Source organism: Variovorax sp. S12S4 (genome assembly GCF_023195515.1).
Lineage (GTDB): Bacteria > Pseudomonadota > Gammaproteobacteria > Burkholderiales > Burkholderiaceae_C > Variovorax.
Map to the genome: position 1 here is coordinate 3,182,035 of NZ_JALPKR020000002.1, position 56,075 is coordinate 3,238,109.

General features: G+C 65.1%; 53 protein-coding genes, 1 tRNA gene and 1 pseudogene (2 of these 55 only partly in view). 30 read left to right on the top strand and 25 right to left on the bottom strand.

Annotated elements, in window-relative coordinates; all coding sequences use genetic code 11:
• Positions 1-254: the 3' portion of a tripartite tricarboxylate transporter permease gene (locus M0765_RS15690; protein WP_258504514.1), read on the top strand. It extends 1,258 nt beyond the left edge of the window; only the last 254 of its 1,512 coding nucleotides appear in the window; the start codon falls outside the window, past its left edge; the stop codon is at positions 252-254.
• 379 nt (positions 255-633) lie between these two features.
• Here M0765_RS15690 and M0765_RS15695 read toward each other — a convergent pair whose 3' ends face one another.
• Entirely contained in the window at positions 634-1,560 is a 927-nt protein-coding gene (locus M0765_RS15695) for a LysR family transcriptional regulator (RefSeq protein ID WP_258504516.1), read from the bottom strand.
• Between the two features lie 97 nt (positions 1,561-1,657).
• Here M0765_RS15695 and M0765_RS15700 point away from each other — a divergent pair, with 97 nt between their 5' ends.
• From M0765_RS15700 to M0765_RS15715, 4 genes are read left to right on the top strand one after another with little or no spacing between them, the layout of a single operon-like run.
• A complete protein-coding gene (locus M0765_RS15700) occupies positions 1,658-2,635 on the top strand; it encodes a Bug family tripartite tricarboxylate transporter substrate binding protein (RefSeq protein WP_258504518.1) in 978 nt (325 codons plus the stop codon).
• A 14-nt stretch (positions 2,636-2,649) separates the two neighbouring features.
• On the top strand, positions 2,650-4,263 hold the full coding sequence (locus tag M0765_RS15705) for a gamma-glutamyltransferase family protein (RefSeq protein ID WP_258504520.1): 1,614 nt from the start codon (positions 2,650-2,652) through the stop codon (positions 4,261-4,263).
• 21 nt (positions 4,264-4,284) lie between these two features.
• Positions 4,285-5,232: a DMT family transporter gene (locus M0765_RS15710; protein ID WP_258504522.1), complete on the top strand. Its 948-nt coding sequence runs from the start codon at positions 4,285-4,287 to the stop codon at positions 5,230-5,232.
• A 26-nt stretch (positions 5,233-5,258) separates the two neighbouring features.
• On the top strand, positions 5,259-6,053 hold the full coding sequence (locus tag M0765_RS15715; protein ID WP_258504524.1) for an SDR family oxidoreductase: 795 nt from the start codon (positions 5,259-5,261) through the stop codon (positions 6,051-6,053).
• A gap of 15 nt (positions 6,054-6,068) precedes the next feature.
• On the opposite strand, the gene M0765_RS15720 is transcribed toward M0765_RS15715, so the two are convergent.
• Positions 6,069-6,980: a DMT family transporter gene (locus M0765_RS15720; RefSeq protein ID WP_258504526.1), complete on the bottom strand. Its 912-nt coding sequence runs from the start codon at positions 6,978-6,980 to the stop codon at positions 6,069-6,071.
• 102 nt (positions 6,981-7,082) lie between these two features.
• Here M0765_RS15720 and M0765_RS15725 point away from each other — a divergent pair, with 102 nt between their 5' ends.
• Together M0765_RS15725 and M0765_RS15730 are read left to right on the top strand one after the other, a co-directional pair.
• A complete protein-coding gene (locus tag M0765_RS15725; RefSeq protein ID WP_258508283.1) occupies positions 7,083-8,066 on the top strand; it encodes a quinone oxidoreductase family protein in 984 nt (327 codons plus the stop codon).
• A gap of 131 nt (positions 8,067-8,197) precedes the next feature.
• The gene (locus M0765_RS15730) at positions 8,198-8,608 is read left to right on the top strand and encodes a response regulator (protein WP_258504528.1); all 411 of its coding nucleotides are present in this window, start codon (positions 8,198-8,200) and stop codon (positions 8,606-8,608) included.
• Positions 8,609-8,652: 44 nt separating this feature from the next.
• Here the strand turns inward: M0765_RS15730 and M0765_RS15735 are convergent, their stop codons facing one another.
• From M0765_RS15735 to M0765_RS15780, 10 genes and pseudogenes are all read right to left on the bottom strand, one after another.
• Entirely contained in the window at positions 8,653-10,314 is a 1,662-nt protein-coding gene (locus tag M0765_RS15735) for a Na/Pi cotransporter family protein (RefSeq protein WP_258504529.1), read from the bottom strand.
• A 66-nt stretch (positions 10,315-10,380) separates the two neighbouring features.
• Positions 10,381-11,240, bottom strand: a pseudogene (locus M0765_RS15740) (phosphodiesterase).
• Positions 11,237-12,298, bottom strand: a complete 1,062-nt coding sequence (locus M0765_RS15745; RefSeq protein WP_258504531.1) for an ABC transporter ATP-binding protein — start codon at positions 12,296-12,298, stop codon at positions 11,237-11,239. Before M0765_RS15745 ends, M0765_RS15740 begins: the two are co-directional and overlap by 4 nt.
• On the bottom strand, positions 12,288-13,091 hold the full coding sequence (locus M0765_RS15750; RefSeq protein ID WP_258504533.1) for an ABC transporter permease: 804 nt from the start codon (positions 13,089-13,091) through the stop codon (positions 12,288-12,290). Before M0765_RS15750 ends, M0765_RS15745 begins: the two co-directional genes overlap by 11 nt.
• 15 nt (positions 13,092-13,106) lie before the next feature.
• Entirely contained in the window at positions 13,107-13,928 is an 822-nt protein-coding gene (locus M0765_RS15755) for an ABC transporter permease (protein ID WP_258504535.1), read from the bottom strand.
• 301 nt (positions 13,929-14,229) lie between these two features.
• Positions 14,230-15,243: an ABC transporter substrate-binding protein gene (locus M0765_RS15760; RefSeq protein WP_258504536.1), complete on the bottom strand. Its 1,014-nt coding sequence runs from the start codon at positions 15,241-15,243 to the stop codon at positions 14,230-14,232.
• Positions 15,244-15,294: 51 nt separating this feature from the next.
• Entirely contained in the window at positions 15,295-16,305 is a 1,011-nt protein-coding gene (locus tag M0765_RS15765) for a LacI family DNA-binding transcriptional regulator (protein WP_258504537.1), read from the bottom strand.
• A gap of 134 nt (positions 16,306-16,439) precedes the next feature.
• Entirely contained in the window at positions 16,440-16,952 is a 513-nt protein-coding gene (lspA, locus tag M0765_RS15770) for a signal peptidase II (RefSeq protein ID WP_157612688.1), read from the bottom strand.
• Positions 16,952-19,801, bottom strand: a complete 2,850-nt coding sequence (gene ileS, locus M0765_RS15775; protein WP_258504539.1) for an isoleucine--tRNA ligase — start codon at positions 19,799-19,801, stop codon at positions 16,952-16,954. The genes lspA and ileS overlap by 1 nt, the downstream gene beginning before the upstream one ends.
• Positions 19,802-19,922: 121 nt before the next feature.
• Positions 19,923-20,960 carry a bifunctional riboflavin kinase/FAD synthetase gene (locus tag M0765_RS15780; protein WP_258504540.1) on the bottom strand — a complete coding sequence of 346 codons (1,038 nt, stop codon included), beginning with the start codon at positions 20,958-20,960 and terminating at the stop codon, positions 19,923-19,925.
• Positions 20,961-21,126: 166 nt separating this feature from the next.
• Here M0765_RS15780 and M0765_RS15785 point away from each other — a divergent pair, with 166 nt between their 5' ends.
• A complete protein-coding gene (locus M0765_RS15785) occupies positions 21,127-21,687 on the top strand; it encodes an HNH endonuclease (RefSeq protein ID WP_258504542.1) in 561 nt (186 codons plus the stop codon).
• Positions 21,688-21,694: 7 nt separating this feature from the next.
• Here the strand turns inward: M0765_RS15785 and M0765_RS15790 are convergent, their stop codons facing one another.
• From M0765_RS15790 to M0765_RS15805, 4 genes are all read right to left on the bottom strand, one after another.
• Complete coding sequence (locus M0765_RS15790) at positions 21,695-22,486, bottom strand: enoyl-CoA hydratase (RefSeq protein WP_258504544.1); 792 nt, start codon at positions 22,484-22,486, stop codon at positions 21,695-21,697.
• An 11-nt stretch (positions 22,487-22,497) separates the two neighbouring features.
• The gene (locus tag M0765_RS15795; RefSeq protein ID WP_258504545.1) at positions 22,498-23,850 is read right to left on the bottom strand and encodes an alpha/beta fold hydrolase; all 1,353 of its coding nucleotides are present in this window, start codon (positions 23,848-23,850) and stop codon (positions 22,498-22,500) included.
• A gap of 81 nt (positions 23,851-23,931) precedes the next feature.
• On the bottom strand, positions 23,932-25,047 hold the full coding sequence (locus tag M0765_RS15800) for an acyl-CoA dehydrogenase family protein (RefSeq protein ID WP_258504547.1): 1,116 nt from the start codon (positions 25,045-25,047) through the stop codon (positions 23,932-23,934).
• Positions 25,048-25,060: 13 nt separating this feature from the next.
• The gene (locus M0765_RS15805) at positions 25,061-26,242 is read right to left on the bottom strand and encodes an acyl-CoA dehydrogenase family protein (protein WP_258504549.1); all 1,182 of its coding nucleotides are present in this window, start codon (positions 26,240-26,242) and stop codon (positions 25,061-25,063) included.
• A 154-nt stretch (positions 26,243-26,396) separates the two neighbouring features.
• On the opposite strand from M0765_RS15805, the gene purN reads away from it, so the two are divergent.
• Positions 26,397-26,993, top strand: a complete 597-nt coding sequence (purN, locus tag M0765_RS15810; protein ID WP_258504550.1) for a phosphoribosylglycinamide formyltransferase — start codon at positions 26,397-26,399, stop codon at positions 26,991-26,993.
• A gap of 37 nt (positions 26,994-27,030) precedes the next feature.
• Positions 27,031-27,354, top strand: a complete 324-nt coding sequence (locus M0765_RS15815) for an I78 family peptidase inhibitor (protein WP_258504552.1) — start codon at positions 27,031-27,033, stop codon at positions 27,352-27,354.
• A gap of 40 nt (positions 27,355-27,394) precedes the next feature.
• Here the strand turns inward: M0765_RS15815 and M0765_RS15820 are convergent, their stop codons facing one another.
• Positions 27,395-27,628, bottom strand: coding sequence for a DUF1653 domain-containing protein (locus tag M0765_RS15820; protein ID WP_258504554.1), 234 nt, complete (start codon positions 27,626-27,628; stop codon positions 27,395-27,397).
• 45 nt (positions 27,629-27,673) lie between these two features.
• On the opposite strand from M0765_RS15820, the gene M0765_RS15825 reads away from it, so the two are divergent.
• The 3 genes from M0765_RS15825 (at position 27,674) to M0765_RS15835 (ending at position 32,174) form a co-directional block, all read left to right on the top strand.
• Positions 27,674-29,527 carry a M48 family metalloprotease gene (locus tag M0765_RS15825; protein WP_258504556.1) on the top strand — a complete coding sequence of 618 codons (1,854 nt, stop codon included), beginning with the start codon at positions 27,674-27,676 and terminating at the stop codon, positions 29,525-29,527.
• A 28-nt stretch (positions 29,528-29,555) separates the two neighbouring features.
• On the top strand, positions 29,556-30,827 hold the full coding sequence (locus M0765_RS15830; RefSeq protein ID WP_258504558.1) for an RsmB/NOP family class I SAM-dependent RNA methyltransferase: 1,272 nt from the start codon (positions 29,556-29,558) through the stop codon (positions 30,825-30,827).
• Between the two features lie 132 nt (positions 30,828-30,959).
• Positions 30,960-32,174: a DesA family fatty acid desaturase gene (locus M0765_RS15835; RefSeq protein WP_157612700.1), complete on the top strand. Its 1,215-nt coding sequence runs from the start codon at positions 30,960-30,962 to the stop codon at positions 32,172-32,174.
• Positions 32,175-32,343: 169 nt separating this feature from the next.
• Here the strand turns inward: M0765_RS15835 and rpmG are convergent, their stop codons facing one another.
• The 3 genes from rpmG to trxB all read right to left on the bottom strand — a co-directional run bounded on the left by rpmG (position 32,344) and on the right by trxB (position 33,904).
• Positions 32,344-32,517 carry a 50S ribosomal protein L33 gene (gene rpmG, locus M0765_RS15840; RefSeq protein WP_007830291.1) on the bottom strand — a complete coding sequence of 58 codons (174 nt, stop codon included), beginning with the start codon at positions 32,515-32,517 and terminating at the stop codon, positions 32,344-32,346.
• Positions 32,518-32,528: 11 nt separating this feature from the next.
• Entirely contained in the window at positions 32,529-32,762 is a 234-nt protein-coding gene (rpmB, locus tag M0765_RS15845; protein WP_007830293.1) for a 50S ribosomal protein L28, read from the bottom strand.
• Between the two features lie 182 nt (positions 32,763-32,944).
• Positions 32,945-33,904 (bottom strand): thioredoxin-disulfide reductase, encoded by a 960-nt coding sequence (gene trxB / locus M0765_RS15850; protein ID WP_258504570.1) that lies wholly within the window; start codon positions 33,902-33,904, stop codon positions 32,945-32,947.
• Between the two features lie 182 nt (positions 33,905-34,086).
• On the opposite strand from trxB, the gene M0765_RS15855 reads away from it, so the two are divergent.
• The 8 genes from M0765_RS15855 to M0765_RS15890 all read left to right on the top strand — a co-directional run bounded on the left by M0765_RS15855 (position 34,087) and on the right by M0765_RS15890 (position 43,315).
• The gene (locus tag M0765_RS15855) at positions 34,087-34,761 is read left to right on the top strand and encodes a Crp/Fnr family transcriptional regulator (RefSeq protein WP_126745648.1); all 675 of its coding nucleotides are present in this window, start codon (positions 34,087-34,089) and stop codon (positions 34,759-34,761) included.
• 91 nt (positions 34,762-34,852) lie between these two features.
• The gene (locus M0765_RS15860) at positions 34,853-37,255 is read left to right on the top strand and encodes a DNA translocase FtsK (RefSeq protein ID WP_258504572.1); all 2,403 of its coding nucleotides are present in this window, start codon (positions 34,853-34,855) and stop codon (positions 37,253-37,255) included.
• A 154-nt stretch (positions 37,256-37,409) separates the two neighbouring features.
• Complete coding sequence (gene lolA, locus M0765_RS15865) at positions 37,410-38,042, top strand: outer membrane lipoprotein chaperone LolA (RefSeq protein WP_258504574.1); 633 nt, start codon at positions 37,410-37,412, stop codon at positions 38,040-38,042.
• Between the two features lie 22 nt (positions 38,043-38,064).
• On the top strand, positions 38,065-39,357 hold the full coding sequence (locus tag M0765_RS15870; RefSeq protein ID WP_258504576.1) for a replication-associated recombination protein A: 1,293 nt from the start codon (positions 38,065-38,067) through the stop codon (positions 39,355-39,357).
• A 241-nt stretch (positions 39,358-39,598) separates the two neighbouring features.
• Complete coding sequence (locus tag M0765_RS15875; protein ID WP_126745652.1) at positions 39,599-40,528, top strand: branched-chain amino acid ABC transporter permease; 930 nt, start codon at positions 39,599-39,601, stop codon at positions 40,526-40,528.
• Positions 40,529-40,541: 13 nt separating this feature from the next.
• Complete coding sequence (locus M0765_RS15880) at positions 40,542-41,738, top strand: ABC transporter permease subunit (protein WP_157612705.1); 1,197 nt, start codon at positions 40,542-40,544, stop codon at positions 41,736-41,738.
• A gap of 19 nt (positions 41,739-41,757) precedes the next feature.
• Positions 41,758-42,531 (top strand): ABC transporter ATP-binding protein, encoded by a 774-nt coding sequence (locus M0765_RS15885; protein WP_258504579.1) that lies wholly within the window; start codon positions 41,758-41,760, stop codon positions 42,529-42,531.
• Positions 42,532-42,541: 10 nt separating this feature from the next.
• On the top strand, positions 42,542-43,315 hold the full coding sequence (locus M0765_RS15890) for an ABC transporter ATP-binding protein (protein WP_258508284.1): 774 nt from the start codon (positions 42,542-42,544) through the stop codon (positions 43,313-43,315).
• A gap of 10 nt (positions 43,316-43,325) precedes the next feature.
• Here M0765_RS15890 and M0765_RS15895 read toward each other — a convergent pair whose 3' ends face one another.
• Both M0765_RS15895 and M0765_RS15900 read right to left on the bottom strand, forming a co-directional pair.
• A complete protein-coding gene (locus tag M0765_RS15895; RefSeq protein ID WP_258504580.1) occupies positions 43,326-44,303 on the bottom strand; it encodes a Bug family tripartite tricarboxylate transporter substrate binding protein in 978 nt (325 codons plus the stop codon).
• 29 nt (positions 44,304-44,332) lie between these two features.
• Positions 44,333-45,397, bottom strand: coding sequence for a CDP-6-deoxy-delta-3,4-glucoseen reductase (locus M0765_RS15900; RefSeq protein WP_258504582.1), 1,065 nt, complete (start codon positions 45,395-45,397; stop codon positions 44,333-44,335).
• Between the two features lie 63 nt (positions 45,398-45,460).
• Here M0765_RS15900 and M0765_RS15905 point away from each other — a divergent pair, with 63 nt between their 5' ends.
• Positions 45,461-46,393 (top strand): SDR family oxidoreductase, encoded by a 933-nt coding sequence (locus M0765_RS15905; protein ID WP_258504583.1) that lies wholly within the window; start codon positions 45,461-45,463, stop codon positions 46,391-46,393.
• Positions 46,394-46,409: 16 nt separating this feature from the next.
• Here the strand turns inward: M0765_RS15905 and M0765_RS15910 are convergent.
• Positions 46,410-46,494, bottom strand: a tRNA-Leu gene (locus tag M0765_RS15910).
• A gap of 127 nt (positions 46,495-46,621) precedes the next feature.
• Here M0765_RS15910 and cysM point away from each other — a divergent pair.
• The 3 genes from cysM to M0765_RS15925 are packed head-to-tail and all read left to right on the top strand — an operon-like array spanning position 46,622 to position 48,329.
• A complete protein-coding gene (cysM, locus tag M0765_RS15915; RefSeq protein WP_258504585.1) occupies positions 46,622-47,524 on the top strand; it encodes a cysteine synthase CysM in 903 nt (300 codons plus the stop codon).
• 9 nt (positions 47,525-47,533) lie between these two features.
• On the top strand, positions 47,534-48,112 hold the full coding sequence (locus tag M0765_RS15920) for an NUDIX domain-containing protein (RefSeq protein ID WP_258504586.1): 579 nt from the start codon (positions 47,534-47,536) through the stop codon (positions 48,110-48,112).
• A complete protein-coding gene (locus M0765_RS15925; RefSeq protein ID WP_126745659.1) occupies positions 48,102-48,329 on the top strand; it encodes a sulfurtransferase TusA family protein in 228 nt (75 codons plus the stop codon). The genes M0765_RS15920 and M0765_RS15925 overlap by 11 nt, the downstream gene beginning before the upstream one ends.
• Before the next feature lie 59 nt (positions 48,330-48,388).
• Here M0765_RS15925 and galU read toward each other — a convergent pair whose 3' ends face one another.
• Together galU and M0765_RS15935 are read right to left on the bottom strand one after the other, a co-directional pair.
• Positions 48,389-49,279 (bottom strand): UTP--glucose-1-phosphate uridylyltransferase GalU, encoded by an 891-nt coding sequence (galU, locus tag M0765_RS15930; protein WP_258504589.1) that lies wholly within the window; start codon positions 49,277-49,279, stop codon positions 48,389-48,391.
• A 107-nt stretch (positions 49,280-49,386) separates the two neighbouring features.
• Complete coding sequence (locus M0765_RS15935) at positions 49,387-52,284, bottom strand: valine--tRNA ligase (protein WP_258504591.1); 2,898 nt, start codon at positions 52,282-52,284, stop codon at positions 49,387-49,389.
• Positions 52,285-52,392: 108 nt separating this feature from the next.
• On the opposite strand from M0765_RS15935, the gene yaaA reads away from it, so the two are divergent.
• The 5 genes from yaaA to M0765_RS15960 all read left to right on the top strand — a co-directional run.
• Positions 52,393-53,175, top strand: coding sequence for a peroxide stress protein YaaA (gene yaaA, locus M0765_RS15940; RefSeq protein WP_258504593.1), 783 nt, complete (start codon positions 52,393-52,395; stop codon positions 53,173-53,175).
• Between the two features lies 1 nt (position 53,176).
• Positions 53,177-54,016, top strand: coding sequence for a 2OG-Fe(II) oxygenase (locus M0765_RS15945; protein ID WP_258504594.1), 840 nt, complete (start codon positions 53,177-53,179; stop codon positions 54,014-54,016).
• A gap of 9 nt (positions 54,017-54,025) precedes the next feature.
• Entirely contained in the window at positions 54,026-54,925 is a 900-nt protein-coding gene (locus M0765_RS15950; protein WP_258504596.1) for an alpha/beta fold hydrolase, read from the top strand.
• Positions 54,926-54,982: 57 nt separating this feature from the next.
• The gene (queF, locus tag M0765_RS15955) at positions 54,983-55,807 is read left to right on the top strand and encodes an NADPH-dependent 7-cyano-7-deazaguanine reductase QueF (RefSeq protein ID WP_258508297.1); all 825 of its coding nucleotides are present in this window, start codon (positions 54,983-54,985) and stop codon (positions 55,805-55,807) included.
• Positions 55,808-55,919: 112 nt separating this feature from the next.
• A protein-coding gene (locus tag M0765_RS15960; RefSeq protein ID WP_258504597.1) for an SDR family NAD(P)-dependent oxidoreductase crosses the window boundary here: on the top strand, positions 55,920-56,075 show its 5' portion. Its footprint extends 750 nt past the window's final position; the window shows 156 of its 906 coding nt (coding positions 1-156); the start codon lies at positions 55,920-55,922; its stop codon lies beyond the right edge, outside the window.

The window sequence follows — 56,075 nt, forward strand, 5'->3', positions numbered from 1 at the left end:
GTATCTTCGGCTTCGTGGGCTACACCTTCTTCAAGCTGGGATGCGAGCCTGCGCCGTTGCTGCTGGGCTTCATCCTGGGGCCGATGATGGAAGAAAACCTGCGCCGTTCGCTGCTGCTCTCGCGCGGTGACTGGAGCGTTTTCGTCACCCGTCCGATCTCGCTTGGACTGCTGCTTGCCGCTGCACTGCTGCTGGTGATCGTGCTGTTGCCGGCGGTGAAGGCGAAGCGCGAAGAGGCTTTCGTCGAAGACTGATTTTCGTCTTCCGGCTTTATTCGAACGGCGCCTTTTGGGCGCCGTTTTTCATTTCGGCGGCTTGGGTGGGTTGGAGGCTGTTGTTCAGGGCAGGTGCAAAGGCCACCGGGTACTCCCCTCCGCGAATGTCCCCGGGGCTGCGCCCCTCCTCCTTTATTTCGCTGCGCGGAGCACCCGATGCCCTGTGCACTTGGGCACGCCGCTGGTGTACGGCTGATCAACCAGTGCTCTGAACTCGCACCCGCTGGCGGGGTGCCTTGCGCAGCGAAATAAAGGAGGAGCCGAAGGCGGGGGACATTCGCGGAGAAAGGTACCCCGTCGGCGGGTGCGCCGCCCTGAACATCGACGCCAATTGCACAGCGACGCGAACCAAGAAACCCTACGGCTTGCCAGCTCTCGGTGGTTTCATATGCTGCCGAGCCATGGCCAGGAAAGCTAGCGCGGCAGGGCTGAGCGGGTGCTTGGCCAGCCGAACGGCTACTACCGGGTACTCCAGAGTCGGGCGCGTGACCGCCACCGCACGCAGGTTGCCCGGCATCAACACTTCGACATAGCGCGGCAGCAGCGCCACTCCGGCACCTGCCTGGATCAGGCCGAATGCCGTCGACAGCATCGACACGTGATGAACCACATGCGGGTACACATTCGCCATGCTGGATAGTTGACGGCTGACTGACCGCCACACATTGGCGTCTGGGTTGACGTGGATGAAAGGCAGAGCTTCCAGGTGCCTGGCGTCAACCACCACGCGCTGCGCCAGCGGATGATCTTCGCGCACGAAAAGCGCCATGCGCTCCGTAAACAGCGGCTCGGTGGCCAGCTCCGAGTGCTTCTGTCCGATGTCCGATCCAAAGCCCAGGTCGGCCTCCTGCGAAAGCAGGCGGGAAATCATCTGCTCGGCGGTGCTGTCGAGCAGCGTGGTGGCCAGCGTGGGGTGTTTCTGCGAAAAGCGGCCGAGCATCGGCGGCAGCAGGGCGCCGGCCGTCAGGTGGCCCACCGCCAGCACCACGCGGCCTTCGCGCAACTGCGACTGCGAACGGCAGGCGTCTACCGACTCATCAATGAGGCGCAGCGCGCGCACGGCGGTTTCGACCATCACCTGGCCCGCGCTCGTCAGCTGGATGCGGCGGCCACGTACCACCAGCGGCTGCCCGATCTCTTCTTCCATGCGCTTGATCAGGTGGCTGATCGCGGGCTGGGTCAGTTGCAGGGTTTCCGCGGCCAGCGTGAAGCTGCCGGTTTCAGCGACGGCTGCCAGTGCCCGCAACTGCTGCAGCGAGACCTCTTCGGCGGCGTTCTTTGCCATAAACCAGGTTCATAGTTGAATAAGGTGGATTATCTGGCTTGATGACCGGCGGCTGCATAGCATGCAAGGTTTCTCTACCGGGCCAGAATCCAGCACCATGAAACGAATCCAGTTCCTTCAAGGGGTTGCCGCAGCGCTCTGCCTGGCTGCATCGAGCACAGCCAGCTTCGCCCAGGGCTATCCCAACAAGCCGGTGCGGCTCGTCGTGCCGTTCCCCGCGGGCGGCGCCACCGATCTCTTTGCCCGCACGCTCGGGCAGAAGATGGGCGACAAGCTCGGCACCACGCTGATCATCGACAACAAGCCGGGGGCCGGCGGTGCCATCGGTTCCGACCTGGTGGCCAAGGCGCCGGCCGACGGCTACACGCTGCTGCTGGCCACCACCAGCACGCACTCGATCGGCCCGGCCATCACCAGCAAGCTGCCTTACGACACGGTGCGCGATTTCTCGCCCATCGCGCATGTGGGCGATGCGCCCAGCATCATGCTGGTGCCGGTCAATTCGCCCGCGAAAACGGTGCGCGAATGGATCGACCATGCAAAGAAGAACCCCGGCAAGCTCAACTACGCCTCCAGCGGCAACGGCACCATCGTGCAGCTCACGGCGGAGCTCTTCAAGGCGCAGGCCGGCGTGTTCGTCACGCACATTCCCTACAAGGGCACGGCGCTTGCCATTCCCGACCTGATCAGCGGCAAGATCGACGTACTGTTCGACTCGCTGCCTACGGGCATGCCGCACGTGCGCGACGGACGCCTGCGTGCGCTCGGCGTTACCACGCTCAAGCGCAGCCCGCTCGCGCCGGAGCTGCCGCCCATTGCCGACACGCTGCCGGGCTATGAATCGAATACCTGGTTCGGCTTCTATGGACCGAAGGGTTTATCGGCGGACATCGTGGCGCGCGTCAATAAGGCGGCCAACGAAGCGCTGGGCGACCCCGAGGTGAAGGACAAGCTTTCGCGCTTGGGCATCGAACCCGCCACTGCCGGAACGCCCGAGCAGTTCGCGAAGATGGTGGCCACCGATGCGGCCAAGTGGAAAAAGATCGTGGTCGAACGCAAGATCACCAACGAGTAACGAGACAAACCGACATGAACTTCGATTTCAACAATCCCTATCTCTCCACCCGCATTCCGATCTTCGCGCGCAACGTGGTGTCGACCTCGCACCCGCTGGCGTCGCAAGCCGGGCTGCGCATGCTCCAGCAGGGCGGCAACGCCGTCGATGCGGCCGTTGCCACGGCGGCCGTGATGACGCTGGTCGAGCCGGTGAGCAACGGCCTTGGCAGCGACGCGTTCTGCATCTTGTGGGACGGCAAGGAACTGCATGGCCTGAACGGCTCCGGTCCCGCACCCAAGGCCTGGACGCCTGAATACTTCAAGGCCAAGTACGGCGCCGCTGCCGCCACGCCGCCCATGCGCGGCATCGATTCGGTCACGGTGCCGGGCGCCGTGCGCAGCTGGGTGGCGCTGAGCGACCGCTTCGGCAAGCTGCCCTTCGCCGACCTGATGGCGCCGGCCATCGAGATTGCCGAGCGCGGCTACCTCGTGCCGCCGGTGGTGCAAGGCAAGTGGCTGGCGGCCACCTCGCTGCTCGAGTCGCAGCCGGGCTTCGCGCAAAGCTTTCTGCCCTGGGGCCGCGCACCCGAGATCGGCGAGCTGTTTCGTTTTCCCGCTGCCGCACGCGCTCTCAAGGCCATTGCCCGCACCAAGGGCGAGGCCTACTACAGCGGCGAAATCGCTGAAGCGCTCGCCAGGTTTTCGAAGGAGCAGGGCGGCGCGCTCACGGTGGCCGACCTCTCGGCCTACCAGCCTGAGTGGGTCAAGCCGATTTCGCGCGACTACCGCGGCCACACGCTGCACGAGATTCCGCCCAATGGCCAGGGCATTGCGGCGCTGATCGCGCTCGGCATTCTCGAGAAGTTCGACATCGCTTCGCTGCCGGTCGACTCGGTCGCTTCGCAGCACCTGCAGATCGAGGCGATGAAGCTCGCCTTTGCCGACGTGTACCGCTACGTGTCGGAGCCATCGTCGATGACGGTGACCCCCGCGCACATGCTCGATGACGCCTACCTGGCATCGCGTGCGAGACTCATCGACGTGAAAAAGGCGCAGGACTTCAAGGCCGGCAATCCCGTGAAGGGCGGCACCATCTACCTCACGGCCGCTGACGAGAGCGGCATGATGGTGAGCTTCATCCAAAGCAACTACATGGGCTTCGGCTCGGGTTGCGTGGAGCCCGAGTTCGGCATCAGCCTGCAGAACCGCGGCCACGGCTTCAGCCTCAAGGCTGAAAGCCCTAACGTCGTCGCACCGGGCAAGCGGCCCTTCCACACCATCATTCCGGCCTTCCTTACCAAGGACGGCCAGCCGGTGATGAGCTTTGGCGTGATGGGCGGCAACATGCAGCCGCAAGGCCACATGCAAACGCTGGTGCGCATGCTCGACTACAAGCAGAACCCGCAGGCCGCCTGCGACGCGCCGCGCTGGCGCTTCAATGCGGGACTCGAGATCAATGTCGAGGCCGCGATGAATCCGGACACGGTGCAAGGCCTGCGCGACCTCGGCCACCAGCTCGACGTGATCAACGACTCGTACCAGGACTTTGGCGCCGGCCAGTTCATCTGGCGCGCGGGCGATCCGTCGGTGGAAGGCTATGTGGCCGCCAGCGATCCGCGCCGCGACGGCGTGGCTGCAGGCTATTGAAGACCGCGCGATGATCGAGGGATGACCAAGTCCGCCGTACAGACCGGCATTCCCTCCGCACATGGCGGCGCAAAGAGCATTGCGCCCGGCCTCATCCTCGCTTCGCTGGGCGCCATCGCGTTCAGCGGCAAGGCCATCATCGTCAAGCTGGCCTACCGGCATGGCGTGGACGCCATCACGCTGATCATGCTGCGCATGCTGTTCGCGCTGCCGCTCTTCGCGGTGATGGCGTGGTGGGCAGGGCGCGGCAAGCCTGCGCTCACGTTTCGCGATTGGCTTGGCGTGATCGGGCTCGGCTTCTCGGGCTACTACCTCGCGAGCTTTCTCGACTTCGCGGGGCTCGCATACATCTCGGCCAGCTTCGAACGGCTGATTCTCTATCTCAACCCCACGCTGGTGCTGCTGTTCGGCTGGCTCCTGTATCGGCGGCGCGCAACGCGGCCGCAAGTGATGGGCATGATCGTGAGCTATGCCGGCGTGCTGCTCGTGTTCGGGCATGAGCTCTGGACCGGCGGCGGAGGAAAGGGCGGCGGGGCGGCGGCGTGGGGCGCGTTTCTGGTGTTCCTGAGCGCGGTGAGCTATGCGGGCTATCTCGTCTACAGCGGCGAGTTCGTCAAGCGGCTCGGGTCGCTCCGGCTCGTGGGCCTGGCAACCACCGTGGCTTGCGTGCTGTGCATCCTGCAGTTCGTGCTCACGCGGCCGATGAGCGTTGCGATGCAGGTGGCGCCCGAGGTCATCTGGCTCTCGGTGCTGAATGCCACGGTTTGCACGGCGGTGCCTGTCCTGATGGTCATGATGGCCATTGAGCGCATCGGCCCGGCCATGGCTGCGCAAACCGGCATGATCGGGCCTCTTTCGACCATCCTCATGGGGGTGGTCATACTTGGCGAGCCGTTCACCGCGTGGATCGCGGCCGGCACGGTGCTCGTGATTGCGGGCATCTTCGTTTTCACACGCACGGGGCGCTAGCGCCCCTGCAGTACAGGAGAAAAAACATGGATCTGGGCATTGCAGGCAAGACCGCGCTGGTTTGCGGCGCGAGCAAGGGGCTTGGCTACGGCTGCGCCGAAGCGCTGGTGCGCGAAGGCGTGAACGTGGTGATCGTGGCGCGCGGCGCCGAGGCGCTCGAAGCCGCGGCTGCCAAGCTGGCCGCGGCGGCAGCAGGCTCGCCGGCACCCTTCGTCAAGCACGTGGCGGCCGACATCACGACCGAGGCCGGCCGCGCGGCTGTGTTCGCACTGGGCCATGACTTCGACATCGTCGTGACCAACGCCGGCGGCCCGCCTCCTGGCGATTTCCGCAACTGGGACCGCGAGGCGTGGATCAAGGCGGTCGATGCCAACATGCTCACGCCCATCGAGCTCATCAAGGCCACGGTCGACGGCATGGCCAAGCGCGGCTTCGGGCGCATCGTCAACATCACCTCCAGCTCAGTGAAGTCGCCCATCGACATCCTGGGCCTTTCGAACGGCGCGCGCAGCGGCCTCACCGGCTTTGTGGCGGGCGTGGCGCGCACGGCCATCGCGGCGCAGGGCGTGACCATCAACAACCTGCTGCCCGGCTCGTTCGACACAGACCGCCTCAAGGGCACGATGGCCGGCACGGCCCAGAAGACGGGCCAGGACTTCGACACTGTGTGGGAAGCCCGCAAGAAGAACATTCCGGCCAAGCGCTTCGGCACGCCGGCCGAGTTCGGCGCCATCTGCGCTTTCTTGTGCAGCATGCAGGCCGGCTACATGACCGGACAGAACGTGCTGGCCGACGGCGGCGCCTACCCCGGCACTTACTGAGCGCGCCTCGTGGTCTCAACGTTTGGATGAAGATGAGACCACGATGCCGCCCACGATCAGCAAGAAGGCCGCACCGTGGTACCAGTGCGGCGGTTCGCCGAGGAACGCCGCCGACAACAGCGCGGCGAACAGCGGCGTGAGGTTCATGAAAAAGCTCGCCGCCTGCGGCCCGGCATGCTGCACGCCGCTGCCCCAGCAGCGGTAGGCCAGTACGGCGGGCCCGATGCCGATGAAGGCCAGGGCCGCGAAAAGGGGCCAGCCCGGCACGATGCGCGCGTCCGCCAGCGTCCACTCTCCCGCCGCGAACCCGCCTGACCACGCAAGACCGAACACCATTTGTGCCATGAGAAACGCGGCCCAGTCTTGCCGCACGGCTTGAGGCTCGCGCGTGCGGGCCAGTATCCAGCTGTAGAAAGCCCAGGCAATGGTGCCCAGGATCATGTACAGGTCGCCCGGCACCAAGCGCAGCCCGAGCAGCTGCCGCCATTCGCCCCGGCTCAGCACCAGCAGCACGCCAAGCATCGAAAGCACCGATCCGCCGATCTCGCGGCCGCTGACGCGGGCGCCGAAGAAAACAGCGCCGGTCGCGAGCATCCACAGCGGCAGGCTGGAGCCGACCAGCGTGACGTTGATTGGCGTAGAGGTCTGCAGCGCCAGGTACTGAAAGGCGTTGTAGCAGCCGATGCCGAGCAGCCCCAGCACCGCATAGCGCTTCCAGTGCGCCCACATCGGGCTGCCGGGGCGCAGCACGGGCCATGCAAGCGGCAGCAACAGCACGAAGGCGATGACCCAGCGCACGAAGTTCAGCGTGAGCGGCGACACCAGCTCGCGCACCATGCGGCCGACCACCGCATTGCCGGCCCACAGCAGCGGCGGCACGGTGAGCAGGAAGACGGTGAAGGGCGTGAGGCGCTGCTGAATCTGCATGGCCGCCGACTCTACCGGGCATTGCCCGCCGCCGCCGCGGAAAGGCCAAACGTGGCACGATGCGCGTCTTCTTTTTCGCGAGCCTTGGAGACTGCAAAGATGATGAGCAAAGCCGTTCGTATCGACCGCCACGGCGGTCCCGAAGAACTGAAGATCGTCGACGTGGAGGTCGGCGAGCCGGGGCCCGGCGAAATACGCATCCGCCACAAGGCCGTGGGCCTGAACTTCATCGACACCTATCAGCGCAGCGGCCTCTACCCTTTCCAGATGCCCTTGCAGCTGGGCATGGAAGCCTCGGGCGTGGTCGAGGCGGTGGGCGAGGGTGTCACGCACCTCAAGGCGGGCGACCGCGCCGCCTATGCGAGCCAGCCCCCGGGGGCCTACAGCGAACTGCGCGTGATGCCGGCCAAGTGCGTCTGCAAGCTGCCCGACGCCATTTCGTTCGAGACCGGCGCGGCCATGATGCTCAAGGGCCTCACGGCGCAATACCTGCTGAAGAAGACGCTGCCCGCGGAAGGCTTGCAGCCGGGCGACTTCGTGCTGTTCCATGCCGCGGCCGGCGGGGTCGGGCTGATCGCCTGCCAATGGGCCAAGGCGCTGGGCCTGCAGCTGATCGGCACGGCCGGCAGCGACGCCAAGTGCAAGCTTGCGCTCGAGCATGGCGCGGCGCATGCCATCAACTACAGCACCGAGAACTTCGCGGCCAGGGTGAAGGAGATCACCGGCGGCAAGGGCGTGAAGGTGGTGTACGACTCGGTCGGCAAGGACACCTGGGAAGCCTCGATCGAGTGCCTGTGCCCGTTCGGTTTGCTGGCGGTGTTCGGCAACGGCTCGGGCCCCGTGCCGCCGATCAGCCTTGGCACGCTGGCCTCGAAGGGCTCGCTCTACGTGACGCGCCCGACGCTGTTCACGCACATTTCCACGCGCGAGAGCACACAGGCCATGGCGGACGACCTGTTCGCGGTGGTGCAGAGCGGTGCGGTCAAGATCCCGATCGACCAGCGCTACGCATTGGCCGACGTGCAGCAGGCGCACCGCGACCTCGAAGCGCGCAAGACCACGGGCTGCACGATCCTCACGCTTTGAGGCTCTGATAGTGCGCCACGGCCGGCCCGGCGACGGGCCAGCCTTGTCCTACCCGCGATGGGGTGTCATGCCTTCGTCTTGTGCCGGGTGCAATTTGTAGCCTGCTACAAAGCTTGAGGAACGCCGCCACCATGGACACCGTTAGAACCTTTGTTGTCGAGGACAACCCCACCATCCGCGAAAACCTGCTGGGCACCTTGCGCGAAGTGGCCAGGGTCGACCCGGTGGGCCAGGCGGAATCGGAGCGGGAGGGTACGCGTTGGCTGACGAGCAACCTCGCGCAATGGGACCTTGCCATCGTCGACCTGTTCCTGAAGGACGGCACCGGCTTCAGCGTGCTCGAGGCCTGCCGCAACCGTGAGCCGGCACAGAAGATGGTGGTGCTCAGCAACCATCTCACCCCCGAAATGCGCCGCAAGTGCACCCAGCTCGGCGCCGATGCGGTGTTCGACAAGGCCACGGAAATCGACGACCTGATCGACTTCTGCCTGCGCCGCCGCCAGGAGCAGTTCATGCGCTCGCCGTTCCCGGTCGCGCACTGACGTTTGCCTGCCGGCCTGCGCTTGCAGGCCGCCCCCAAAAAAACTCAGCCCTCGATCTTCCCCAGCCGCGATTCACGCAGCCGGCTCGGTGCCAGCGCGCCGGCCGACTCGAGGATCGGGTAGGCGATGGAGCAGATGTGCGAGTTGATGCGCTTCAGGTCGCTGATCAGGTCGATGTGCAGCGAGCTGGTCTCGATGCTCAGCGTGGTGCGGTCGGACAGCCGGTCGAGGTGGGTGGTGGCATAGGCCCGTTCAAGGTCGCGGAAGCGGGCTTTTTCTTCGAGCAGCTTTTGCGCGTCGCGCACATTGCCGTTCAGGAACACGCTCATGCTCAGCCGCAGGTTGGCCACCAGCCGGCCATGCAGTTCCACGATTTCCGCCATGCCGGCGGCCGAGAAGTTGCGCTGCGGCTTGATCTTCTTGTCCTCGATGTCGATGATCACGCGCTCGATGATGTCGCCGATCTGCTCCATGTTGATGGTGAAGCTGATGATGTCGGTCCAGCGCCGGCTTTCTTCTTCGCCCAGTGCCTCGCGCGAGATGCGCGTCATGTAGTACTTGATGGCCGAGTAAAGCTCGTCCACCGTGTCGTCGAGCTGCCGCAGTTCCTGCGACAGGCGCAGGTCGTTGTGGCGGATCACGTCGAGCGTGCCGATGAGCATGGTCTCCACGATGTCGGCCTGGTGCAGCGCCTCGCGCGCCGCGTTCGAAATGGCCAGCGAAGGCGTTGAAAGCGCCGAAGGGTCGAGGTGGTGCGGCCGCGTGGAAGTGGCCGGCTGCTGCGGCACCGGCAGCATCTTGGTGACCAGCGTTGCCACCCACTGCGTGAGGCCGATGAACCCCACGCTGATGATCACGTTGAATGCCAGGTGAAACAGCACCACGCCGTGGGTCGCGTTGGGCACTTGTGGCTGCACGTAGCGCAGCCAGAGCCCGACGAAGGGCGCGACGATCGCCACGCCGAGCGCCTTGAACAGCAGGTTGCCCACCGTGACCTGCCGCACCGGTATGGCCGACTTGGCGGTGGTCAGCACGGCCAGCAAGCCGCTGCCGAGGTTGGCGCCGAGCACCAGCCCCAGCGCCACGTCGAGCGGAACCACGTTGGAGCTTGCCATGGCCGCCACCAGCAGCACCACGGCCAGGCTGGAATACGCCACGATGGCGAGCGCGGCGCCAATGGTGATTTCGAGCAGCACGTCGCTGCTGAGCGAGGCCAGCAGCGCCCGCACGGCCGGGGCCGAGAAGAGCGGCTCGGTGGCTTCCACCACCAGCTGCAGCGCCAGCAGCATCAGCCCCAGGCCGATGAGCACCCGGCCCACGCGGCCCGCCACGCTGGCCGAGTGCGAAATGAACAGCACCACGCCCACGAAGATGAACATCGGCGACAGCCACGAAAGGTCTGCCGAGAACAGCACCGAGATGAGCGCCGTGCCGACGTCCGCCCCGCGCATCACAGCCAGCGCCGCCGGCAGCGTGACCAGGCCCTGCCCCACGAAGGACGAAGTCATCAGCGACGTGGCCGTGCTCGATTGCACCAGCGCGGTCACACCGATGCCCGACAGCGCGGCGGTGAAGCGGTTGCGCATGCTCTGCACGAGGATCTTGCGCAGGTTGGCCCCGAACACGCGCAGCACGCCCGTTCGAACGAGGTGCGTGCCCCACACCAGCAGTGCGACGGCGGCGAGCAGGTTCAGAAGATGCTTCATGGGTGCCGGTTTCTATCCTTTTCGTTTTGGTTCGTTTTCTTCAGCCCCATTTTCCACACTATGGGCTCAATCGATCAGTGCTCCGTTGTCGTGGAAAGGAAAAGGGCCCTCGAATGTGCCGGAAGCCGCCAAATGGGTGACCAGCCGCCTGCTGCGCGCAGACCAGGCGTGAATCCGGAAACCCGGCGGCTCCAGCGTCCACGCAGAGGCCGCGTCGGGTGCCAGGTCCAGGCAGACCTGGTGGGCCGGTGCGGGCGAAGTGGATGCAATGGTGCCGCCGAAGCGCGCGTCGATGGCGCGGTGCAGATGCCCGCAGATCACGCGTTCGACGTTGGGGTACCGCGCGACCAGCGCTTCCAGTGCCTCGGCGCCCTGCAGCAGGCCAATCTCGTCCATGTGGCCGATCAGCGTCTGGAAGGGGGGTGGTGCATGGCAATGACCACGGGCTCGCCCCGGCAGGCTTCGAGCTGTTGCTCCAGCCACGCCAGCCGTTCGTTGCAGAGGGCGCCATGGCTCTCGCCCGGCACGCAGGTGTCGAGCGTCAGCAGGCGCAGCGCGCCCACCCGCACCGAGTATTGGACAAAACCGGCGGAGCCCACGCCCGCCGCCAGGTAGCCGTGGCCCGGAAAGCTGCGGCGCAGCTGGTCGCGGTCGTCATGGTTTCCGGGCATCAGATACACCGGCATGGTCAGCGGTGCCAGAAGACGCGTTAGGTGCTCGTATTCGGCCGCGCGGCCGAAGTCGCTCAGGTCGCCCGTAATCACCACCGCGTCGGGCAATTGCGGCAGGCGCAGCACCGATTGCACCGCGCGCTCCAGGTAGGGCGCGGTGTCGATGCGGCCGTACGCCAGGCGGCCGGGCTCGCGGATGTGCAGGTCCGTCAGCTGCGCCAGGAAGGTGGTGTCTTGTGTCGTTGCCGTGTTCATGCGCTGGTTTCCTGCGACGTCATTAGGCGATCGGGCTGGATGCGAAGGCCGACCGGATCACCCGGGCCGAAAGGCGTGTCGCGGCCTACATCGGCTACCAGCAAGGACTGGTCCTGCGTGCGCAGCTGCAGCTGCACGCGGTCGCCGAGAAAGGTGCGGCGTTCGACTGCGGCAAGCCCCCAGCCGGGCTGCGGCGCGCTCACCTCCACGTCTTCGGGTCGCACCAGGAGCATCGCATGGTCGCGCCAGGCGGGCGGGCAAGGCAGTGTGCTTCCGCCGAGTCGGACAACGCCTTGCGCAATGGCGTCGGGCTTGCGCGTGAGCCGATTCACCCGGCCCAGGAACTCCGCCACGAAGGGGTGTGACGGCGCGCGGTACAGCTCTTCGCCGCGGCCGATCTGCACGATGCGCCCGGCGCTCATCACTGCGAGCCGGTCGGCAATGGCCATCGCCTCCTGCTGGTCGTGAGTGACGTGAATGGCCGTGATGTGCAGGCGGCGCAGCAGTTCTGCGAGTTCGTCGCGCAGCGACTCCTTGAGCTTGGCGTCGAGCGCGGCCAGCGGCTCGTCGAGCAGCAGCACGCGCGGGCGCACGGCAACCGCGCGCGCTAGTGCCACGCGTTGGCGCTGGCCGCCCGAGAGCTCGGCGGGGCGCTTGTTCTCAAGCCCGCCGAGCCGCGTCAGGTCGACCAGTTCGCCCACGGCGCGCTTTTCTTCTTCGGGCGCCACGCCGCGGATGCGAAGGCCGTAACCAATGTTGGCGGCCACCGTCATCTGCGGAAAGAGCGCGTAGCTCTGGAACACCATGCCCACGCCGCGATGTTCCACCGGGCGCTGCGTGACGTCTTGCCCACCGAACACGATGCGGCTGCCTTCGTCGGGTGCCTCGAGCCCTGCAATCAGCCGCAATAGTGTGGTCTTGCCGCAGCCGGAGGGGCCGAGCAGCGCAAGCACTTCGCCCGCTTCCACGTGCAGGTCGGTCGGCAGCAGGCCGCGCGTGCCGTCTGCATAAGTCTTCGCGCAGTTGGCGATGTCGATAGGAATGCGTTCAAGTTCCATGGCGTTTCTGGATCAGGTTGGCAAGGTACTGCAGCCCCCACAGCACCGGAAGAATGACGGCGAAGAAGACCAGCGTGTAGGCCGATCCGATCTCGATGCGCATCGAGGCATAGCTGTCAGCCAGGCCCACGGGCAGGGTGCGGGTGAGCGGCGTGTGCAGCATCCAGGTAAGGTTGAATTCGCCCACCGAGAGCGTGAACACCATCAGGCTGCCGGCCACGATGGCGGGGAACACGGCGGGTACGAGGATGCCCATGAAGCGCTGGCGGAAGTTCGCGCCCAGCGAACGGGCGGCTTCCTCGAGCGCGAGCAGGTCGTCGCGCTGGAAGGCCGAGCTCACGGTGCGCACCATGAACGGCAGAGTGAACACCATGTGGCCCACGAGGATGAAGGCGAAGCTCTGGCGGAAGGCCGTGAGCTGGCCGTAGGCCAGAATGAGCGCCAGCGCGGTCGCAAGGCCGGGCACCGCAACGGGCAGCGTGAGCAGTTCTTCGAAGATGTGCGCAGCGCGCGAGCGGCTGCGCGCCAGCGCATAGGCGCAGGGCACGCCCAGCAGCACGGTGCCGACCACGCAGGCCGCTGCCAGCGCGAGCGACCAACCCACGGTGCCGCCGTAGTTCTCCCACACCTCGCCGAGCCAGCGCAGCGTGAGTCCGCTCTTCAGGCCCGCGCTGTAGTTGTTGACCAGGCCAGCCATGACGGACAGCAGCATCGGCGCGATCATGAAGATGCTCACGAGCACTGTGATGGCCAGCAGGAAGGGCGCCTTGGGGTGCGTGTTCTTCTTTCGCATGAGCGTTTCCTCGATTCAGCGTGCGACGGGGTTGGCGCCGAAGCGCCGCGCCACGAACAGCACCAGCCAGGTCACGAGGCCCAGCGCAATCGAAAGCGATGCGGCGAGTGCAAAGTTGGCGTAGTTGGTGAACTCGTTGTAGATGGTGATGGGGATCACCTCGAACTTGCTGGCGAGCGTGAAGGCGGTGCCGAAGGCGCCCATCGAGGTTGCGAACAGAATGGCGCCGCAGGCCAGCGTGGTGGGCGCCAGTTCGGGCATCCATACGTCGCGCGCCACGCGCAGGCGCGAGGCGCCGAGCGAGCGCGCGGCTTCTTCGAGCTGCACGTTCATGGCCTCGGCCGCGGCGGCGTAGGTTGCAATGGCACGTGGAAGCGAGAAGTACAGGTAGGCCAGGAACAGTCCGAGCAGGCCGTACGCAAAGGTGATGCGTTCGCCGAACAGGCTGTCGCCGATGTCGGCCACCAACCCCTGCCGCCCGCCGAGCAGGATGACGAAGAAGCCGATGATCACGCCTGGAAAAGACAGCGGCAGCGTGAGCAGCGACAGCAGCATGCGCTTGCCTGTGAAGGCATGGCGCGCAAGATAAATGCCCACGGCCGCGCCCAGCACCAGTGTCGTCAGCGTCACCGCCACCGACAGCGCAACGGTGTTGGCCATGCTCTGCAGATAGCGCGAGTCGGTCAGCACGGCGAAGTAGGTGGGCCAGCCTTTGGTCGCGGGCAGCGTGAGCAGGCGCACCACCGGTAGCAGCCAGAAGGCAGCGAAGAACACGGCCGCGGGAGCTGCGCAGGCCAGCAGGCGCCAGCGTGGGTTCCAGGCGTTGGGTTGCTTCATCTCAGTTTTTTTCGCGCTGTGTTGCGGGGTGCTGTTGTTCAGGGCGCGTGCAAAGGCCACCGGGTACTCCCCTCCGCGAATGTCCCCCGGCTTCGCCTCCTCCTTTATTTCGCTGCGGGGAGCACCCGATGCCCTGTGCACTGGGGCACGCTCCTGGTGTACCGCTGATCAACGACCGCTCCGTACAACGCACCCGCTGGCGGGGTGCCTTGCGCAGCGAAATAAAGGAGGAGGCCGCAGGCCGGGGGACATTCGCGGAGAAAGGTACCCCGTCGGCGGGTGCGCGCCCTGAACAACGCACTTAGCGCACTTCCTTCAGATAACGATCAGAGAACGCCCGCTGCGCCTCAGCCATCCGCGCGTAGTCGACACTCTTCGCGCGGGCGTACTCGGTAGCCGGCAAGAACTGCGCCTCCACGTCCTTCGGCATCGCACCGGCGCGCACCGGCCGCAGGTAGGCCTTGGCCCAGATGGACTGGCCTTCGTCGGAGAGTACAAAGTCGAGCACCTTCTTGCCCTCGGCTGCGTGAGGTGCCTTGGCAACGAGGCTCATCACGTAGGGGACGGCCAGCGTGCCTTCGCTCGGAATGACGAAAGCGACGTTGGCCTTGTCCTTGTACTTGGCGCGGTAGGCGTTGAAGTCGTAATCGAGCAGGATCGCGATCTCGCCCGACAGCACTCGCGCATACGAGGTCTGCTTGGGAACGATGGGCTCGTTCTTCTGCAGCGCCTTGAAGTAGTCGATGGCAGGGCCGAAGTTGTCGAGCGTGCCGCCGCGTGCTTCGTTCACTGCCACCGCGCCCACGTAGCCGACGAAGGCCGATGCGGGGTCGAGGTAGCCGATGAGGCCCTTGTATTCGGGCTTGAGCAGGTCGGCCCACGATTTTGGAATCGGCTTGCCCTTGAGCGCATCGACGTTGACCATGAAACCGAGCGTGCCGGAGTGGATGGTGAACCAGTTGCCGGCCGGGTCCTTCAGGCCGTCGGGAATGTCTTTCCATGCTGCCGGCTTGTAGGGCTCGACCACCCCGTCCTTCTGGGCCTGCACCGCGAAGGTCACGCCCAGGTAGGTGACGTCGGCGACGGGGCTTGCCTTCTCGGCCACGAGTTGCGCGAGCGATTGGCCCGAGTTCTTGTTGTCGGCCGGCACGGTGATGCCGGTCTTGGCCTTGATAGCCTTGAGCTGCGTGCCCCAGTCGGCCCATTCGGTCGGGCAGTTGTAGCAAATGGCGGTCTGGGCCATGGCGCTGCCGGCGGCGACGAGCGCAGCGGTGAGCAAGCCCAGGCGGGCCAAGCGGGAGATGCGGAGAGACATGAAAGAACTCCTTGATGTGGATGTGAGGGGTGAGGCGGATGAGAGGGGTGATCAGTCGTTGGCGACATCGCGTGCGGATGCGCACGATTCGCCGTCGCGGAAGAAGCAAGGCAGCAGCAGGCTCGCGCCGGCTTGCAGCGTGGCGCCGCCGGCCATGGCCTGGATCAGCAGCTCGACGCTGCGTCGGCCGATGTCACTGTTGGGCTGCGCAATGGTGGTGAGCGCCGGCGTGAGGTCTTCGCCGAGCGCAATGCCGTCGAAGCCGACGACGCTGAGGTCGTCGGGTACGGAGAGTCCGCTCAGGTGCGCGGCGCGAATGCTGCGGATGGCGAGCAGGTCGTTCGAGCAGACCAGCGCGGTGGGACGCTCCTTGGCTTGCAGCAGGTGCGCGAGCATGTCCACCGCACTTTCGACGAAGGGCACCTCGATGAGCGGCGGCGCATCGAGCCCGGCATCGGCCATGCCTTTCTGGAAACCCCGGTAGCGCTGTTGCGCACGGTCTGAAGCGGCCAGCGTGCCGCTGACCATCGCGATGCGGCGGTGCCCCAGCAGCACCAGGCGCGCGACGGCGTCCGCCACGGCAGCTTCGCCGTCGACGGTCACGCAAGGGTGCTCAGGATGCCGGTTGTAGGCCAGCACATAAGGCGTGCCGGTGGCGCGAAGCCGCGCGAGCGCCGCTGAAGTGGAAGGGTTGGAGACCACCAGGATCAACCCGTCGACATTGCCCGCCATCAGCAGATGGACCGCGCGTTCTTCTTCATCGAGCCGGTAGCCCGTGGTGACGGGAATGATGGCGTAGCCGCCCGCCATGGCTGCTCGCGCAATGCCTTGCAGGCATTCGGCGAAGGTCGGATTCAAAAGCGTCGGCAGCACCACGCCCAACGCGCGGCTGCGCTGGGTGCGCAAGGTGCGCGCGCTGGCGTTGGGCACGTAGTGGAGCTCGCGCGCCACGCGTTCCACCAACTCACGCGTGGCTGGCGTGACCTTGTCTGGGAAGTTGAACGCCCGCGACACGGTGGCCACGGAAACCCCGGCCTTGGCTGCGACGGATTGAATGCTCATCGTGCGGTGTTATGTAATCGATTACATTTCACCGCGGCAGTATGACCCTGCCATGACAAGCCGAGAAAGCCGGGAAAAACCCTCGCGTTGCGTCTTGAAGAGAAAGGGGCCCGAAGGCCCCTTGAGAAACTGGCTTACTTGCCGCGCCGAACCCGCCGGATCTCGTCCACGATCAGGCAGATGGCCCCCAGCGTGATCGCACTGTCCGCCGCGTTGAAGGCCGGAAAGTACCAGTTCCCCGCGTGGAAGCTCAGGAAGTCGACCACGTACCCGTGCATCATCCGGTCGATCACGTTGCCGATGGCGCCACCCAGGATGCACGCCATCGCGAACGAAAACAGCTTCTGCCCCGCGTGCGATTTCAGCATCCACACGATGAACACCGCGGCCGCCAAGCCAATGGCCGTGAAGAACCAGCGCTGCCAACCCGAATGGTCGGCCAGGAACGAGAAAGCGGCGCCCGTGTTGTGCGCGCGAACCACGTTGAAGAAGCTCGTCACGTAAGTCGCATCACCGAGCTTGTAATAGCCCAGGATCAGCGTCTTGGTGAACTGGTCGATGATCAAGATGATCGCCGCCAAGGCGAGCCATGGCCAGATGCTGCCGCTGCGCGAACGCGATGCCGACATGGAGCGTGCGGCCGCCATCAGGCAAAGCTCCGTGCTTCGCCGGCGCCGAACAAATTGCTCGTGCAACGGCCGCAGATCGTCGGGTGCGCCGGGTCGTGGCCCACGTCGTCGCGGTAGTGCCAGCAGCGATCGCACTTCTGCGCGCTGCTCGGTGTCACCGTGGTCGAGAGCGTTTCGCCCGCGGCGATTGCGATGGCCGAGGTGATGAAGACGAATTTCAGGTCATCGCCCAGCGAGCCCAGCAGCGCGAAGTCGTTGGCCGGCGCGGTGAGCTGCAGGTTGGCCTGCAGCGACGAACCGACCTTGCCTTCGGCGCGCACCGCCTCGATGTCCTTGTTGACCACATCGCGGATCTCGCGGATGCGGCCCCACTTGGCGAGCAGCGCTTCGTCGGGCGCGGCGAATTTGCTGAACGTCTGCGCGAAGATCGATTCGCCCGGCTTGCCCGTGCTCACGAACTTCCACGCCTCTTCGGCCGTGAAGCTCAGGAACGGTGCCATCCACCGCAGCATGGCTTGCGAGATATGCCAGAGCGCGGTCTGCGCACTGCGGCGCGCAAGCGAGCCGGGCGCGGTCGTGTAGAGCCGGTCTTTCAGGATGTCGAGGTAGAACCCGCCCAGGTCTTCCGAGCAGTAGATCTGCAGCTTGGCCACGACCGGGTGGAACTCGTACACCTTGTAGTGCGCGAGGATTTCGGCCTGGAACTGCGATGCGCGCGCAAGCGCATAGCGGTCGATTTCGAACAGCTCCTCCAGCGGCACCGCGTCCTTGGCAATGTCGAAGTCGCTGGTGTTCGCCAGCAGAAAGCGCAGCGTGTTGCGGATGCGGCGGTAAGAGTCGACCACGCGCGCCAGGATCTTGTCGTCGCCCGCGATGTCGCCTGAGTAGTCGCTCGCAGCCACCCAGAGGCGGATGATTTCGGCGCCCAGCTTGCTGCTGATTTCCTGCGGGTCGATGCCGTTCTTGAGCGACTTGCTCATCTTGATGCCCTTGGCATCCACCGTGAAGCCGTGCGTGAGCAGGCCGCGGTACGGCGCGCGGTCTTCCAGCGCGCAGGCGATCAAGAGCGACGAGTGGAACCAGCCGCGGTGCTGGTCGTGGCCCTCCAGGTACAGGTCGGCCTCGGGCCCCGTTTCGTGGTGCACGTTGGGGTGCGTGCCGCGCAGCACGTGATAGAAGGTCGAGCCCGAGTCGAACCACACCTCGAGGATGTCGGTGCTCTTGGTGTAGTGCGGCGCGTCTTCGGCGCCGAGGATTTCTTCGACGGTGACACGGCTCCAGGCCTCGATGCCGCCCTTTTCGACGATGTCGGCGGCCTGGTCGAGGATTTCCATCGTGCGCGGATGCAGTTCGCCCGAGTCCTTGTGCAGGAAGAATGGGATCGGCACGCCCCAGCTGCGCTGGCGGCTGATGCACCAGTCGGGCCGGTTGGCGATCATGTCGTGCAGGCGCGCCTTGCCGTTCTCCGGATAGAAGCTCGTCTTTTCGATGGCTTCAAGCGCCGTCTGGCGCAGCGTCTTGGGCGCCTTGTCCTTGGTGAACACGCCTTCGCCCTCGTCCATGCGCACGAACCACTGCGCCGCGGCGCGGTAGATCACCGGTGTCTTGTGGCGCCAGCAGTGCGGGTAGCTGTGCGTGATGGTCTCGGTGGTGAGCAGGCGGTTGGCGTCGCGCAGCGCCGCGATGATCACCGGCACGGCCTTCCAGATGTTCTGGCCGCCGAAAAGCGGGAAGTCGGGCGCGTAGCTGCCGTTGCCCTGCACCGGGTTGAGGATGTCGTCGTACGCCACGCCGTGGGCGATGCAGGAGTTGAAGTCATCCACGCCGTAGGCGGGCGAGGAATGCACGAGGCCGGTGCCGTCGGTGGCGGTGGCGTAGTCGGCCAGGTACACCGGTGACAGGCGCTTGTAGCCAGCATCGACGTCGTACAGCGGGTGCTCGAATTCCAGGCCCCCGAGCTTCTCGCCCTTGACCGTGGCCAGCACCTTGCCGTCGAGCGCGTAGCGCGTCATGCACATCTCGACCAGCGAATTGGCGAGGATGAGCAGGCCGCGTTCGGTGTCGACCAGCGAATACTCGATCTCGGGGTTCAGGTTGATCGCCTGGTTGGCCGGGATGGTCCACGCGGTGGTGGTCCAGATCACGGCAAAGATGTCGCCGAGGATCGTGTGGTCGGTCTCGAAGGCCTTGAGCACCTTCTCGCGGTCGTGCGCCTTGAAGGCCACGTCGATGGTCTGGCTCTTCTTGTCGGCGTATTCGATCTCGAATTCGGCGAGCGACGAGCCGCAGTCGAAGCACCAGTACACCGGCTTCAGCCCGCGATACACAAAGCCGCGCTCGATCACGCGCTTGAATGCGCGCAGCTCGCCGGCTTCGTTCGCGAAATCCATCGTCTTGTACGGGTGGTCCCACTCGCCCAGCACGCCCAGGCGCTGGAAGTCGAGCAACTGCTGCGCGATCTGCTCCGTGGCGTAGGCGCGGCTCTTGGCCTGCATTTCGTCGCGGCTCAGGTTGCGGCCAAACTGCTTTTCGATGGCGTTCTCGATCGGCAGGCCGTGGCAGTCCCAGCCGGGCACGTAGAGCGCGTCGTAGCCTTCGAGCTGGCGCGCCTTGGTGATCATGTCCTTAAGGATCTTGTTCACCGCGTGGCCCATGTGGATCTGGCCATTGGCGTACGGCGGACCGTCGTGCAGGATGAACTTGGGCGCGCCGTGGCGGGCGTCGCGCAGGCGGTGGTAGCGGCCTTCGTCGTTCCATTCCTTCACCCAGCCCGGTTCGCGCTTGGGCAGGTCGCCGCGCATCGGGAAGGGGGTGTCGGGCAGGTTCAGCGTGGAACGGTAGTCGGTGGTGGAAGCAGCGTCAGACATGTTGGGGTGCGAAACAGAGGGGCTTCGACAGGCTCAGCCCGAACTGCATTGAGCGGTCGGTGCGGAAGAAAAGCCGTTCGCCCTGAGCTTGTCGAAGGGCGGCAGCACGGTGCGTGCAGGGCTAAATTCGATCGCGTGTCGTCTGGCGATGGGTTTCGGCGTGGGTCGACGCAAAGAACGCGCGCGCGTCGCGCCCATCCTTCGCGATGCCCGCTGTGAGGGCCTCGAGGCTGGTGTAGCGCAATTCGTCGTGCAGTTTGTGCAGGAGTTCCACGCGGACGATTTTACCGTAGGCACCTTCGGCTCCCAGATGCGAGGGCCACTCCAGGCAATGCGTCTCCAGCAAAACCCGGCCGGCGTTGACGTCGTTGGCGTCCAGCGAGGGCCGCACGCCCAGGTTGGCCACGCCGGGCAGGGGCTGGTCGGCCAAGCCGTGCACCAGCACCGCGAAGATGCCGCTGGCGGCCGGTTTCCAGTGCTTGAAGCGCAGGTTGAGGGTGCGAAAACCGTCGTCCTTGCCGGGTTCCGAGGCGCCCAGCGCCCGGCCGAGCTTGCGGCCATGGACCACGTGGCCGGAGATCGTGTAGGGCCGACCCAGCAGGTGCTGGGCGTCCGCCATGCGGCCCTCGGCCAGCGCTTCGCGCACGGCCGAGCTGGAAACGCGCAGGCCGTGGACCTCGTAGCTGTTCATGCGCGCCACATCGAAGCCGTGGGCATCGCCGGCCGAGTCGAGCATGGCGTAGTCGCCCGCCCGCTTGGCGCCGAAGCGGAAGTCGTCGCCCACCAGCACGTAGCGTGCGCCCAAGCCGTTGATCAGCACGTTCTGGATGAATTCGTCAGGCGATTGGGACGCCAGCCGGCCATCGAAGGGCAGCACGACCGTCTGCGCCACGCCGCAGGCCGCAAGCTCGGTGAGCTTGTCGCGCAGCGTGCCGATGCGGGCCGGCGCCAGGTCCGGCTTTTTGGTGACGGCGGCGAAATAGTCGCGCGGGTGCGGCTCGAAGGTGAGCACGCAACTGGGCAGCCCGCGATGGCGCGCCTCGGTCTGCAACAGCGCCAGCATGGCCTGGTGGCCACGGTGCACGCCGTCGAAATTGCCTATGGTGAGGGCGCAGGCCGGAGCCACGCCCGGGTGCCGGAAGCCGCGGAAAACCTGCATTGGTGAGTATCTTTTTGATAGCGCCTTTCGCCCGTCAATTGGGCGAATCAGGCCGTTTTGTCACAAAGCCGGTATATTGTGACTCAGTGCGTCGCTTGAAGTGGTCTCCGGCGCGCTCCGTGTCCCTGGTCTTTCCGTGATTCTTCCCTTTTTGAGGAGGCGTGTGGTGAAGGTCTTGAAGCTGTCGGCCCAAGGGCTGCCCCAGTCATGGATATCGCTCGAACAGGCGGTCATCCACTATGCAGCGGACGAAGTTCGCTGGGAGGTGGGCGCGCAGGTGGCTGTGTTCCGTGGCGGCCACAACGCCATCACGGGCGAGCAATCGCAGATTGCCATCAACAGCATCATCGGCACCAAGGGCGTGCCGCGCATCAATCCCTTTACCCAGCGCCCGGGGCTCACCAACAGCAAGCTTTTTGCGCGCGACCGCAACGTCTGCGCCTATTGCGGCGGGCATTTCCACGAAGACGAGCTCACGCGCGAGCACATCATTCCGTTCGCGCAAAAGGGCATCGACACCTGGATGAATGTGGTCACGGCCTGCAAGCCGTGCAACCACCGCAAGAGCAGCCGCACGCCGGAGCAGGCGAATATGCCGCTGCTGTACGCGCCCTATGTGCCCAGCCTCTGGGAAGATTTCATTTTGCGAAATCGCCGCATCCTGGCGGACCAGATGGAATTCCTCATGGCGCATCTGCCGCAGAGTTCGCGGCTGCACGACACCTAGCCTCGGCTCAGCGTTTCCAGTCGGGCAGGCGTTTTTCGATGAACGCCTGAACGCCTTCGAGCGCGCTTTCGTCCATCATGTTGCAAGCCATGGTTTGGCTCGCGTCGGCCAGGGCGGCTTCGATGCCGGTTTCGAGCTGGCGATAGAAGAGGGCCTTGCCCAGCGCAAGTGCCATGCGCGGCTTGGCGACGATGCTGGCGACCAGCGTCTCCACCGCGGCATCGAGCTCGGCCGGTGCCGCGACCCGATTGACCAGACCCTTCTGCCTGGCCTCCTGCGCATCGATGAACTCACCGGTCACGAGCATTTCGAACGCCTCCTTGCGGCCGAGATTGCGCGAAAGGGTGACGCTGGGCGTGGCGCAGAACAGACCCACGTTCACGCCGCTGACCGCGAAGCGCGCCTCGCTGGAAGCCACCGCCAGGTCGCACACTGCCACCAACTGGCAGCCCGCTGCGGTGGCGATGCCATGCACGCGCGCAATCACCGGCACGGGGAGCCGCTGGATCGACAGCATCATTGCGCCGCAGCGCTCGAAAAGCTGCTGGTAATAGCCGAGCGACGGCTCCGCGCGCATTTCCTTAAGGTCATGGCCCGCGCAGAAGGCTTTGCCGGCCGCCGCGATGACAACCGCGCGCACGCTTTCGTCCGCAGCGATTTCGGCCATGGCCTGCTCGAGCGCGCCGAGCATGCCCTCGGAAAGCGCGTTGAACGAGGCCGGTCGGTTCAGCGTGAGCGTGATCACGCCGCGCGCATCGCGTGTCTTCAGCACGAAAGGGGAGGAAGCCGCGTCGTTCATGCTGTTGCCTTTCAGTAAGTCAATTCGAGCACCGTCACATGCTGCTGTGCCGCCGGCCAGGTCAGGCCCGTGATGCGCTCGCCGTTGAATTCACCAATCACGGCGCGCTGAGGCTCCGCCGCGGCAACGCGCAGCCGCGAGCTCGACACGCCCGAGCCCTTGGGCGGCACCCCGGGCGGCGGGCTCTGGCCGTCGAAGCGCATGGTGTCGCGCTGCGCATCGAAATACCCGCGAGGGCGTGTGAAGACGACGACTGCATTGGCGCTGGCATCGGCCGCGGCGAGGCGTTCGGGACGCAGGTTCACCACGCTGCTGCTGCGCGGAAACGCGCTGCGGTAGATGTGGGTGATGCCGTATCCCGGCGCGCTGAGGACGAATTCGTAGGCCGTGTCGCCGCGTGCGCTGAAGGGGCCCCAGCGGCCGTCCGCTCCGATGTTCTTGCTGTGCACCGCATTGCCGCGCCGAGCGCCCGTGGCGGGATCGACCGCGTAAACGGTCACTTGGCCGCCGTTCAGCGAGAGGTTTTCCGCGCCGACGGCACGGCCATCGAGCACGACGTTCGTTTCGGCTGCAATCGCTGTGCTGCGCGGCGGCTCGCCCGTCAGGAACTGCCAGGTCGCGGCAAAGGCGGCGGGGGAGAACGAAGTCTCGCGATGGTCCACGCGCGGCAGCACCACGTTCGTCGCGCCCTTGAGCGCCGGCCCGTCGAAGCCGATGTTGGTCGGCTGGCCCGGCACGCCGATCCACAGCCCGTCGGGATGCGCGTATTTGTCGTTGTTGTCGGAGCGCAGGGTGAGCCATTTCACGCCCGGCGTGACCTCATCGCCGTTCGGTCCCTTGGGCGCATTGAGCTGCCGCATGAAGGCCGAGAGGCCCGAGAACTCGTTGTTCTCGCGGAAGCCCTTCACCGCCCAGATGCCGTGCGCGGGATTGCCGCCCAGCACCACATGGCTCACCACGGCAGAGCCGCCGCCGTTCTGCACGTAGTTCCGGATCGTGTTGCCGCCGCGCGAGTTGCCGATCAACACCACCTTGCTCGCACCCGTGGCCTTCAGCACCTTCTCGACTTCGGCCTTCAGGAAGGCCGCGGAATCGGCGGTCGAACTGCGGCCCGGCTGCGCCACGGTGTCGTCGTCGCGTGCCAGCGGATAGGGCTGATCGATCGCAAAGAGCCGGTCGCGCGGCCAGCCGTTCGATTCGAAGCGCCAGATCGTGGTTTGCCAGAGCGCGGCCGAATCGCCGTTGCCGTGCATGAAGACGATCGGCGGGCGTTCGCTGAACGAAGGCGATGGTGCGGTGGCGCAAGCGGTCAGCATGGCGGTCGATGCGAGCCCAAGGGCAAGAAGAGTGCGGCGTGATGGCATGTTTTGTTCCTGGCTGGTTCCAAGTAAAAACGCCCGCCGGCGCAAGGCGGGCGGGCGTTGGATGCTATGGGAAAAACATCGTCAGGCGAAGACGCCCGCGGTGTCCTGCATGCGGGCCGACACTTCGCCCAGGTGGTGCAGCGTGTCGCCGAAAGTCATTTCAAGCTGCGTGAGCTTGCGGAAATAGTGGCTGCCGATGTATTCGTCCGTCACGCCGATGCCGCCGTGCAACTGCACCGAGTTGGCTGCCACGAAGCGCATCGAAACGCCCAGTTGGTACTTGGCACGCGCCAACGCCTGCCGCCGTTCGTCGGCCGGCGCGTTGAGCTTGAGCGTGGCGTAGTAGCTCATCGAGCGCGCGAGCTCGAGCTGCATCTTCATGTCGGCCACGCGGTGGCGCAGCGCCTGGAAGGTGGAGATGACCACGCCGAACTGCTTGCGCTGGTTCATGTAATCGACCGTGAGTGCCACGGTCTTGTCCATGACGCCGACCGCCTCGGCGCATGTGGCGGCAATGCCCACATCGACTGCGTACTCGAGCGCGGCCAGTCCGTCTGCGGTGATCAGCGTGGCGTCTGCCTTGTCGAACACGACTTCCGCCGCGCGGCTGCCGTCCTGCGTGCCGTAGCCGCGGGCTTCGACACCGCTGGCGCTGCGCTCGACCAGGAAGAGGGCGATCTTGCCGTCGGCCTGCGCGGGCACGATGTAGGCATCGGCTTCGTCGCCCGCGGGCACCACGCTCTTGGCGCCGGTCAGCGACCAGCCTTCGCCGGCCTTCACGGCCTTGGCTTCGCACACGTCGAGGCGGTAGCGAGATTTGCGTTCCTGGTAGGCCAGCACCACGATGGCCTGGCCGCCTGCAATGCGGGGCAGCCAGTTGTCCTTGAGGTCGGCACCGGCGTAGCCGCTGAGCACGGCGCCGGCAATCAGCGTCTGGGCGAAGGGCTCGAGCACGATGCCGCGGCCCAGTTCTTCCATCACCACCATGCCGGCCACCGGGCCCATGCCCAGTCCGCCGTCGTCTTCGGCGATGTAGAGGCCGCCCAGGCCAAGCTCGGCCAGTTCGTCCCAGGCTTCACGCGAGAAGCCGCCCTTGGCCTCGATGCCGCGGCGGCGTTCGAAGTCGTAGCCCTTGTCGACCCACTTGCGGACGGCGTCGCGCAGTTGTTCCTGGTCGTCAGAAAAATTGAAATCCATGTTCGTTGTCTCCTCAGCCCAGAACCGTTTGCGCGACGATGTTGCGTTGCACTTCGTTGGAGCCGCCGTAGATGGTGGTCTTGCGCATGTTGAAGAAAGTCGATGCGAGCGGCGCAAGGGCCGGGTTGCCGCCCGGGAAGTCGCCTTGCCAGCCGGCTTCCATCGCTTCGCGGATGAGAGGCAACGAATACGCGCCGCCCGCCAGCATCATCAGTTCGCTGTAGCGCTGCTGGATTTCGCTGCCGCGGATCTTGAGCAGGCCCGCGACGTCCAGCGAGTTCTTGCCCGAGGTGGCGGCGGAGAGCACGCGCAGCACCATCATCTCGAGCGCGACGATGTCGACTTCGAGCTTGGCGATCTCGTCGCGGAAGCGCAGGTCGTCGTACACGCCTTCGCTCTTGGCAATGCGCTTCAGGCGTTCGAGTTCGCGCTTGGCGCGGTTCACGTCGGCAATGTTGGTGCGCTCGTGCGAGAGCAGGTGCTTGGCGTAGGTCCAGCCCTTGTTCTCTTCACCGATCAGGTTTTCTGCCGGCACTTCGACGTTGTCGAAGAACACCTCGTTCACTTCATGGCTGCCGTCGAGCAGCTTGATCGGGCGCACCGTGACGCCGGGCGACTTCATGTCGAGCAGCAGAAAGCTGATCCCGGTTTGCGGCTTGCCCTCATTGCTGGTGCGCACGAGGTTGAACATCCAGTCGCCGTGCTGGCCGAGCGTGGTCCAGGTCTTCTGGCCGTTGACGATGTACTTGTCGCCCTTGCGCTCGGCCTTGGTCTTGACCGAAGCCAAGTCGGAGCCCGAACCCGGTTCGCTGTAGCCCTGGCTCCACCAGACTTCGCCGCTTGCGATGCCCGGGAGAAAACGCTTCTGCTGCTCGGCGTTGCCGAAAGCCATGATCACGGGTGCGACCATCACCGGGCCGAACGGCACGATGCGCGGCGCGCCGGCCAGGGCGGTTTCTTCCTCGAACAGGTGGCGCTGGATGGCGGTCCAGCCCGGGCCGCCGAATTCCTTCGGCCAGCCGTAGCCCAGCCAGCCCTTCTTGCCGAGGATCTTGGCCCAGCCTTGCAGATCGTCGCGCGTCAGCTCGAGCGCGTTGTGCACCTTGTGCGAAATCTCCTTGGGGAGGTTGTCCCTGACCCATGCGCGAATTTCTTCGCGGAACTTCTGTTCTTCGGGCGTGAAGCTCAAATCCATGCGTGCCTCGCTGTGTTGATCGGTCCGCCGCCATCGCGCCGATGGCGGTGTGTCTCCGGAACTTCGAGTTTTAGCACGGTCGTGCTGTGAATCGGTGTCCGCGCGGCGACAAGTTCAGGGCCGCCGGAGCAGAGCACAGATAATCCCGCGTCCCATGAAGAACATCGTGATCCTTATTTCCGGCGGCGGCTCCAACATGGCGGCCATCGTGCGCGCCGCCGAGCGCGACCGCTGGGCCGAGCGCTTTGGCGCCCGCATTGCCGCGGTGGTCAGCAACAAGCCCGAAGCGGGTGGGCTTGCGATTGCCGCCACGCACGGCATCGCAACTGCCGTGGTTCCGCACAAGGAATTTCCGACGCGCGAAGCTTTCGACGAGGCATTGGCCAAGGTGGTCGATGCGCACGCGCCGGCGCTCGTGGTCTTGGCGGGCTTCATGCGCATCCTGACACCCGGCTTTGTCGGCCGCTACGCCGGGCGCCTGATCAACATCCACCCGTCGCTGCTGCCGGCGTTCCCGGGCCTGCACACCCACCAGCGGGCCATCGACGCGGGCTGCAAGGTGGCCGGCGTCACCGTGCACCAGGTAACGACCGAACTCGATCACGGGCCTATCCTGGCGCAAGCGGTAGTGCCCGTGCTGCCGGACGACACGGCCGCCACGCTGGCCGGGCGCGTGCTGGCGCAGGAACATCAGTTGTATCCACGCGCCATTGCGGGATGGCTTGCAGATACATCAGGTCACATTCGTTAAAGTTGTTTATATTCGCGGGTTTTCGGGAGAAGACAAATTGAAAACCCAATCACTACTGTTCATCGTTGCCGGCGCCGTCTTGATGACGGCTTGTGCCACGCAAGGCTCGACCCCCGCGGCAACTCCCGCTCCAGCTGCTCCGGCACCCGAGCCGGTGTTCCAGTGCAATGCGGATGGCGCGCGCTTCGCCGTCGGCCAGCCGCTGTCGCCCCAGCTCGAAGCCGCAGCCCGCGTTCGCGCCGGTGCAGGCACGGTGCGGGCCCTGAAGCCCGGTGAGGTGGTCACGATGGAACTCAACGGCGGACGCCTCAACCTCGACGTGGACGCCCGCGGCCGCGTGACGGACGTTCGCTGCGGCTGATCGCCCTCGATGGCTTTGATGCGATCGAATACGTAGCAGCCTAGACAGGGGTGAAGCGCAGTTGGCGAACACCGTCGATCTCCACGGTTTCGCCGAACATCCCGGCGGGGCGGACCCACAACCCCTTGGCGCCGTAAAGGGCCCGGTACAGCGTCATCGGCTCCAGCGTTTCGCTGTGGCGCACAGTGCCCAGCACTTCGTATTCGCCGCCCTTGTAGTGGCGATAACGGCCGGGCGGCGTCTCTATCAGGGGTGGCAGGTCGTTGTCGTTCACGGTCTTGCTTCTTTCAAACTGTAGGGCCGGTTGGGGGAAAGTCGGATGGATCGCGCTGATTTTGTTCACCTTGTCCGCTTGAGCGAGCATGCCAGCGCGGACGACAGTGCGCGCTACCGGCGCAGCGTCGCGGCATTTGCCGCACTCGGCTACCTGTGGGTGCTGGCCTGCCTGGCGCTTTCCGTCGGCATCATCGCCTGGGTCGCGCTGTCGGCCGGACAGGGACGCTTCAGTTTTGGGCGCGGCTGGCTGGCTCTGTTTGCGTTGGGCCTGCTCTTGGCCACGCTGCGCGCACTCTGGGTGCGGTTCGACGAACCCGAGGGGCGGGAGCTTTCGCGCTCAGATGCGCCTGCGCTGTTCGAGGCGCTCGACCGCATACGCAAGAAGATCAAGGGCCCGCCGGTCCACCGCGTCTACCTGGACGACGAATTCAACGCCAGCATCCGGCAAGTGCCGCGTTTCGGGCTGTTTGGCGGCGCGGTCAATTCCCTCAGCATTGGGCTGCCGCTGCTGATGATGCTGGACCGGCGGCGGCTGCTGTCGGTGCTTGCCCACGAGTACGGGCACCTGCGCGGCAACCACGGCAAGCTGAGCGCCTGGATCTACCGCACCCGGCTCTCGTGGCTCAAGCTCGATGCCAGCCTGCAGCGCGACGAAGGCGTGATGGCACTGGTGTCGCAGAGCTTCTTCCGCTGGTACTTTCCGCGCTTCGCGGCCCGCACGCTTGCGCTCGCGCGGCAAGACGAGTACGAGGCCGACCGCATTTCGGGCCGGCTGCTGGGCACGACCGTCGCCGCGGCCGCGCTGACGGAAATTGCCATCAAGGCGAACTGGTATGCCGATGAGTTCTGGGCTTCGCACTGGGCCCGTGCCGAAAGGGAGCCGCAGCCGCCGGGGCCTTTCAAGGCGCTGAAGGAGCTTGCCGCAACGCCGCCCAGCGACGAATTTGCGCGCCGGGCATTGCGCGACGCCATGCGGCGCGTCAGCGATCTCGAAGACACCCATCCGGTCTTGCGCGACCGGCTCGAAGCGCTCGGCCAGAAGGCCGTGGTGCCGCCCTGGTCGGTCGAGCCCGCGCTGGGCATGCTGGCAGACAGTACCAAGTGGATTGCGCATTTCGACAACCAGTGGCGGCGCAACCACGCCAGCGACTGGAAGCAGCACCATGCGCACCGGTCTCGCATCCGGGAACGCGTCGAGCTTCTCGCGGCGCGGGGCGAGCGCAATACGCCTGACGAACTCGTCGAATGGGCCGATTCCGAGCGGCGGCTCGATCCGGCGGCGCCCGTGCGCGTTCGGTACGAACGTGCGCTCCAGGCCTCGCCCGAGCATGCCGGCGCCTTGCGCGGACTATCCCAGATGCTCCCCGTGCGCGATCGCGCAGCGCGTCTTGCCGTGCTCGAGCGCTTGCACGGATCCAGTGCCGCCAGCCGATGGTGGGCTGCAAAAAGCGCCGTGGCCGCACTCGAGAACCCCGATGCCGGCGCTCACGACGAAGAAGCACTCAAGCTGTGGCGCGGCCGCCTCAAGGAGGCGGAAGAAGCCGAGGCTCGGGCTTGGGAGGAAATCACCGAAACGCCCTTCTTCAGCCAGATCGCACGGCACGAGCTGAGCGACTATGAACTGGGCGAGTTACAGGCCGACCTGGCGCGGTGCCTTCCCATTTCGCGCGCCTGGCTGGTGCGCAAGACGCTGCGCGAGTTTCCGTGGCGCCGGGCCTACATCGTGTTCGTCGACCTGCCGGGCATGGACGACGAAGACCGCTGGCAGCTTTGCCGCCACCTCGAGCACACCTTGAGCCTGCCGGGGGCGGCGCTGGTTCTGTGGGCCGGCCATTCACCTACGCTGGCCGACATTGAGCGACAGGCTTTCGGGCCGATCTGGACGCGCCGGGCGTAGAGAGCCCTCCGGCTGAGACAATCGGGGTATGCACCCCAAAGCCCTGTTGGAGGCCACCGCCGATCTGGTCGGCCTTGTCCTGAAATTCGATCATCCGGCCGACCAGGTCGTTTCGCGATTTTTTCGCGACCACCGCGAGTTCGGCCCCCGCGAGCGCGCCACGCTTGCCGAGACGGTCTACACCGTGTTGCGCAAGAAGCTCCTGTTCGACCACCTGTCGCCCTCGGGCAGCGGCTCCAAGGAGCGCCGCATGGCGATCCTCGGCTTTCATGGCCCGCGCGACTTTCTGAAGAGCGCGCTCAACGACACCGAAAAGCGCTGGCTCGACAACTGCGATGCCGTCAAGCCCGAAGACCTGCTGGAACGCCATCGCCACAATCTCCCCGAGTGGCTGGTCGCGCCGCTCAAGGCGCAATTGGGCGACGGTTTCTGGCCGCTGGTCGAGAGCCTGCAGCAGCCCGCGCCGCTCGATCTCCGGGTCAATGCCCTTACCGACAAGCGCGCCGAAGTCAAGGCGGAGCTTGCCAAGGCTGCTATCAAATCTGAAGTCACGCCGTTCTCGCCGTGGGGTCTGCGCATCGACGGCAAGCCGGCGCTGACCAAGCTGGACGCGTTCGCCCGAGGCGCCGTCGAGGTGCAAGACGAGGGCTCCCAATTGCTGGCACTGCTGCTGGACGCCAAACGGGGCGAAATGGTGGTCGACTTCTGTGCCGGCGCCGGCGGCAAGACGCTGGCGATTGGCGCGACCATGCGCAACACCGGCCGGCTCTACGCCTTCGACACGTCGGCGCACCGGCTCGATGCGCTCAAGCCGCGGCTGGCGCGCAGCAAGCTCTCGAATGTTCACCCGGCGGCCATTGCGCACGAGCGCGACGACCGCATCAAACGCCTGGCCGGCAAGATCGACCGGGTGCTGGTCGATGCCCCGTGTTCGGGGCTGGGAACGCTGCGCCGCAATCCCGACCTGAAATGGCGCCAATCGGCCAAGTCGGTCGAGGAACTGACGGTCAAGCAGGCGGCCATCCTGCAGAGCGCGGCACGCCTCTTGAAATCGGGCGGGCGTCTCATTTATGCCACCTGCAGCGTGCTGCCGGAGGAAAACGAGGCCATTGCCGGGGCTTTCAGCGCCGCCAACCCCGACTTCGTGCCCCAAAACGCCGCAGAACTGCTGCAGGGCCTGAAGGTAGAGGGTTTCGAGGCCCTTTGCGCGGGCGGCGAGGACGGACGGCGCTACCTGCGGCTATGGCCCCACCGCCACGCCACGGACGGTTTCTTTGCGGCGGTGTGGAACCGCAAATAGGCTCGGCACTCCAAAGTAGGGTAAATCTGCGCTATTAAGGAAGGGTAAAAGGCCTCATTTTGGCCTTGCCACCTTAAAATCGTGGGTTAACTGAAGGCTGCACCTTCGTGTGGCCATGGAGTACTTAATTCAATGTTGATTCCTGACTCTGCCGTTTTGAGCGCGGCCCTCCAGTGGCTCGGACACGGCTTGTGGGACCTGACATGGTGGCAGATCGTGTTGTACACGCTCGTCACCACGCACATCACGATCGCCGCGGTCACCATCTTCCTGCACCGTACGCAGACGCACCGGGCAATGGACCTGGGGCCGATCCCCTCGCATTTCTTCCGTTTCTGGCTCTGGCTGGGCACCGGCATGGTCACCAAGGAATGGGTGGCCATTCACCGCAAGCACCACGCCAAGTGCGAATCCGAAGAAGACCCGCACAGCCCGCAGGTCAAGGGCATCGACGAAGTGCTCTGGCGCGGCGCCGAGCTGTATCGCGCCGAGTCGAAGAACAAGGAAACGATGGACCGCTACGGTCACGGCACGCCCGACGACTGGATCGAACGCAACCTGTACACCCGCTACAGCTGGCAAGGCGTGGGTCTCATGCTGGTCATCAACCTGGCGCTCTTCGGCGCGCTGGGCCTGACCGTCTGGGCGGTGCAGATGCTGTGGATTCCGATCACGGCGGCCGGCATCATCAACGGCATTGGCCACTACTGGGGCTACCGCAACTTCGAGGCGCCCGACGCCAGCCGCAATGTCTCGCCCTGGGGCCTGATCATTGGCGGTGAAGAGCTGCACAACAACCACCACACGTATCCCACGTCGGCCAAGTTCTCGGTCAAGAAGTACGAATTCGACATCGGCTGGGTCTACATCCAGATGATGCAGGCGATCGGTTGGGCCAAGGTCAAGAAGGTGCCGCCGAAGATGCAGATGGGCGACATCCAGCCCGTGGCCAACGAAAAGACGCTCGAAGCCGTCATTGCCAACCGCTACGAAGTCATGGCTGGCTACGCCCGCGAAATGCGCCGCGTGACCAAGGCCGAGCTGATTGCGCTCAAGACCAAGGGCGGCGACATCTCGGTGCTCAAGGCGGCCAAGAACTGGCTGCATCGCGACGACGACAAGGTGCCGGCCTCGGCCCGCACGCACCTGGTGCAGGCGCGCGCTGCCCACCCGGTGATCGACAAGATGGTCACGATGCGCGAAGAGCTGCGCCAGCTCTGGCTCAACACCTCGCAATCTCGCGAGCAACTGGCCGCCGACCTGGCTGCCTGGTGCCATCGTGCCGAAGCCAGCGGTATTGCCGGCCTGCGCGAGTTCTCGACGCGTCTGCGCGCAGCACGGGCCTGATCGATCAGAAGAGGCGGGGAACCGCGCTCCTCATAAAAAAGCCGGCTTCGAGCCGGCTTTTTTTGCGCCCGTTTTCTGCGCCCAAGGGAGCGAGAGAGAAAGAAACGGGCAACAAAAACCCCGCCGGGCAAGCCCTGCGGGGTTTTTGTTTGGTGGAACCAGCGCTGAATTACTTCAGCTTGATTTCCTTGTATTCGACGTGCTTGCGCGCCTTGGGGTCGAACTTCATGATCGACATCTTTTCAGGCATCGTCTTCTTGTTCTTGCTGGTCGTGTAGAAGTGGCCGGTACCCGCGGTGGATTCCAGCTTGATCTTTTCGCGTCCGCCTTTGCTCGTTGCCATGATTCAGCTCCTTAAGCTTGGCCGCGTGCGCGCAGGTCTGCGAGCACGGCGTCGATGCCGTTCTTGTCGATCAAGCGCAGCGCGGCGCTCGAAACACGCAGGCGAACCCAGCGGTTTTCAGTTTCGACCCAGAAACGGCGGTATTGCAGGTTCGGCAGGAACCGGCGCTTGGTTTTGTTGTTGGCGTGGGAAACATTGTTTCCGACCATCGGGCCTTTGCCCGTTACGTCGCATACGCGTGCCATGAGGACACTCTTTCTTGAACAGCTGGCACCGGCGCAACCGTGGAGATTGCAGGTGTTTTGCAGCTTGACCTCGCCAGAAACGGGTGGCGGTACCCCGGCTTGCCGGAACGCTGATGGCCACCACAAGGGCGGCCTCATTTCGGCAAAGCCTCGGATTATAGCCCTTTTGGCGCAGCCCGGGTCTAGAGTGTGCCGTCCTGCTCCAGGAAGCGCTGGGCGTCCAGTGCGGCCATGCAGCCGGTGCCAGCGCTCGTGATGGCCTGGCGGTACACGTTGTCCTGCACGTCGCCTGCGGCAAAAACGCCGGGAATGCTGGTCATCGTGGCAAAACCCTGCAGGCCCGAGCGGGTCAGGATGTAGTTGTCCTTCATTTCCAGCTGTCCCTGGAAAATGTCGGTGTTGGGGTGGTGCCCGATGGCGATGAAGCAGCCCTTGAGGTCGATCTGTTCGGTTTCGCCGGTCTGCGTGTTCTTGATCCGGATGCCTGTCACACCGGTGTCGTCGCCCAGCACCTGGTCGAGTTCGTTGTGCAGCTTCAGCACGATCTTGCCCTCGGCCACCTTCTCCTTGACCTTGTCGATCAGGATGGGCTCTGCGCGGAATTTGTCGCGGCGATGAACCAGCGTGACCTTGTTTGCGATGTTGGCGAGATACAGCGCTTCTTCGACGGCCGTATTGCCGCCCCCGATTACGCACACTTCCTGCTCGCGGTAAAAAAATCCGTCGCAGGTTGCGCAGGCCGAAACGCCGCGGCCCATGAATTTCTGTTCCGAATCGAGACCCAGGTACTTGGCGGAAGCGCCTGTGGCAATGATCAAAGAATCACAGGTGTAAGTGCCGCTGTCGCCCGTCAATGTAAAAGGACGCTTGCTTAGATCAACTTTGTTAATGTGATCGAAAACAATTTGTGTCTTGAAACGCTCCGCGTGTTCAAGAAAACGCTGCATCAGCTCGGGGCCTTGCACGCCGTGCACGTCGGCCGGCCAATTGTCGACTTCGGTGGTCGTCATCAATTGTCCGCCTTGGGCAATGCCGGTAATCAGCAAAGGCTGGAGGTTCGCGCGGGCTGCATAAACAGCGGCGGTATAGCCGGCGGGGCCGGAGCCCAGAATCAAAACCTTGGCGTGTTGGGGTGCGGACATGAGTAGAAAACCTAGGATTTGCGCTGCTTCAGCGTGTACATTTTCAGGGTGGTAGCGATATATGTGGAGTATCACCGCTCGGTTCAACACCGGGTGCACGGTGTTTTCAATGCGCGCGATTGTAGTAATCCATCGGCTTGCCGGCGGACGGGCTCCCCACGCGCCGTATCAGGGATTGATAAATGTCGATGCTGTCCAATCTTGAATTGCTGCGGCGCGTTCCGCTGTTTGCCTCGCTCACGTCTTCTCAGTCGTCGAGCATTGCGGATGCGATCGTCAAGAAGCGTCTCAAGCGAGCGGAAATCATTGTGGAGCAGGGCAAGAAGTCCGATGCGCTCTACATCATTCTGACCGGGCGCGCGCGCGTCACCAGCGCCGACAGCCGTGGCCGCGAGGTGATTCTTGCCACGCTGCACCCCGGCGACTACATCGGCGAAATGAGCCTGATCGACGACGAGCCGCATTCGGCCACGGTGCGCACCGAAATCCAATGCGACGTGCTCATGCTCGGCCGCGACGCGTTTGCGCGCTGCCTGCCCGAAAACTCCTCCATGGCCTACAACATCATGCGCGGGCTCGTGCAGCGCCTGCGCCATGCCGATCGCAAGATCGAGTCGCTCGCGCTCATGGATGTGTATGGCCGCGTGGCACGCTCGCTGCTGGAGTTCGCCATTGACGACGGAGCGGGCAACCTCAAGGTGCGCGACAAGATCTCCCGCCAGGACCTTGCGAAAATGGTCGGTGCCTCGCGCGAGATGGTGAGCCGCGTGATGAAGGATCTGGAAGAGCGCGGATTTGTGCAGACGCAGGACGACGGCTCCATGCTCGTCAAGGAACGGCTCCTGTCGCTGACTTGAGCCGTTACCGGCGCTCCTGGCGGCCAAGTCCTTTTGTTGTAGTGTTCAGGCCTCCAGCCGCCGCTTCCGAGCGCTGGGTGCTGTGTTTTTCATGACCTATTCGCTCAATACGCTTCAATCTTCTTCGGCCGCCGAGGGGCAACCCGTGCGCGTTCGCGCCATGCGCTTTGCCCACGAAATCACGCTGATCGCGGGATTTGCCGCGTTGCTGTTCTGGCTGCTTGCCATGCTGAGCTTCACGCCTTCGGATGCAGCCTGGTCGACCTCCGGCACCGGAGGAGAAATCAAGAATTGGGCGGGCCGCATCGGCGCATGGCTGGCGGACGGCAGCTATTTCCTGGCTGGCTACTCGGTCTGGTGGTGCCTGGCCGCGGGGCTCCGGGCTTGGTTGTCTTCCCTGGCCAACTGGCTTCGCGGAGGCGAGGCCGCGCCTGCCGAGCAGCCGGTGCGCGGCCGGTTCAATCGCAGCCGGCTGGCGTTCTGGTTCGGCCTGGTGTTGCTGCTCTGCGCGAGCACCACGCTCGAGTGGTCGCGCCTGTACCGGCTCGAATCGTATTTGCCGGGTTCGGGCGGCGGCGCGCTCGGCTACCTCGTCGGGCCCGCAAGCGTGCGCTGGCTCGGCTTTACGGGTTCGGCGCTGGTGGCCATTGCGGCCGGCGTGATCGGCTCGGCGTTGGTGTTCCGCTTCTCATGGAGCCTGATTGCCGAGCGCATCGGCGCGCGCGCCTACTCGCTGTTCGAATCGCGCCGCGAAAAACGCGAACTGGCGGCCGACATTGCCATGGGCAAGCAGGCCGCCCGGGAACGCGCGGAAGCCGAGGAGCCCGTGTTCTCGCGAGAACCGGGCGGCGTTGTCGAGCCGATGGGCGCCGATGACGACGAAGAACTGCGCATCGAGCCGCGCCCCAAGCGGCGGGTGCCCTCTCCGCCGGTGCAGATCGAACCTGCGATGACCGAAGTACCCAGGAGCGACCGCGTCGTCAAGGAGCGCCAGAAGCCGCTCTTCAAGGAACTGCCCGACAGCAAGCTGCCGCAGGTCGACCTGCTCGACGCCGCGCAGGCGCGCCAGGAAACGGTTTCTCCCGACACGCTCGAGATGACCTCGCGCATGATCGAGAAGAAGCTCAAGGACTTCGGCGTCGAGGTGCGCGTGGTGCTGGCCTCTCCCGGCCCCGTGATCACGCGCTACGAAATCGAGCCTGCGACCGGTGTGAAGGGCTCGCAGATCGTCGGCCTTGCCAAGGACCTTGCGCGCTCGCTCTCGCTGGTGTCGATTCGCGTGGTCGAAACCATTCCGGGCAAGAACTACATGGCGCTCGAGTTGCCGAACGCCAAGCGCCAGTCGATCAAGCTCAGCGAAATCCTGGGCTCGCAGGTCTACAACGAAGGCAAGTCGTTCCTGACCATGGGCCTGGGCAAGGACATCATTGGCAACCCCGTGGTGGCCGATCTTGCAAAGATGCCGCACGTGCTGGTGGCCGGTACCACCGGTTCGGGCAAGTCGGTGGGTATCAACGCCATGATCCTGTCGCTGCTCTACAAGGCCGAGGCGCGCGACGTTCGCCTGCTCATGATCGACCCGAAGATGCTCGAAATGTCGGTCTACGAAGGCATTCCGCACCTGCTGGCGCCCGTGGTCACCGACATGCGCCAGGCCGCGCACGGCCTGAACTGGTGCGTGGCCGAGATGGAGCGCCGCTACAAGCTCATGAGCAAGCTGGGGGTGCGCAATCTCGCCGGCTACAACGCCAAGATCGACGAAGCCAAGGCGCGCGAAGAGTTCATCTACAACCCGTTCAGCCTCACGCCGGACGATCCCGAGCCGCTCAAGCGCGAGCCGCACATCGTCGTCGTGATCGACGAGCTGGCCGACCTGATGATGGTGGTCGGCAAGAAGATCGAAGAGCTCATTGCCCGGCTCGCGCAAAAGGCGCGCGCCGCTGGCATCCACCTCATTCTTGCCACGCAGCGGCCCAGCGTCGACGTGATCACCGGCCTCATCAAGGCGAACATTCCGACCCGCATCGCTTTCCAGGTGTCGAGCAAGATCGACAGCCGCACCATCCTCGACCAGATGGGCGCCGAAGCGCTGCTCGGCATGGGCGACATGCTCTACATGCCCAGCGGCACCGGCCTGCCGATTCGCGTGCATGGCGCGTTCGTGAGCGACGAAGAAGTGCACCGCGTGGTGGCCTACCTCAAGAGCCAAGGCGAGCCCGACTACATCGAAGGCGTGCTCGAAGGCGGCACGGTCGATGGCGACGGCGACATGCTGGGCGAGGGCGGTGACGCCGAGAAAGACCCGATGTACGACCAGGCCGTGGAGGTGGTGCTCAAGAACCGCAAGGCCAGCATTTCGCTGGTGCAGCGTCACCTGAAGATCGGCTACAACCGCGCGGCACGGCTGGTCGAAGACATGGAAAAGGCGGGCCTGGTCAGCGCCATGAGCGGCAGTGGGCAACGCGAAATCCTGGTGCCCGCACGCGCGGAATAACCGGCAAAACACCTGCGAGCCCAGGCGTCCCGCGCCGACAGGCACGTTGCAAAAGCTGCAATAACGTTGCAAAACTTCATCAAACCCCGCACATGCCGCAACGCGCGGCGGGGTAAGGTCGCTTCAACGCCACTGCTTTTCCGAGGAATCCAAATTGAAATTTCGTCATTGGCTGTTGATCGGCCTTCTCTCATCCGCGAACGCCTGGGCCGGTGGCCTGGAGAGCCTCGAAGCCTTCGTGAAGACGGTCAAGTCGGGCCGCGCCGAGTTCACCCAGACCGTTACCGCGCCGCCGCGCGAAGGGCAGCCGGGCCGTACCAAGACATCGAACGGCACTTTCGAATTCCAGCGCCCCGGTAAATTCAAGTTCGACTATCAGAAGCCGTTCGCGCAGGTCATCGTGGCCGACGGCAAGACGCTCTGGCTGTACGACGCCGACCTGAACCAGGTGACGCAGCGTGCCCAGTCGCAGGCACTGGGCTCCACACCCGCCGCGCTGATTGCCGCGGCCCCGGACGTGCGCGCGCTGCAGGCAGATTTCACGCTCGAGGCCGCGCCCGAGCGCGATGGCCTGCAGTGGGTCAAGGCGACGCCCAAGAACAAGGACGGCCAGCTGCAGAATGTGCTGGTCGGCTTCCAGGGCGACTCGCTGGCGGCGCTTGAAATTCTCGACAGCTTTGGACAGCGCTCGGTGCTCAAGTTCAGCAAGGTCGAAGTGAACCCGGCGCTCAACGCCAATGTGTTCGAATTCAAGGCGCCGGCCGGTGCCGACGTCATCAAGCAATAGAAGATCAGACAGACAGGCAGGTTTGGCCACCAGTTCGCATCAACCCCTTGCCGAGCGCCTGCGTCCGAAGACGCTGGGCGAGGTGATCGGCCAGCAGCATCTGCTGGGGCCGGGCATGCCGCTGCGCATTGCCTTCGAGTCGGGCCAGCCGCATTCCTGCATTCTCTGGGGGCCGCCCGGCACCGGCAAGACGACCATTGCGCGCCTGATGGCAGATGCCTTCGATGCGCAGTTCCTGAGCATCAGCGCCGTGCTCGGCGGCGTGAAAGACATCCGCGAGGCGGTCGAGCGCGCCACCGCGGCGCGCGACGGCCTCGAACAGCAGCGGACCATCGTCTTCGTCGACGAGGTGCACCGGTTCAACAAGAGCCAGCAGGACGCGTTCCTGCCGCACGTGGAGTCGGGGCTTTTCACTTTTATCGGCGCCACCACCGAAAACCCGTCGTTCGAGGTCAACTCGGCCTTGCTTTCGCGGGCAGCGGTGTATGTGCTGCAACCGCTCACCGAGACCGATCTCAAGCAGATTGTGGCCAAGGCGCAGGCCATCCAGGCCGTTCCGGCCATCGAAGGCGCGGCCATCGACAGGCTTGTCGCCTACTCCGACGGCGACGCACGGCGCCTGCTCAACACGCTCGAGACGCTGGCCGTTGCGGCCAAGGCCGAGAAGCTCGACAACATCACCGACGAATGGCTGCTGCGCGTGCTCGGCGAGCGCATGCGGCGCTACGACAAGGGCGGTGAGCAGTTCTACGACACCATCAGCGCGCTGCACAAGTCGGTGCGCGGCAGCGACCCCGACGCCTCGCTCTACTGGTTCGTGCGCATGCTCGACGGCGGCGCCGACCCGCGCTACATGGCGCGGCGGCTGGTGCGCATGGCCAGCGAGGACATCGGCCTGGCCGATCCGCGCGCGCTGCGGCTGGCGCTTGACGCGGCCGAGGTCTATGAGCGGCTCGGCACGCCGGAGGGCGAGCTTGCGTTGGCCGAGTGCGTGATCTACCTGGCCATGGCGCCCAAGTCGAACGCCGTCTACACCGCCTACAACGCCGTGCGCGCGCTCATCAAGAAAGACAGCACGCGCCCCGTGCCCATGCACCTGCGCAACGCGCCCACCAAGCTCATGAAGGAGCTCGACTACGGCAAGGGCTACCGCTACGCGCACGACGAAGAGGGCGGCTTTGCCGCCGGCGAGCGCTACCTGCCCGACGGCCTCGAGGGCCAGGTTTTCTACCAGCCCGTGGAGCGCGGCCTCGAGATCCGCATAGCAGAAAAATTGCGCGAACTTCGCCGCCTCAACGGCCAGCACGATGAGTAACGTGCCGCATGCACGCTTGCGTGCGTGCGATGCATGGCTTCACTTACATATAGCATGACTTGAGCGGGTAAACCCCGGTGAGCGCGCACCAAATCGGCGCTGGCGCGTGCTTACAATCCCGCCCACAAATCAGCCAGCGACACATGTTGGCTGGTTTTTTGCTTATCAAGCCAAGGTGCCAAACCGGTGCCACGGTGGGTGAATGGCACCCTGCAACGGTGCAATAAATAGGGAACGCGTTATGGAAATATTGCTGCAGCAGATCATCAACGGTCTGGTCCTCGGCAGCATGTATGCCTTGATAGCCTTGGGCTACACAATGGTGTACGGCATCATCAATCTGATCAACTTTGCACACGGCGAAGTGCTGATGGTGGGGGCGCTTACAAGCTGGACCATCATCGGGCTCATGCAGGAATCGATGCCCGGCACGCCCGGATGGTTGATCCTCATCATCTCGCTGGTCATTGCCTGCGTGGTGGCCGCCACGCTCAACTTCGTGATCGAGAAGGTTGCCTACCGGCCCCTTCGCAACAGCCCCAAGCTCGCGCCGCTCATCACTGCCATCGGCATGTCGATCCTGCTGCAGACGCTGGCAATGATCATCTGGAAGCCCACCAACAAGGCGTATCCCAACCTGCTGTCGACCACGCCCATCGAGGTGGGCGGCGCGGTGATCTCGCCCACGCAGGTCATGATCCTGAGCGTCACGGCGTTCTCGCTCGTGGTGCTGATGTGGCTGGTCAACTACACCAAGCTCGGCCGCGCCATGCGCGCCACCGCCGAGAACCCGCGCGTCGCGGCGCTCATGGGCATCCGGCCCGACATGGTCATTTCGGCCACGTTCATCATCGGCGCCGTGCTCGCGGCCATTGCCGGCGTCATGTACGCCTCGAACTACGGCATTGCGCAGCACGCCATGGGCTTCCTGCCCGGCCTCAAGGCCTTTACCGCGGCAGTGTTCGGCGGCATCGGCAACCTGGCCGGCGCGGTGGTCGGCGGCATCCTGCTCGGGTTGATCGAAGCCATCGGCTCCGGCTACATCGGTGCCATCACCGGCGGCGTGCTCGGCAGCAACTACAGCGACATCTTCGCTTTCATCGTGTTGATCGTCATGCTCACGCTGCGGCCTTCGGGCCTGCTCGGCGAGCGCGTGGCGGATCGGGCCTGAGGAGCAGCACACCATGAAGAACAGCAAGAACCTCGCTCTCTACATCCTCGGCGTCGTCGCGGTGCTCGCGCTGCCGATCTTCCTGCAAAGCCAGGGCAATGCCTGGGTGCGCATCGCCGACATCGCGTTGCTCTACGTGATGCTCGCGCTCGGCCTGAACATCGTCGTCGGCTACGCCGGCTTGCTCGACCTGGGCTATGTCGCCTTCTTTGCGGTGGGCGCGTACCTCTTCGCGCTCATGGGCTCGTCGCACCTTTCGGACACCTTCCCGTGGTTCAAGGCCATGTTCCCGAACGGGCTGCACACCTCGCTGCTCATCGTGATACCGCTGGCATTGGTGGTGGCGGGGGTGCTGGGCGTGATGCTCGGGGCGCCCACGCTCAAGCTGCGGGGTGACTACCTGGCCATCGTGACGCTCGGCTTTGGCGAAATCATCCGGGTGTTCCTGAACAACCTCGACCAGCCGATCAACATCACCAACGGACCCAAGGGCATCACCGCCATCGACTCCATCAAGTTCTGGGGGCTCGACCTCGGCAAGGCATGGAAGTTCGACGGCTTCACGATCTCGTCGGTCACGCTCTACTACTACCTGTTCCTTGCGCTGGTGATCGCCACGATCATCATTTCGCACCGCTTGCAGATCTCCCGCATCGGCCGCGCCTGGATGGCCATCCGCGAAGACGAAATCGCCGCCAAGGCGATGGGCATCAACACCCGCAACATGAAGCTGTTGGCCTTCGGCATGGGCGCCAGCTTCGGCGGCGTGTCGGGCGCCATGTTCGCGGCCTTCCAAGGCTTCGTGTCGCCGGAGTCGTTCAGCCTCATGGAGTCGGTGATGATCGTCGCCATGGTCGTATTGGGCGGCATCGGCCACCTGCCGGGCGTGATTCTCGGCGCCGTGCTGCTGGCCGCCTTGCCCGAAGTGCTGCGCTACGTGGCCGGCCCGCTGCAGGCCATGACCGACGGCCGCCTCGATGCGTCCATCCTGCGTCAGCTCTTCATCGCGCTGGCCATGATCGTCATCATGCTGATGCGTCCGCGCGGCCTCTGGCCTTCGCCCGAGCATGGCAAGACCTTGCAGCGCAAGGGCGTGGCCCCGGACGCCCCCGTGGCACCGGGTTCGCTCCAGACCCACGCGCCTGGCATCGAAACGCCTGCAGACGAATTGCCGGGTGCGGCTTCGCGTCCCATGTCGATCAATCCGTGAGCCGAAGGAAGCAATCAACATGACGACAGACACCATCCTCGACGTTCGCGGAATTTCCAAGCGCTTCGGCGGCCTGCAGGCGCTTTCCGAGGTCGGCATCACCATCAAGCGCGGCCAGGTCTACGGACTGATCGGCCCCAACGGCGCCGGCAAGACCACGTTCTTCAACGTGATCACCGGGCTCTATACGCCCGACAGCGGCAGCTTCGAGCTCGCCGGCAAGCCCTACCAGCCCACGGCCGTGCATGAAGTGGCCAAGGCCGGCATTGCGCGCACCTTCCAGAACATTCGCCTGTTCTCCGAAATGACGGCACTCGAGAACGTCATGGTCGGGCGCCACATCCGCACCCACTCGGGCGTGTTCGGCGCCATGCTGCGCACGCGTTCGTTCAAGGCCGAGGAAAAGGCCATTGCCGACCGCGCACAAGAACTGCTCGACTACGTGGGCATCGGCAAGTTTGCCGACTACAAGGCGCGCACGCTCTCGTACGGCGACCAGCGCCGGCTTGAAATTGCGCGCGCATTGGCCACCGACCCGCAGCTCATCGCACTCGACGAGCCCGCCGCCGGCATGAATTCGACCGAGAAGGTGCTGCTGCGCGAACTGATCGACCGCATCCGCAAGGACGACCGCACCATCCTGATCATCGAACACGACGTCAAGCTCATCATGGGCCTGTGCGACCGCGTCACCGTGCTCGACTACGGCAAGCAGATTGCCGAAGGCACGCCCTACGACGTGCAGAAGAACGAGAAGGTGATCGAGGCTTACCTCGGCACCGGAGGACACTGAAATGACGACGATGACGAGCGTAGAAGAAACAACCACCGCCACCCCGCCGAAGACCGCTGCCAATGCCCCCGGCAAGACGCTGCTCAAGGTCAGCGGCCTGAAGGTCGGCTACGGCGGCATCCAGGCCGTGAAGGGCGTCGACTTCGAGGTTCATGAAGGCGAACTGGTGTCGCTCATCGGCTCCAACGGGGCCGGCAAGACCACCACCATGAAGGCGATCACCGGCACGCTGCCTGCGGGCGCCGGCAGCATCGAATTCCTGGGCCGCAACATCAAGGGCCGCGGGGCGTGGGACCTGGTCAGCGAGGGCCTCGTGATGGTGCCCGAAGGCCGCGGCGTGTTCACGCGCATGACGATCACCGAAAACCTGCAGATCGGGGCCTACATCCGCAAGGACAAGGCCGAGATCGCCAGCGACATGGAGCGCGTGTTCGTGACCTTCCCGCGCCTGCGCGAGCGCAAGGACCAGCTCGCGGGCACCATGTCGGGCGGCGAACAGCAGATGCTGGCCATGGGCCGCGCGCTCATGGCGCGGCCCAAGGTGCTGCTGCTCGATGAGCCGACCATGGGCCTGTCGCCCATTATGTGCGACAAGATCTTCGAGGTGGTGCAAACCGTGGCCGCGCAGGGCGTGACCATTCTGCTGGTGGAGCAGAACGCCAACCGCGCACTGCAGCTGGCCGACCGCGGCTACGTGATGGAGTCGGGGCTCATCACCATGACGGGCGACGCGAAAGAACTGCTGCGCGACCCGCGCGTGCGGGCCGCTTACCTGGGCGAGTAAACCGCGAGGGTCAATCGACCCTTGCACCGGTGGCCTTCACCACGGCTTCGTACTTGGAGAGCTCGCTCTTCATGAACGCGCCGAACTGCTCCGGCGAACTGGCTACCGGCTCAGCCAGCAGCGTGGCAAAACGAGTCTTCGTTTCCGGTGCATTCAGCGCCGCCACAAAGGCCTGGTTGAGCTTTGCGAGCACGTCGTGCGGCGTGCCGGCAGGCGCCACCAGCCCCCACCAGGTGTCGATCGAAAAGCCCTTGAGCGTGTCGGCCACGGGCGGCACGTCGGGCATGGCGCTGCTGCGCTGCAAGGTGGTGACGGCAATGGCCTTGAGCTTGCCCGAGCGGATGTTCGGCGCTGCCGTGGCAAGGTTGTCGAAGTTGAAGTCGACCTGGCCCGATAGCAGGGCCAACTGCGCCGGATTGCCGCCGTTGTACGGAATGTGCAGCGCAAAGATGCCGGCCTGCTTCTTGAACAACTCGCCCGCCAGGTGCCCGGCGCTGCCGTTGCCGCCGCTGCCGTAGTTGAGCTTGGCCGGGTTGGCCTTGGCGTAGCGGATCAGGTCGGCCACGGTGTTGATCTTCAGGCGCAGCGCTGTTTCAGCGTTCATCACCAGCACATTGGGTACGCGCACCATCTGCGTGACGGGCGCGAAGTCGCTGGCCGCATTGAATGGAATCTTGCTGTAGAGCCACGGATTGACCGCATGCGTGGCCGTGGCCGCTATGCCGATCGTGAGTCCGTCAGGCGCGGCCTTGGCCACAGCGTCGGCGCCGATGTTGCCGCCCGCGCCGGGCTTGTTGTCGATGATGACCGTGCCCAGGCTGTCTTTCACGCGCTCGGCCAGGATTCGGGCGGTCACGTCGATCGGGCCGCCCGCGGCGTACGGCACCACAAGGCGGATGGGGCGCTGCTGCTGCGCAGCGGCTTGGCCGGTGGCAAGCAGTGCGGCGGCGCTTGCGAGGAGGGTGAAGAGGAAGTGTCTCGTTTTCATTTTTGTGTGGTCCAAGGGAGGCAGGCCGATCAGGGCAGCGCCTTGTCGGCCTCGGTGGTGAACGCGTCGGCAAAGAACTCTTCTTCGGGCAGGCCGGCCACCGCCACATAGTCGTGCTTGGCCGAATCGACCACGATCGGCGCGCCGCAGGCGTACACCTGATGGCCCGAGAGGTCGGCAAAGTCTTCCAGCACCGCGCGGTGGACAAAGCCCGTGCGGCCGGTCCAGTTGTCTTCGGGCGTGGCGTTGGAAACGACCGGCACGTAGCGCAGGTTCGGCATTTCCGCGAGTTGCTCGCGCAGCCAGGCGTCCATGTACAGGTCTTCGGGCCGGCGGCCGCCCCAGTAGAGCGCGGCCGGCCGTTCGATGCCCTTGAACTTCATGTGTTCGAGCAGTGCCTTGATCGGCGCGAAGCCCGTGCCGGAGGCCAGGAGGATCATCGGCTTGCTGGAGTCTTCGCGCAGGAAAAAGCTGCCGTAAGGGCCTTCGATGCGAAGGATTTCCTTCTCCTTCATCACGCCGAACACGTGATCGGTGAACTTGCCGCCCGGCAAATGCCGCAAGTGCAATTCGATGCCCGTGCCCGGCTCGCTCAGCGTGTGTGGCGCATTGGCCATCGAATAGCTGCGGCGCGCGCCGTCGCGCAGGATGAATTCCACATACTGGCCCGCATGGAACTGCAGCGGCTCACCCGCCGGCAGCTGCAGGCGCAGCTTCATCACGTCGTGCGACAGGCGCGTGAGCGCCAGCACCCGCACGGGCATCTTGCGGATCGGAAAAGCACCGGCTTCCGTGACTTGGCGCGACTCGAGCACCACGTCGCTCTTGGCATGGGCGCAGCAGGTCAGCACGAAACCCGCCAGCTGCTCCTCGGCGCTCAGGGCCTTGCTCTGGTGCGGCCCCAGCTCCACCTCGCCCGAGAGCTTCTTGCACTTGCAGGAGCCGCAGGCGCCGTCCTTGCAGCCATAGGGGAGGCCAATGCCTTGCCGGATGCCGGCCGCGAGAATGGTTTCGTCGCCATGCACCACGAAATGCCGCCCGCTGGGCTCGACGGTGATGGAAAAGCCCGCGTCATGCGGCGCTGCAACAGTCATCGGTATTCTTCGGCTTGTTTCAGCCTGGAGCAGAAAAGAGAAAAAGGGAAAGGAACCCGGATTTTGCCTTCAATCAATAGCCCTTCCGGCGCGCTGCCGGCGCGCTTTCGCCGCGAGCGCCTGCTGATCGTCGGTTGCGGAGACGTCGGCCAGCGTGTGGCCCGCAACCTGCGCGGCCGCATGCAGCTGGTGGCACTCACTTCGTCGGCCGAGCGGGTGCAGGCGCTGCGGGCGGCCGGCATCCGCCCGCTCGTGGGCAATCTCGACGATCCGGCCACGCTTCGCCGGCTGGCTGGCGTGGCCAGCCGTGTGCTGCACCTGGCCCCACCCGCCCGCGACGGCGGCGCCGCCTGGTGGCGCGACCAGCGCACCACCGCGCTGGCGCGTGCACTGCGACTGCGGTCCACGCCGCTTGCATTCGTCTATGGCTCCACCAGCGGGGTTTACGGCGACTGCGGCGGTGCGCGCGTGAGCGAAACACGCACCGTGCGGCCCGACACGCCCCGTGCCCACCGCCGCGTGGACGCCGAGCGCGCCGTGCGCTGGCTCGGCCGCAGCGCGGGCGTGCGCGCAAGCATCCTGCGCATTCCGGGCATCTACGCGCCCGACCGGGAGGGCGGCACACCGCGCCAGCGCTTGCAGCGCGGAACGCCCGTGCTGCGGCGGGAGGACGACGTGTTCACCAGCCACATTCATGCCGACGATCTTGCGCGCGCCTGCGTGGCGGCGCTGTTCCGCGGCCGGCCGCAGCGCATCGTGCATGCCGCCGACGACACCGAGCTGCGCATGGGCGACTACATCGACCTGGCCGCCGACATGTACGGCATGCCCCGCCCGCCGCGCGTGGCACGCGACGAAGCCGAGCGCCAGTTACCGCTGCAATTGCTGAGTTTCTTGGGGGAATCGCGCCGGCTGGACAACACGCGGCTCAAGCGCGAACTGCGCGTGCGGCTTGCGCACCCGACGGTGCATACGGGGCTGCGCGAGGCGGCCTGAATGCCGGTCAAAAATGTGGTGCCCGGGGCCGGAATCGAACCGGCACACCTTTCGGTGGGGGATTTTGAGTCCCCTGCGTCTACCAATTTCACCACCCGGGCACATCGGAACGAAGCCCAAAATTATGGCACAGTGGGAATATGAATTGCCCCCACGCTCATCACTTCGTGTATTCGCTGCCCCCGAGGGGGCGCTCAACGTCCTTTGGGCGGCCATGCGGACGTTGCCATGAATTATCCGACGATCGAAGACGCCATCGGCAAGACCCCCTTGGTGGCACTGCAACGCATCGATGCCGCCGAAAACGCCAAGCGCGGCAACGTGATCCTCGGCAAGCTGGAAGGCAACAATCCCGCGGGTTCGGTCAAAGACCGGCCCGCCCTCTCGATGATCAAGCGCGCCGAGGAGCGCGGTGAAATCAAGCCTGGCGACACGCTGATCGAAGCCACCTCGGGCAACACAGGCATTGCGCTGGCCATGGCTGCGGCCATCAAGGGCTACCGCATGGTGCTGATCATGCCGGAGGACCTGTCCGTGGAACGCGCGCAGACCATGAAGGCCTTCGGCGCCGAGCTGGTGCTCACGCCCAAGAGCGGCGGCATGGAATACGCGCGAGACCTCGCCGAGCAGATGGTGGCGCAGGGCAAGGGCCGTGTGCTCGACCAGTTCGCCAACGCCGACAACCCGCGCATCCACTATGAGACCACCGGCCCCGAAATCTGGGCCGACACCAAGGGCAAGATCACGCATTTCGTGAGCGCCATGGGCACCACCGGCACCATCACCGGCGTCTCGCGCTTCCTCAAGGAAAAGAACCCCGCGGTGCGCATCATCGGTGCGCAGCCGGCCGAGGGCTCGCGCATTCCGGGCATTCGCAAATGGCCGACCGAATACCTGCCCAAGATCTACGACGCGAGCCGGGTCGATGAAGAGATCAGCGTGAGCCAGGACAACGCCGAAGAAATGTGCCGGCGCCTGGCGCGCGAAGAGGGCATCTTCGGCGGCATTTCCGCCGCCGGCGCGCTGTGGGTGGCGCTCGAGGTCGCCAAGACGGTCGAAAACGCCACCATCGTGTTCGTCGTGTGCGACCGCGGCGACCGGTATCTCTCGACCGGCGTGTTCCCCGCCTGACAGAAATCCATGCCCCATCCCAAGTTTTGCCAGGCCTGCGCCACGCCGCTCGAATGGATCGTGCTGGTGGAGGACGGCGGCGCCAAGGAGCGCCTGCGCTGCCCCAACTGCGGCCATACCCACTGGAACAACCCGACGCCCGTGCTCGCGGCCATCGTCGAGTACCGCGGCCAGGTGCTGCTGGCGCGAAACGCCGCCTGGCCGGTGAAGATGTACGCGCTGATCACCGGCTTCATGGAAGCCGGCGAAACGCCCGAAGAAGGCATTGCGCGCGAGGTGAAGGAAGAAACCAACCTCGACGTGAGCGCGACCAAGCTCGTGGGCGCGTACGACTTCCAGCGCATGAACCAGATCATCATCGCGTATCACGTGGTGGCCGACGGTGAGGTGAAGCTCTCGCCCGAGCTGCTGGACTATCGTCTCTACGACTTGCCCGATCTCAAGTGCTGGCCCGCCGGCACCGGCTACGCGCTGGCCGACTGGCTGCGCACGCGAGGACACGAGCCGGTGTTCTTTACAGCGGCCGAAAACGAAGAGCGGCGGCGCGGCCTGAACTTGCCGCCCGAGGAGCCGAAGCATGCAAATTGATCGTGAACTCGACACGCGGGGCCTGAACTGCCCGCTGCCCATCCTCAAGGCAAAGAAATCGCTCAACGACATGGCCAGCGGCCAGTTGCTGAAGGTGGTGTCGACCGACCCGGGCTCGCTGCGCGACTTTCAGGCTTTTTCGCGCCAGACAGGCAACGAACTGGTCGAGCAGCAGACCGTCGGCAGCGATTTCATCCACGTGCTGAAAAGGCGCTGAGCAGCAGCAAAACTGACCGGCAAAGAAAAGGCCCCGCGGGCCTTTTCTTTTTCTTTCTTTCAGAGCTCCAGGCTCTTCAGGTATTCGCGGAACTGCGCGCCCACTTCCGGGTGCGCCAGTGCCAACTCCACCGAGGCTTGCAGAAAGCCTTCCTTGCTGCCGCAGTCGTAGCGGATGCCCTTGTAGGCATAGGCGTAGACCGATTCCTTCTTCATCAACGACGCAATGCCGTCGGTGAGCTGGATCTCGCCGCCCGCGCCCTTGGGCTGGTTGCGGATTTCGTCGAACACACCGGGCGTGAGGATGTAGCGGCCCGCCACGCCGAGGCGCGAAGGTGCCTTGTCCGGCGATGGCTTCTCGATCATGCGGTCGACCTTCACGAGATCGTCGCCGATGGATTCGCCGGCCACGATGCCGTAGCGCTTCACGTGCTCGAGCGGCACCTCCTGCACTGCCAGCACCGAGGCGCCCAGCTTGCCGAAGGCAGCCGTCATCTGCGCGAGCACCGGTGCACCGCCTACCGGGCCGACCATCAAGTCGTCCGCCAGCAGCACGGCAAAGGGTTCATTGCCGACCAGGTGTTCGGCGCACAGCACCGCATGGCCGAGGCCCAGCATGCGCGGTTGGCGCACGTAGGAGCAGGTCATGTCGTCGGGCATGACGGAGCGTGCAATTTCGAGCAATGCGTGCTTGCCGCTGGCCTCGAGTTGGCTCTCGAGTTCGTAGGCGGTGTCGTAGTGGTCTTCGATGGCACGTTTGTTTCGGCCAGTTACGAAAATCATGTCGCGAATGCCCGCCGCGTAGGCTTCCTCAACCGCATATTGGATGAGTGGCTTGTCGACAACCGGCAGCATTTCCTTTGGCTGCGCCTTGGTGGCGGGCAGAAAGCGGGTGCCGAAACCTGCAACAGGAAATACGGCCTTGCGGATGCGTGTCGAGGGAGTGGGCATGGACAAATTGGGCGTCGGTTCGTTCGGTTGAAGAAAAAGGTTTTACAGTCAACGGCGGCACAAAAAGCCGCCGTTGCCATGCTAAACCCAGGCCCGATCCATGTGTGTCAGCCGAGGCGCCTAAGCTGTTCGCCCAACCGCTCCAGCATGGCCGTGAAGTCAGCCAGACGTTTGCGTTCCTGCTCGATCACGGCGGGCGGCGCCTTAGCTACAAAGGCTTCATTTCCCAGCTTGCTGTTCACCTTGAGGATCTCGCCCTCGATGCGAGCAACTTCCTTGCCGATGCGCGCACGTTCGGCGGCTTTGTCGATTTCCATATGCAGGCACAGGCGCGCCGTGCCGACCACGGCCACCGGCGCCGCTTCGGCCGCCGCCGACCACGAAGCCTCGTCGTCGAAGACCTTCACTTCCTTGAGCTTGGCCAGCGCCTGCAGCACCGGCGCCGCATCGCGCAGGAACGCCGCGCCTTCGGCATCGTCGGCCACCGCATAGAGCGGCAGGCGCACCGCGGGCGAGACGTTCATTTCGCCGCGCAGCGTGCGGCAGGCATCGACCAGCGCCTTCAGCCGCGCCACATGCGCCTCGGCCGCCCCGTCGATCTTTTCGGGCTGGCTCTTCGGATAGGCCGCCACCATGATCGATTCGCCTTCGCGTCCGGCCACCGGCGCCACCTTCTGCCAAAGCTCTTCCGTGATGAATGGAATCACCGGATGCGCAAGCCGCAGCAGCGCTTCGAGCGTGCGGATCAGCGTGCGGCGCGTGGCGCGCTTTTGCGAATCGTCGCCGGTCTGGATCTGTACCTTGGCAATCTCCAGGTACCAGTCGCAGAACTCGTCCCACGCAAACTGGTAGATGGCGTTGGCCACGTTGTCGAGCCGGTACTCCTCGAAGCCCTTGGCCACTTCGGCTTCGACGCGCTGCAGCTGCGAGGCGATCCAGAAGTCGGCGCGGCTGAACTTCAGGTAGCCGTGGGCCGGGCCGCCGACCGCGCACTCTTCCTTGGTGTGCTCGCGCAGGCCGCAATCCTGGCCCTCGCAATTCATCAGTACGAAGCGCGTGGCATTCCAGAGCTTGTTGCAGAAGTTGCGGTAGCCCTCGCAGCGCTTGCTGTCGAAGTTGATGCTGCGGCCCAGCGATGCGAGCGACGCGAAGGTAAAGCGCAGCGCGTCGGCGCCAAAGGCGGGGATGCCGTCCGGAAATTCTTTCTGCGTGTTCTTGCGCACCGCGGGCGCGGTCTCGGGCTTGCGCAGGCCCTGCGTGCGCTTGTCGAGCAGCTCGGGCAGCGCAATGCCGTCGATCAGGTCGACCGGGTCGAGCACGTTGCCTTCGGACTTGCTCATCTTCTTGCCTTGCGCATCGCGCACCAGGCCGTGAATGTACACGTCCCTGAACGGCACCTTGCCGGTGAAGTGCTTGGTCATCATGATCATCCGGGCGACCCAGAAGAAGATGATGTCGTAGCCCGTCACCAGCACGCTCGAGGGCAGGTACAGCTCCAGGTCCTTGGTCTTCTCGGGCCAGCCGAGCGAAGAGAAGGGCACCAGCGCCGACGAATACCAGGTGTCGAGCACGTCCTCGTCGCGGCGCAGCTTCTTGCCCGGTGCCTTGGCCTCTGCCTCCGCCTCGTCGTGCGCCACGTACACATTGCCTTCGTCGTCGTACCAGGCCGGAATCTGGTGGCCCCACCAGAGCTGGCGCGAAATGGTCCAGTCCTGGATGTTCTCCATCCAGTGGTTGTAGGTGTTGACCCAGTTCTCGGGCACGAAGCGCACCTCGCCGGTCTTCACCACTTCGATGGCCTTCTGCGCGATGGATTGGCCGTCGGCACCTGGGCGCGTCATGGCCACGTACCACTGGTCGGTGAGCATCGGCTCGACGATGGCGCCCGAGCGTGCGCAGCGCGGCACCATCAGCTTGTGCTTCTTTACCTCGACCATGAGGCCGAGCGCCTCCAGGTCGGCCACGATGGCCTTGCGCGCGACGAAGCGGTCCATGCCGCGGTACTTCTCGGGCGCGTTGTCGTTGATGGTCGCGTCGAGCGTCAGGATGCCGATCAGCTCCAGCTTGTGCCGCTGGCCGACGGCGTAGTCGTTGTAGTCGTGCGCGGGGGTCACCTTGACCACGCCGGTGCCGAATTCCTTGTCCACGTAGTCGTCGGCAATGATGGGAATCAACCGGTCCACCAGCGGCAGCTTCACGCGCTGGCCGATCAGGTGCTTGTAGCGCTCGTCTTCGGGGTGAACCATCACCGCCGTGTCGCCGAGCATGGTTTCAGGGCGGGTGGTGGCTACGGTGAGCGTGCCGCTGCCGTCCTCGAGCGGATAGGCAATGTGCCAGAGCGAGCCGTCTTCCTCTTCGCTTTCGACTTCGAGGTCGCTCACCGAGGTCTTGAGCACCGGGTCCCAGTTGCCCAGGCGCTTGCCGCGGTAGATCAGGCCTTCTTCATACAGCGAGACGAAGGTTTGCGTGACCACCTTCGACAGGTCTTCGTCCATCGTGAAGTATTCGCGGCTCCAGTCGACCGTGTCGCCCATGCGGCGCATCTGGCCGGTGATGGTGTTGCCGCTCTTTTCCTTCCACTCCCAGACCTTGGCAACGAAGTTCTTGCGCGCCTCGGCGGGCGTGGGGCCCATGTCGTGGCGGCTGATTTTTTGTTCCTGCAACTGCCGCTCCACCACGATCTGCGTTGCAATGCCCGCATGGTCGGTGCCCGGCACCCACAGCGTGTTGTCGCCCTTCATGCGGTGGTAGCGCGTGAGGCTGTCCATGATGGTCTGGTTGAACGCATGCCCCATGTGCAGCGTGCCCGTCACGTTGGGCGGCGGCAGCTGGATGGCGAAAGAATCGGCGCCTTCCTTGGGCTGCTGGGTGCCGCGGAAGCCGGCCTTGGCATAGCCGCGCTTTTCCCACTCCGGGCCCCAGTGCGCCTCGATGGCGGCGGGTTCGAACGATTTGGACAGGCTGTCCAGTCCAGGTTGGGCGGTGGGAGTGGTGGATTCGCTCATGGGGAGAATGCAAAACGGCACCCGCGGGTGCCGTCGGTCACAGGGTGGGAATGGCGGTGATTTTACCGGGGAGGTACCCCGTCATCGGCGCGCCCGATAATTCCGCGAATGCTGTTTCTGCTCTCCCCTGCGAAGTCGCTCGACTACGACACGCCCGTTCCCGATGAAATCCCCGCCACCCGACCCCATTTCGAGGCCCCCCGCGGCCCGTCGGCCGAACTGATCAAGCTGCTGCGCGAGAAGTCGCCGCAGCAGATCTCGGAGCTCATGCACCTGTCGGACAAGCTCTCCACCCTCAACGTGGCCCGCTACCACGCCTGGGCCGGCAAAAGCACGCCGAAGAACGCCCGCCAGGCCGCCTTCGCGTTCGATGGCGACGTGTACGGCGGTCTCGACGCCCGGTCGCTCACGCCCGCTCAGCTGGAGTGGGCGCAGGAGCATGTCTGCATCCTGAGCGGCCTCTACGGCCTGCTGCGCCCGCTCGATCTGCTGCAGCCCTATCGGCTCGAGATGGGCACGCCGCTTGCCAACAAGCACGGCAAGGACCTGTATGCCTTCTGGGGCTCGCGCATTGCAGAGCACCTGAATGAGCGCCTGGCCGCGGACCGCACGCCCGTGGTGGTCAACGTCGCCTCGCAGGAGTACTTCCGCTCGGTCGACCTGAAGGTGCTCAAGGCCCGCGTGGTCGAATGCGTATTCGAGGAATGGAAAGGCGACAGGTACAAGATCGTGAGCTTCTACGCCAAGCGCGCCCGCGGGCTGCTGGCGCGCTGGGCGGTGCTGCACAAGGCCGCCACGCCCAAGGCGCTGGAAAAATTCGATTTCGAAGGTTATGGTTTCGACGCCGGCGTGTCGACGGCCGAAAAGCTGGTGTTCAGAAGGAAGACTTGATATGTCACAGGCGATCAGTCCCGAGCTGAGGGAATGGCTGGTGTCGCAGCTCGCGGCGGGACATTCGGTGCCCGCGCTGCGCGCCTCGATGCGCGCGGCCGGCTGGCAAGACGCCGCCACCGACCTCGCACTGGCGCAGCTCGAGGCCGGGTTCCCGCATGTGGAGGTTTCCAAGCCGCGCCGCACCGACATGCCCGGCCCCAATCTCGAAGGCGCGCCGCTCTATATCGACGCTGGCGACCGCCGCGTTCAGGTGCTGCACACCATGCAGCATCCGCGTGTCGTCGTCTTCGGCAACCTCTTGTCGCCTGAGGAATGCGAAGGCCTGATTGCCGCCGCGCGCGTGCGCCTTGCGCGCTCGCTCACGGTCGAAACCCGCACCGGCGGCGAGGTGCTGAACGTCGACCGCACCAGCGACGGCATGTTCTTCGAGCGCGGCGAAAACGAAATCGTCTCGCGCCTCGAGCAGCGCATTGCCGCGCTGCTGCGTTGGCCGGTGGAGTTTGGCGAAGGCCTGCAAATCCTGCGCTACGCACCCGGTGCGCAGTACCGCCCGCACTACGACTACTTCGATCCCGGCGAGCCGGGCACGCCCACCATCCTCAAGCGCGGCGGCCAGCGGGTGGCCACGCTGGTCATGTACCTGCAAGAGCCCGAGCAGGGCGGCGCCACCACCTTCCCCGATGTCGGCCTGGAAGTGGCGCCCGTGCGCGGCACCGGCGTGTTCTTCAGCTACGACGAACCCGACCCCGCCACCCGCACGCTGCACGGCGGCGCACCGGTGCTCGCGGGCGAGAAGTGGGTGGCCACCAAGTGGCTGCGCGAACGCGAATTCAAATAAAACGGACCCATGAAGCTCCAAGCCAACGGATTGCAGATCGAGGTCGAAGACACCGGCGGCGAAGGGCGCCCGGTCGCATTGCTCATCATGGGCCTGGGCATGCAGCTCGTCGGCTGGCCGCAGTCCTTTGTGCAGGGGCTGGTGGATGCGGGCTTTCGCGTGGTGCGCCACGACAACCGCGACATCGGTCTGAGCCAGGGCTTCGACCATGCGGGCACCGGCAACATCGTGTGGGAAAGCATTCGCCAGCGCCTGGGCCTGCAGGTGCGTTCGGCCTACACCCTGCAAGACATGGCGCGCGATTCGCTCGGCGTGCTCGACGCACTGGGCATCAAGCATGCGCATGTCATCGGCGCCTCGATGGGCGGCATGATTGCGCAGCACCTGGCCGCCGACGCACCCGACCGCGTGACCAGCCTCGTGAGCATCATGAGCTCGAGCGGTGCGCGCGGCCTGCCCGGTCCCCGTAGCGACGTGGCCGCCATGCTGCTGCGCCGCCCGCTGGGCGGCGGCGAGGCCGAACTGGTGGCCCACAGCGTCAAGCTGCTCAGGCTCATCCAGAGCCCCGCCTATCCGCAAAGCACCGAAGAGCTGTCCGAGCGCCTTACCTTCAGCATGCGCCGCGCCTACCGTCCGGCCGGCATGTTCCGCCAGATGCTCGCGATTGGCGCCGATTCGCGCCGGCCCGAAGTGCTGCCGCGCATCAAATGCCCGACGCTGGTGCTGCATGGCGAAGCCGATGCGCTGGTGCCCATGGTCTGCGGCCAGGACACCGCCAAGCGCATTCCCGGCTCGAAATTCATCAGCATTCCCGGCATGGGCCACGACCTGCCGCCCGAGGTGTGCGCCATCCTCGTCAATCACATCGCCCCGTTTCTGCACGCGGCCGAAGAACACCACAAGCCATGAGCCTGGACAACACTTCCCCCAACCCGAGCGAACCCGAACACGCCCGAGCAGTCGCAACTGGGCCGCGCCTCGGCCTATGCGGACAAGTACGACCCCTCGCTGCTCTTTCCGATTGCGCGCGCCACCCAGCGCGAGGCCATGGGCATTGCCGCCGGCGCGCTGCCTTTCTTCGGCGCCGATCTCTGGACCGCTTTCGAAGTGAGCTGGCTCAATCTGCGCGGCAAGCCGCAGCTGGCCATTGCGCACTTCACCATTCCCTGCGAAACGCCCAACATCATCGAGAGCAAGTCGTTCAAGCTGTACCTCAACAGCTTCAACAGCACCGCTTTTGCAAGCATCGATGCCGTGCGTGACCTCATGCGCACCGACCTGACCGAGGCGCTCTGGCGCGGCAGCGACCAGTCCGCCGGCATCGGCGTGAAGCTGCTCGCTCCCGACATGTTCGACCGCGAACCGGTGCATGAACTCGACGGGCTCGACCTCGACCGGCTCGACATCGAGTGCACCCACTACCAGCCCGCGCCCGAGCTGCTGTCGAGCGACACAACCCAGCCACCGGTGAACGAAACGCTCACCAGCCGCCTGCTCAAAAGCAATTGCCTTGTCACCGGGCAGCCCGACTGGGGCAGCGTGCAGATCCGCTACAGCGGCCCGGCCATCGACCAGGCCGGCCTGCTGGCGTACATCGTGAGCTTTCGCAACCACAACGAGTTTCACGAGCCGTGTGCCGAGCGCATCTTCACGGACATCTGGAACCGCTGCAAACCGAACAAGCTGGCGGTGTATGCGCGCTACACGCGGCGCGGCGGGCTCGACATCAATCCGTTTCGCACCAGCTGGCCGCAGGCGCTGCCGCCGAACATCCGCACCGCGCGGCAATAACGAAGAGGGCGCCGCCGAAGCCCCTCTTCGGAAATCCGGAACTCGCCAGCCGGCCCCTGTGGCATTCTGGAACTGCCCGTGAACTGCGGGCGGATTTCCGGAGCAGACACACATGGTTGAAGGAAAAGTGGTCGTCGTCACTGGCGCGGGCGGCGGTATCGGGCGCGACATCGCGTTGGCAATGGCAAAGAGCGGCGCCAAGGTGGTGGTCAACGACATCGGCGCCGCGCTCGATGGCGCGGGCGGCAGTGCCGGCCCTGCGCAGCAG

What these genes read in the sequence shown, in the direction of transcription:
- M0765_RS15695 (WP_258504516.1), bottom strand. Translation starts at nt 1,560, where the DNA reads ATGGCAAAGAACGCCGCCGAAGAGGTCTCGCTGCAGCAGTTGCGGGCA.
- M0765_RS15700 (WP_258504518.1), top strand. Translation starts at nt 1,658, where the DNA reads ATGAAACGAATCCAGTTCCTTCAAGGGGTTGCCGCAGCGCTCTGCCTG.
- M0765_RS15705 (WP_258504520.1), top strand. Translation starts at nt 2,650, where the DNA reads ATGAACTTCGATTTCAACAATCCCTATCTCTCCACCCGCATTCCGATC.
- M0765_RS15710 (WP_258504522.1), top strand. Translation starts at nt 4,285, where the DNA reads ATGACCAAGTCCGCCGTACAGACCGGCATTCCCTCCGCACATGGCGGC.
- M0765_RS15715 (WP_258504524.1), top strand. Translation starts at nt 5,259, where the DNA reads ATGGATCTGGGCATTGCAGGCAAGACCGCGCTGGTTTGCGGCGCGAGC.
- M0765_RS15720 (WP_258504526.1), bottom strand. Translation starts at nt 6,980, where the DNA reads ATGCAGATTCAGCAGCGCCTCACGCCCTTCACCGTCTTCCTGCTCACC.
- M0765_RS15725 (WP_258508283.1), top strand. Translation starts at nt 7,083, where the DNA reads ATGAGCAAAGCCGTTCGTATCGACCGCCACGGCGGTCCCGAAGAACTG.
- M0765_RS15730 (WP_258504528.1), top strand. Translation starts at nt 8,198, where the DNA reads ATGGACACCGTTAGAACCTTTGTTGTCGAGGACAACCCCACCATCCGC.
- M0765_RS15735 (WP_258504529.1), bottom strand. Translation starts at nt 10,314, where the DNA reads ATGAAGCATCTTCTGAACCTGCTCGCCGCCGTCGCACTGCTGGTGTGG.
- M0765_RS15745 (WP_258504531.1), bottom strand. Translation starts at nt 12,298, where the DNA reads ATGGAACTTGAACGCATTCCTATCGACATCGCCAACTGCGCGAAGACT.
- M0765_RS15750 (WP_258504533.1), bottom strand. Translation starts at nt 13,091, where the DNA reads ATGCGAAAGAAGAACACGCACCCCAAGGCGCCCTTCCTGCTGGCCATC.
- M0765_RS15755 (WP_258504535.1), bottom strand. Translation starts at nt 13,928, where the DNA reads ATGAAGCAACCCAACGCCTGGAACCCACGCTGGCGCCTGCTGGCCTGC.
- M0765_RS15760 (WP_258504536.1), bottom strand. Translation starts at nt 15,243, where the DNA reads ATGTCTCTCCGCATCTCCCGCTTGGCCCGCCTGGGCTTGCTCACCGCT.
- M0765_RS15765 (WP_258504537.1), bottom strand. Translation starts at nt 16,305, where the DNA reads ATGAGCATTCAATCCGTCGCAGCCAAGGCCGGGGTTTCCGTGGCCACC.
- lspA (WP_157612688.1), bottom strand. Translation starts at nt 16,952, where the DNA reads ATGGCGGCCGCACGCTCCATGTCGGCATCGCGTTCGCGCAGCGGCAGC.
- ileS (WP_258504539.1), bottom strand. Translation starts at nt 19,801, where the DNA reads ATGTCTGACGCTGCTTCCACCACCGACTACCGTTCCACGCTGAACCTG.
- M0765_RS15780 (WP_258504540.1), bottom strand. Translation starts at nt 20,960, where the DNA reads ATGCAGGTTTTCCGCGGCTTCCGGCACCCGGGCGTGGCTCCGGCCTGC.
- M0765_RS15790 (WP_258504544.1), bottom strand. Translation starts at nt 22,486, where the DNA reads ATGAACGACGCGGCTTCCTCCCCTTTCGTGCTGAAGACACGCGATGCG.
- M0765_RS15795 (WP_258504545.1), bottom strand. Translation starts at nt 23,850, where the DNA reads ATGCCATCACGCCGCACTCTTCTTGCCCTTGGGCTCGCATCGACCGCC.
- M0765_RS15800 (WP_258504547.1), bottom strand. Translation starts at nt 25,047, where the DNA reads ATGGATTTCAATTTTTCTGACGACCAGGAACAACTGCGCGACGCCGTC.
- M0765_RS15805 (WP_258504549.1), bottom strand. Translation starts at nt 26,242, where the DNA reads ATGGATTTGAGCTTCACGCCCGAAGAACAGAAGTTCCGCGAAGAAATT.
- purN (WP_258504550.1), top strand. Translation starts at nt 26,397, where the DNA reads ATGAAGAACATCGTGATCCTTATTTCCGGCGGCGGCTCCAACATGGCG.
- M0765_RS15825 (WP_258504556.1), top strand. Translation starts at nt 27,674, where the DNA reads ATGGATCGCGCTGATTTTGTTCACCTTGTCCGCTTGAGCGAGCATGCC.
- M0765_RS15830 (WP_258504558.1), top strand. Translation starts at nt 29,556, where the DNA reads ATGCACCCCAAAGCCCTGTTGGAGGCCACCGCCGATCTGGTCGGCCTT.
- M0765_RS15835 (WP_157612700.1), top strand. Translation starts at nt 30,960, where the DNA reads ATGTTGATTCCTGACTCTGCCGTTTTGAGCGCGGCCCTCCAGTGGCTC.
- rpmG (WP_007830291.1), bottom strand. Translation starts at nt 32,517, where the DNA reads ATGGCAACGAGCAAAGGCGGACGCGAAAAGATCAAGCTGGAATCCACC.
- rpmB (WP_007830293.1), bottom strand. Translation starts at nt 32,762, where the DNA reads ATGGCACGCGTATGCGACGTAACGGGCAAAGGCCCGATGGTCGGAAAC.
- trxB (WP_258504570.1), bottom strand. Translation starts at nt 33,904, where the DNA reads ATGTCCGCACCCCAACACGCCAAGGTTTTGATTCTGGGCTCCGGCCCC.
- M0765_RS15855 (WP_126745648.1), top strand. Translation starts at nt 34,087, where the DNA reads ATGTCGATGCTGTCCAATCTTGAATTGCTGCGGCGCGTTCCGCTGTTT.
- M0765_RS15860 (WP_258504572.1), top strand. Translation starts at nt 34,853, where the DNA reads ATGACCTATTCGCTCAATACGCTTCAATCTTCTTCGGCCGCCGAGGGG.
- M0765_RS15875 (WP_126745652.1), top strand. Translation starts at nt 39,599, where the DNA reads ATGGAAATATTGCTGCAGCAGATCATCAACGGTCTGGTCCTCGGCAGC.
- M0765_RS15880 (WP_157612705.1), top strand. Translation starts at nt 40,542, where the DNA reads ATGAAGAACAGCAAGAACCTCGCTCTCTACATCCTCGGCGTCGTCGCG.
- M0765_RS15885 (WP_258504579.1), top strand. Translation starts at nt 41,758, where the DNA reads ATGACGACAGACACCATCCTCGACGTTCGCGGAATTTCCAAGCGCTTC.
- M0765_RS15890 (WP_258508284.1), top strand. Translation starts at nt 42,542, where the DNA reads ATGACGAGCGTAGAAGAAACAACCACCGCCACCCCGCCGAAGACCGCT.
- M0765_RS15895 (WP_258504580.1), bottom strand. Translation starts at nt 44,303, where the DNA reads ATGAAAACGAGACACTTCCTCTTCACCCTCCTCGCAAGCGCCGCCGCA.
- M0765_RS15900 (WP_258504582.1), bottom strand. Translation starts at nt 45,397, where the DNA reads ATGACTGTTGCAGCGCCGCATGACGCGGGCTTTTCCATCACCGTCGAG.
- cysM (WP_258504585.1), top strand. Translation starts at nt 46,622, where the DNA reads ATGAATTATCCGACGATCGAAGACGCCATCGGCAAGACCCCCTTGGTG.
- M0765_RS15920 (WP_258504586.1), top strand. Translation starts at nt 47,534, where the DNA reads ATGCCCCATCCCAAGTTTTGCCAGGCCTGCGCCACGCCGCTCGAATGG.
- M0765_RS15925 (WP_126745659.1), top strand. Translation starts at nt 48,102, where the DNA reads ATGCAAATTGATCGTGAACTCGACACGCGGGGCCTGAACTGCCCGCTG.
- galU (WP_258504589.1), bottom strand. Translation starts at nt 49,279, where the DNA reads ATGCCCACTCCCTCGACACGCATCCGCAAGGCCGTATTTCCTGTTGCA.
- M0765_RS15935 (WP_258504591.1), bottom strand. Translation starts at nt 52,284, where the DNA reads ATGAGCGAATCCACCACTCCCACCGCCCAACCTGGACTGGACAGCCTG.
- yaaA (WP_258504593.1), top strand. Translation starts at nt 52,393, where the DNA reads ATGCTGTTTCTGCTCTCCCCTGCGAAGTCGCTCGACTACGACACGCCC.
- M0765_RS15945 (WP_258504594.1), top strand. Translation starts at nt 53,177, where the DNA reads ATGTCACAGGCGATCAGTCCCGAGCTGAGGGAATGGCTGGTGTCGCAG.
- M0765_RS15950 (WP_258504596.1), top strand. Translation starts at nt 54,026, where the DNA reads ATGAAGCTCCAAGCCAACGGATTGCAGATCGAGGTCGAAGACACCGGC.